This window comes from Kitasatospora sp. NPDC086801 (assembly GCF_044745805.1).
In the GTDB taxonomy this organism is placed as follows: domain Bacteria; phylum Actinomycetota; class Actinomycetes; order Streptomycetales; family Streptomycetaceae; genus Kitasatospora.
The window spans coordinates 1-56,570 of the sequence record NZ_JBIVAX010000021.1 but is presented as its reverse complement, the minus strand read 5'-3'; the positions used below and the strand labels follow the sequence as shown (position 1 = coordinate 56,570).

Annotated in this window: 48 protein-coding genes (1 of these 48 running past the window's edge); 20 read left to right on the top strand and 28 right to left on the bottom strand. The window is 73.2% G+C overall.

What is annotated here, in order from left to right; all coding sequences use genetic code 11:
- Window positions 1-3: the start of an amidohydrolase gene (locus ACIPLC_RS22085; protein ID WP_400474706.1), read on the bottom strand. 1,251 nt of this gene lie to the left of the window's left edge; 3 of the gene's 1,254 nt are visible here — the first part of the coding sequence; it begins with the start codon at window positions 1-3; its stop codon lies beyond the left edge, outside the window.
- 183 nt (window positions 4-186) lie between these two features.
- A complete protein-coding gene (locus ACIPLC_RS22080; protein WP_400474705.1) occupies window positions 187-1,776 on the bottom strand; it encodes a methylmalonyl-CoA mutase in 1,590 nt (529 codons plus the stop codon).
- A gap of 129 nt (window positions 1,777-1,905) precedes the next feature.
- On the opposite strand from ACIPLC_RS22080, the gene ACIPLC_RS22075 reads away from it, so the two are divergent.
- Both ACIPLC_RS22075 and ACIPLC_RS22070 read left to right on the top strand, forming a co-directional pair.
- Window positions 1,906-2,661 carry an SDR family oxidoreductase gene (locus ACIPLC_RS22075; RefSeq protein ID WP_400474704.1) on the top strand — a complete coding sequence of 252 codons (756 nt, stop codon included), beginning with the start codon at window positions 1,906-1,908 and terminating at the stop codon, window positions 2,659-2,661.
- Window positions 2,662-2,935: 274 nt separating this feature from the next.
- The gene (locus ACIPLC_RS22070; RefSeq protein ID WP_400474770.1) at window positions 2,936-3,481 is read left to right on the top strand and encodes a 2-oxo-4-hydroxy-4-carboxy-5-ureidoimidazoline decarboxylase; all 546 of its coding nucleotides are present in this window, start codon (window positions 2,936-2,938) and stop codon (window positions 3,479-3,481) included.
- Between the two features lie 70 nt (window positions 3,482-3,551).
- Here ACIPLC_RS22070 and ACIPLC_RS22065 read toward each other — a convergent pair whose 3' ends face one another.
- A complete protein-coding gene (locus ACIPLC_RS22065; protein ID WP_400474703.1) occupies window positions 3,552-4,340 on the bottom strand; it encodes a hypothetical protein in 789 nt (262 codons plus the stop codon).
- A gap of 254 nt (window positions 4,341-4,594) precedes the next feature.
- On the opposite strand from ACIPLC_RS22065, the gene sdhC reads away from it, so the two are divergent.
- Genes sdhC through ACIPLC_RS22045 form a run of 4 tightly spaced genes read left to right on the top strand, consistent with a single transcriptional unit; the run spans window position 4,595 to window position 8,045 of the window.
- Window positions 4,595-4,975, top strand: a complete 381-nt coding sequence (gene sdhC, locus ACIPLC_RS22060; RefSeq protein ID WP_063349043.1) for a succinate dehydrogenase, cytochrome b556 subunit — start codon at window positions 4,595-4,597, stop codon at window positions 4,973-4,975.
- 8 nt (window positions 4,976-4,983) lie between these two features.
- Complete coding sequence (locus ACIPLC_RS22055; protein ID WP_400474702.1) at window positions 4,984-5,475, top strand: succinate dehydrogenase hydrophobic membrane anchor subunit; 492 nt, start codon at window positions 4,984-4,986, stop codon at window positions 5,473-5,475.
- 54 nt (window positions 5,476-5,529) lie between these two features.
- A complete protein-coding gene (sdhA, locus tag ACIPLC_RS22050) occupies window positions 5,530-7,272 on the top strand; it encodes a succinate dehydrogenase flavoprotein subunit (RefSeq protein WP_400474701.1) in 1,743 nt (580 codons plus the stop codon).
- A complete protein-coding gene (locus ACIPLC_RS22045) occupies window positions 7,272-8,045 on the top strand; it encodes a succinate dehydrogenase iron-sulfur subunit (protein ID WP_400474700.1) in 774 nt (257 codons plus the stop codon). The genes sdhA and ACIPLC_RS22045 overlap by 1 nt, the downstream gene beginning before the upstream one ends.
- Before the next feature lie 66 nt (window positions 8,046-8,111).
- Here the strand turns inward: ACIPLC_RS22045 and ACIPLC_RS22040 are convergent, their stop codons facing one another.
- Window positions 8,112-9,722 carry a hypothetical protein gene (locus ACIPLC_RS22040; RefSeq protein WP_400474699.1) on the bottom strand — a complete coding sequence of 537 codons (1,611 nt, stop codon included), beginning with the start codon at window positions 9,720-9,722 and terminating at the stop codon, window positions 8,112-8,114.
- Window positions 9,723-9,813: 91 nt separating this feature from the next.
- The gene (locus ACIPLC_RS22035) at window positions 9,814-10,068 is read right to left on the bottom strand and encodes an SCO4848 family membrane protein (RefSeq protein ID WP_400474698.1); all 255 of its coding nucleotides are present in this window, start codon (window positions 10,066-10,068) and stop codon (window positions 9,814-9,816) included.
- Between the two features lie 39 nt (window positions 10,069-10,107).
- On the opposite strand from ACIPLC_RS22035, the gene ACIPLC_RS22030 reads away from it, so the two are divergent.
- Window positions 10,108-10,359, top strand: a complete 252-nt coding sequence (locus ACIPLC_RS22030) for an SCO4848 family membrane protein (protein WP_400474697.1) — start codon at window positions 10,108-10,110, stop codon at window positions 10,357-10,359.
- Window positions 10,360-10,406: 47 nt separating this feature from the next.
- On the opposite strand, the gene ACIPLC_RS22025 is transcribed toward ACIPLC_RS22030, so the two are convergent.
- The 3 genes from ACIPLC_RS22025 to ACIPLC_RS22015 all read right to left on the bottom strand — a co-directional run bounded on the left by ACIPLC_RS22025 (window position 10,407) and on the right by ACIPLC_RS22015 (window position 12,745).
- The gene (locus tag ACIPLC_RS22025; RefSeq protein WP_400474696.1) at window positions 10,407-11,495 is read right to left on the bottom strand and encodes a protein-L-isoaspartate O-methyltransferase; all 1,089 of its coding nucleotides are present in this window, start codon (window positions 11,493-11,495) and stop codon (window positions 10,407-10,409) included.
- Between the two features lie 7 nt (window positions 11,496-11,502).
- Window positions 11,503-11,655 carry a hypothetical protein gene (locus tag ACIPLC_RS22020; RefSeq protein ID WP_355253943.1) on the bottom strand — a complete coding sequence of 51 codons (153 nt, stop codon included), beginning with the start codon at window positions 11,653-11,655 and terminating at the stop codon, window positions 11,503-11,505.
- 895 nt (window positions 11,656-12,550) lie between these two features.
- Window positions 12,551-12,745: a hypothetical protein gene (locus tag ACIPLC_RS22015; RefSeq protein ID WP_400474695.1), complete on the bottom strand. Its 195-nt coding sequence runs from the start codon at window positions 12,743-12,745 to the stop codon at window positions 12,551-12,553.
- Between the two features lie 143 nt (window positions 12,746-12,888).
- Between ACIPLC_RS22015 and ACIPLC_RS22010 the strand changes: the two genes are divergently transcribed.
- From ACIPLC_RS22010 to ACIPLC_RS22000, 3 genes are all read left to right on the top strand, one after another.
- A complete protein-coding gene (locus ACIPLC_RS22010; RefSeq protein WP_400474694.1) occupies window positions 12,889-13,632 on the top strand; it encodes an XRE family transcriptional regulator in 744 nt (247 codons plus the stop codon).
- A gap of 4 nt (window positions 13,633-13,636) precedes the next feature.
- Entirely contained in the window at window positions 13,637-14,107 is a 471-nt protein-coding gene (locus ACIPLC_RS22005) for an NUDIX domain-containing protein (protein WP_400474693.1), read from the top strand.
- Window positions 14,108-14,454: 347 nt separating this feature from the next.
- A complete protein-coding gene (locus ACIPLC_RS22000; protein ID WP_400474692.1) occupies window positions 14,455-15,648 on the top strand; it encodes a D-alanyl-D-alanine carboxypeptidase family protein in 1,194 nt (397 codons plus the stop codon).
- A 25-nt stretch (window positions 15,649-15,673) separates the two neighbouring features.
- On the opposite strand, the gene ACIPLC_RS21995 is transcribed toward ACIPLC_RS22000, so the two are convergent.
- Together ACIPLC_RS21995 and ACIPLC_RS21990 are read right to left on the bottom strand one after the other, a co-directional pair.
- Entirely contained in the window at window positions 15,674-16,615 is a 942-nt protein-coding gene (locus tag ACIPLC_RS21995; RefSeq protein ID WP_400474691.1) for a YihY/virulence factor BrkB family protein, read from the bottom strand.
- Between the two features lie 66 nt (window positions 16,616-16,681).
- Window positions 16,682-17,680 carry a glycosyltransferase family 2 protein gene (locus tag ACIPLC_RS21990; protein ID WP_400474690.1) on the bottom strand — a complete coding sequence of 333 codons (999 nt, stop codon included), beginning with the start codon at window positions 17,678-17,680 and terminating at the stop codon, window positions 16,682-16,684.
- A 134-nt stretch (window positions 17,681-17,814) separates the two neighbouring features.
- Here ACIPLC_RS21990 and ACIPLC_RS21985 point away from each other — a divergent pair, with 134 nt between their 5' ends.
- The gene (locus ACIPLC_RS21985; RefSeq protein WP_400474689.1) at window positions 17,815-21,387 is read left to right on the top strand and encodes a CDP-glycerol glycerophosphotransferase family protein; all 3,573 of its coding nucleotides are present in this window, start codon (window positions 17,815-17,817) and stop codon (window positions 21,385-21,387) included.
- Window positions 21,388-21,695: 308 nt separating this feature from the next.
- Window positions 21,696-24,206, top strand: coding sequence for a CDP-glycerol glycerophosphotransferase family protein (locus ACIPLC_RS21980; RefSeq protein ID WP_400474688.1), 2,511 nt, complete (start codon window positions 21,696-21,698; stop codon window positions 24,204-24,206).
- Between the two features lies 1 nt (window position 24,207).
- Here ACIPLC_RS21980 and ACIPLC_RS21975 read toward each other — a convergent pair whose 3' ends face one another.
- From ACIPLC_RS21975 to ACIPLC_RS21950, 6 genes are all read right to left on the bottom strand, one after another.
- The gene (locus tag ACIPLC_RS21975; protein ID WP_400474687.1) at window positions 24,208-24,696 is read right to left on the bottom strand and encodes a 2'-5' RNA ligase family protein; all 489 of its coding nucleotides are present in this window, start codon (window positions 24,694-24,696) and stop codon (window positions 24,208-24,210) included.
- A gap of 62 nt (window positions 24,697-24,758) precedes the next feature.
- Window positions 24,759-25,799 carry a tryptophan--tRNA ligase gene (trpS, locus tag ACIPLC_RS21970; RefSeq protein WP_400474686.1) on the bottom strand — a complete coding sequence of 347 codons (1,041 nt, stop codon included), beginning with the start codon at window positions 25,797-25,799 and terminating at the stop codon, window positions 24,759-24,761.
- Window positions 25,800-25,829: 30 nt separating this feature from the next.
- Window positions 25,830-27,155, bottom strand: coding sequence for a hemolysin family protein (locus ACIPLC_RS21965; protein ID WP_400474685.1), 1,326 nt, complete (start codon window positions 27,153-27,155; stop codon window positions 25,830-25,832).
- Window positions 27,156-27,279: 124 nt separating this feature from the next.
- On the bottom strand, window positions 27,280-28,272 hold the full coding sequence (locus ACIPLC_RS21960; RefSeq protein WP_400474684.1) for a malate dehydrogenase: 993 nt from the start codon (window positions 28,270-28,272) through the stop codon (window positions 27,280-27,282).
- A gap of 204 nt (window positions 28,273-28,476) precedes the next feature.
- On the bottom strand, window positions 28,477-28,902 hold the full coding sequence (locus ACIPLC_RS21955; RefSeq protein ID WP_400474683.1) for a DUF3017 domain-containing protein: 426 nt from the start codon (window positions 28,900-28,902) through the stop codon (window positions 28,477-28,479).
- 35 nt (window positions 28,903-28,937) lie between these two features.
- A complete protein-coding gene (locus ACIPLC_RS21950; RefSeq protein WP_400474682.1) occupies window positions 28,938-29,792 on the bottom strand; it encodes a bifunctional methylenetetrahydrofolate dehydrogenase/methenyltetrahydrofolate cyclohydrolase in 855 nt (284 codons plus the stop codon).
- A 541-nt stretch (window positions 29,793-30,333) separates the two neighbouring features.
- Between ACIPLC_RS21950 and ACIPLC_RS21945 the strand changes: the two genes are divergently transcribed.
- On the top strand, window positions 30,334-30,954 hold the full coding sequence (locus tag ACIPLC_RS21945) for a hypothetical protein (protein WP_400474681.1): 621 nt from the start codon (window positions 30,334-30,336) through the stop codon (window positions 30,952-30,954).
- A gap of 115 nt (window positions 30,955-31,069) precedes the next feature.
- On the opposite strand, the gene purH is transcribed toward ACIPLC_RS21945, so the two are convergent.
- Both purH and purN read right to left on the bottom strand, forming a co-directional pair.
- Window positions 31,070-32,647 (bottom strand): bifunctional phosphoribosylaminoimidazolecarboxamide formyltransferase/IMP cyclohydrolase, encoded by a 1,578-nt coding sequence (gene purH, locus ACIPLC_RS21940; RefSeq protein WP_400474680.1) that lies wholly within the window; start codon window positions 32,645-32,647, stop codon window positions 31,070-31,072.
- 69 nt (window positions 32,648-32,716) lie between these two features.
- Window positions 32,717-33,382, bottom strand: coding sequence for a phosphoribosylglycinamide formyltransferase (gene purN, locus ACIPLC_RS21935; protein ID WP_400474679.1), 666 nt, complete (start codon window positions 33,380-33,382; stop codon window positions 32,717-32,719).
- A gap of 367 nt (window positions 33,383-33,749) precedes the next feature.
- On the opposite strand from purN, the gene ACIPLC_RS21930 reads away from it, so the two are divergent.
- The gene (locus ACIPLC_RS21930; protein WP_400474678.1) at window positions 33,750-34,382 is read left to right on the top strand and encodes a hypothetical protein; all 633 of its coding nucleotides are present in this window, start codon (window positions 33,750-33,752) and stop codon (window positions 34,380-34,382) included.
- Window positions 34,383-34,448: 66 nt separating this feature from the next.
- Here ACIPLC_RS21930 and ACIPLC_RS21925 read toward each other — a convergent pair whose 3' ends face one another.
- A complete protein-coding gene (locus tag ACIPLC_RS21925; protein ID WP_400474677.1) occupies window positions 34,449-35,924 on the bottom strand; it encodes a DUF6350 family protein in 1,476 nt (491 codons plus the stop codon).
- A gap of 132 nt (window positions 35,925-36,056) precedes the next feature.
- Here ACIPLC_RS21925 and ACIPLC_RS21920 point away from each other — a divergent pair, with 132 nt between their 5' ends.
- A complete protein-coding gene (locus tag ACIPLC_RS21920) occupies window positions 36,057-37,808 on the top strand; it encodes a sigma factor-like helix-turn-helix DNA-binding protein (protein WP_400474676.1) in 1,752 nt (583 codons plus the stop codon).
- Between the two features lie 70 nt (window positions 37,809-37,878).
- Here the strand turns inward: ACIPLC_RS21920 and sucD are convergent, their stop codons facing one another.
- The 5 genes from sucD to ACIPLC_RS21895 all read right to left on the bottom strand — a co-directional run bounded on the left by sucD (window position 37,879) and on the right by ACIPLC_RS21895 (window position 45,038).
- Window positions 37,879-38,763 (bottom strand): succinate--CoA ligase subunit alpha, encoded by an 885-nt coding sequence (gene sucD / locus ACIPLC_RS21915; RefSeq protein ID WP_400474675.1) that lies wholly within the window; start codon window positions 38,761-38,763, stop codon window positions 37,879-37,881.
- 19 nt (window positions 38,764-38,782) lie between these two features.
- Complete coding sequence (sucC, locus tag ACIPLC_RS21910) at window positions 38,783-39,955, bottom strand: ADP-forming succinate--CoA ligase subunit beta (protein ID WP_363580186.1); 1,173 nt, start codon at window positions 39,953-39,955, stop codon at window positions 38,783-38,785.
- Between the two features lie 300 nt (window positions 39,956-40,255).
- The gene (locus tag ACIPLC_RS21905; RefSeq protein WP_400474674.1) at window positions 40,256-41,419 is read right to left on the bottom strand and encodes a VWA domain-containing protein; all 1,164 of its coding nucleotides are present in this window, start codon (window positions 41,417-41,419) and stop codon (window positions 40,256-40,258) included.
- A 20-nt stretch (window positions 41,420-41,439) separates the two neighbouring features.
- Entirely contained in the window at window positions 41,440-43,929 is a 2,490-nt protein-coding gene (locus ACIPLC_RS21900; protein ID WP_400474673.1) for a DUF5682 family protein, read from the bottom strand.
- Window positions 43,926-45,038 carry an AAA family ATPase gene (locus ACIPLC_RS21895; protein WP_400474672.1) on the bottom strand — a complete coding sequence of 371 codons (1,113 nt, stop codon included), beginning with the start codon at window positions 45,036-45,038 and terminating at the stop codon, window positions 43,926-43,928. Before ACIPLC_RS21895 ends, ACIPLC_RS21900 begins: the two co-directional genes overlap by 4 nt.
- 159 nt (window positions 45,039-45,197) lie before the next feature.
- On the opposite strand from ACIPLC_RS21895, the gene ACIPLC_RS21890 reads away from it, so the two are divergent.
- On the top strand, window positions 45,198-46,511 hold the full coding sequence (locus tag ACIPLC_RS21890) for an SWIM zinc finger family protein (protein WP_400474671.1): 1,314 nt from the start codon (window positions 45,198-45,200) through the stop codon (window positions 46,509-46,511).
- Window positions 46,512-46,543: 32 nt separating this feature from the next.
- Window positions 46,544-48,142 (top strand): DUF5691 domain-containing protein, encoded by a 1,599-nt coding sequence (locus tag ACIPLC_RS21885; RefSeq protein ID WP_400474670.1) that lies wholly within the window; start codon window positions 46,544-46,546, stop codon window positions 48,140-48,142.
- A gap of 125 nt (window positions 48,143-48,267) precedes the next feature.
- Here the strand turns inward: ACIPLC_RS21885 and ACIPLC_RS21880 are convergent, their stop codons facing one another.
- Complete coding sequence (locus tag ACIPLC_RS21880) at window positions 48,268-48,675, bottom strand: cobalamin B12-binding domain-containing protein (RefSeq protein ID WP_400474769.1); 408 nt, start codon at window positions 48,673-48,675, stop codon at window positions 48,268-48,270.
- Between the two features lie 356 nt (window positions 48,676-49,031).
- Here ACIPLC_RS21880 and ACIPLC_RS21875 point away from each other — a divergent pair, with 356 nt between their 5' ends.
- Window positions 49,032-49,844 carry a peptidoglycan DD-metalloendopeptidase family protein gene (locus ACIPLC_RS21875; protein ID WP_400474669.1) on the top strand — a complete coding sequence of 271 codons (813 nt, stop codon included), beginning with the start codon at window positions 49,032-49,034 and terminating at the stop codon, window positions 49,842-49,844.
- 6 nt (window positions 49,845-49,850) lie between these two features.
- On the opposite strand, the gene pcrA is transcribed toward ACIPLC_RS21875, so the two are convergent.
- The 3 genes from pcrA to ACIPLC_RS21860 all read right to left on the bottom strand — a co-directional run bounded on the left by pcrA (window position 49,851) and on the right by ACIPLC_RS21860 (window position 54,561).
- On the bottom strand, window positions 49,851-52,478 hold the full coding sequence (gene pcrA / locus ACIPLC_RS21870) for a DNA helicase PcrA (RefSeq protein ID WP_400474668.1): 2,628 nt from the start codon (window positions 52,476-52,478) through the stop codon (window positions 49,851-49,853).
- 81 nt (window positions 52,479-52,559) lie between these two features.
- On the bottom strand, window positions 52,560-53,237 hold the full coding sequence (locus ACIPLC_RS21865) for a LuxR C-terminal-related transcriptional regulator (RefSeq protein ID WP_400474667.1): 678 nt from the start codon (window positions 53,235-53,237) through the stop codon (window positions 52,560-52,562).
- On the bottom strand, window positions 53,230-54,561 hold the full coding sequence (locus ACIPLC_RS21860; RefSeq protein ID WP_400474768.1) for a PspC domain-containing protein: 1,332 nt from the start codon (window positions 54,559-54,561) through the stop codon (window positions 53,230-53,232). The genes ACIPLC_RS21865 and ACIPLC_RS21860 overlap by 8 nt, the downstream gene beginning before the upstream one ends.
- A gap of 263 nt (window positions 54,562-54,824) precedes the next feature.
- Here ACIPLC_RS21860 and ACIPLC_RS21855 point away from each other — a divergent pair, with 263 nt between their 5' ends.
- Both ACIPLC_RS21855 and ACIPLC_RS21850 read left to right on the top strand, forming a co-directional pair.
- Window positions 54,825-56,261 (top strand): PspC domain-containing protein, encoded by a 1,437-nt coding sequence (locus ACIPLC_RS21855; RefSeq protein WP_400474666.1) that lies wholly within the window; start codon window positions 54,825-54,827, stop codon window positions 56,259-56,261.
- Window positions 56,258-56,467: a hypothetical protein gene (locus ACIPLC_RS21850; RefSeq protein ID WP_400474665.1), complete on the top strand. Its 210-nt coding sequence runs from the start codon at window positions 56,258-56,260 to the stop codon at window positions 56,465-56,467. The genes ACIPLC_RS21855 and ACIPLC_RS21850 overlap by 4 nt, the downstream gene beginning before the upstream one ends.
- Window positions 56,468-56,570: the final 103 nt, after the last annotated feature.

Sequence of the window (56,570 nt, the reverse complement as noted above, 5' to 3'; positions counted from 1 at the left end):
CATCTCAACAAGGGTAGGCCTGTTGGGGGGATTTGGCCCGACTTCCGGAAAACTAGTCCCCGGATGGGCGCATACCGGCCGAACAGGTGGGTATGACATCTCGTTTCAGCCGCCTTCCCCGGTTGCTTGCCCTGTGCAACGATCACCCGGGGCGGTGGTCACGGCCACCCCTTCCTTGACGGCGCGTCAGAACCGTTCCACCGGGGCGTACACGCCCCACACCTCCCGCAGCGCGTCACAGACCTCGCCGACGGTGGCCCGCGCGGCCAGCGCCTCCTTCATCGGGTACAGCACGTTCCCCGCCCCCTCCGCGGTACGGCGCAGCCCGTCCAGCGCCCGGGCGACGGCCGCACCGTCCCGCCCGGCGCGCAGCCGGGACAGCCGCTCGGCCTGCTGCCGCTCGACCGCCGGGTCCACCCGCAGCGGCCGGTACGGCTCCTCGGCGTCCAGCCGGAAGCGGTTGACGCCGACCACCGTCCGCTCGCCGGAGTCGGTCTCCTGCTGGATCCGGTAGGCGGTGCGCTCGATCGCGGCCTTCTGGAAGCCCTGCTCGATCGCGGCCACCGCGCCGCCCAGCTCCTCGACCCGGGCCATCAGCGCCAGCGCGGCGGCCTCCACCTCGTCGGTCAGCGACTCGACCGCGTACGAGCCGGCGAACGGGTCGACGGTGGCGGTCACATCGGTCTCGTGGGCGAGCACCTGCTGGGTGCGCAGGGCGAGCCGGGCGGCCTTCTCGGTGGGGAGCGCGATCGCCTCGTCGAAGCCGTTGGTGTGCAGCGACTGGGTGCCGCCGAACACCGCGGCGAGCGCCTGCACCGAGACCCGGACCAGGTTCACCTCGGGCTGCTGGGCGGTGAGCTGCACGCCGGCGGTCTGGGTGTGGAAGCGCAGCATCCACGAGCGCGGGTTCTTCGCGCCGAACTCCTCCCGCATCACCCTGGCCCAGATCCGGCGGGCGGCACGGAACTTGGCCACCTCCTCCAGCAGCGTGACCCGGGCCACGAAGAAGAACGAGAGCCGGGGGGCGAAGTCGTCCACCGCCATCCCGGCGGCGATCGCGGTGCGGACGTAGGCGATACCGTTGGCCAGCGTGAAGGCGATCTCCTGCGCCGGATCCGCCCCGGCCTCGGCCATGTGGTAGCCGGAGATGGAGATGGTGTTCCAGCGCGGGATCTCCGCCCGGCAGTACCGGAAGACGTCCGCGACCAGCCGCAGCGAGGGCTGCGGCGGGAAGATGTACGTGCCCCGGGCGATGTACTCCTTCAGCACGTCGTTCTGGACCGTGCCGGTCAGCCGGGCCGGCGCCACCCCCTGGGCCTCGCCGACCAGTTGGTAGAGCAGCAGGAGCAGCGCGGCGGGCGCGTTGATGGTCATCGAGGTGGACACCCCGCCCAGCGGGATGCCGTCGAACAGCACGGCCAGGTCCTCGACGCTGTCGACGGCCACGCCCACCTTGCCCACCTCCCCGGCGGCGAGCGGCGCGTCCGAGTCGTAGCCCATCTGGGTGGGCAGGTCGAAGGCCACCGACAGGCCGGTGCCGCCGCCCGCGATCAGCTGCCGGTAGCGGGCATTGGACTCGGCGGCGGTACCGAAGCCCGCGTACTGGCGCATCGTCCACGGCCGACCGGTGTACATCGTCGGGTAGACGCCCCGGGTGTACGGGTACTCCCCGGGCCGGCCGAGCCTGCTCGCCGGATCCCAGTCGGCCGGCGCCTCCGGGCCGTACAGCGGCTCGATCGGGAAGCCTGACTCGGCGCGGCGCGGCTCGGCTGCCATGGGGTCCCTCCACGGGATCGGCGGGGGCATCGGTCGGTCCTCGCAATGTAGAGCGAGACCGGGCGGCGGGGCCGCGGACGCGGTTGAGATGATCGGGTGAACGACCGGATGAGCCCCCAGGGAGTGGCAATGACCGAGCAGAAGGTGGCCGTGGTCACCGGTGCCAGCAGCGGAATCGGCGCGGCGACCGCCCGCCGGCTGGCGGCCGAGGGCTTCGACGTGATGCTGACCGCCCGGCGGACCGAGCGGATCGAGGCGCTGGCCGAGGAGATCGGCGGTCGGGGCGGTTCGGCCCGAGCGGTCACGCTCGACGTCACCGACCGGGCCGCCGTGGACGCCTTCGCGGCCGAGGTGGGCCGGGTCGACGTGCTGGTGAACAACGCCGGCGGGGCGATCGGCGCCGAGACGGTCGAGCACGGCGACCCGGCCGACTGGCTGGCCATGTACGAGGTGAACGTGCTCGGCGTGCTGCACGTGACGCAGGCGCTGCTGCCCGCCCTGCGGGCCACCGGCGACGGCACCGTGCTGGTGCTCTCCTCGACCGCCGCGCTGGCCGCGTACGAGGGCGGCGGCGGGTACGTCGCGGCCAAGCACGCCGCGCACACCATCGCGGCGACGCTGCGCCTGGAGCTGTGCGGGGAGCCGATCCGGGTGATCGAGATCGCCCCCGGCATGGTGAAGTCCGAGGGCTTCGCGGTCACCCGCTTCCGCGGCGACGAGGAGAAGGCCGCGGCCGTGTACGCCGGCGTCGCCGAGCCACTGACCTCGGAGGACATCGCCGACACCGTGGCCTGGGCGGTCACCCGCCCCCCGCACGTCAACATCGACCTGCTGGTGGTCCGCCCCCGCGCCCAGGCCGCCAACCACAAGGTCCACCGCGGCTGACGGTGGACGACTACGGCGAGGTCGGCTGCTCCTGAGGCAGGAGTGTCGGATTAGCAGATGAATGCGGGGAGGGCGCTGACACGAAGGTGTCAACGTCACAACTTGATAGCTCGTCCGGATGAATTCCGCGTGCGCCCTCCCCAACTGATGACGGCTCAACTACCGTTGAGGAGCTGCCCGACCGGCGCCGTACGCCGCCCGCAGCCTCCATACTTCAGCTGCTTCACCCCACCCCACTTCACCGGCACCTTCCCGCCCTCACGAGGAGGACCCGCTGGCCAGCGACATCCCGCCACAGCGGCTCGATCCGAGTTCCGAGCCGACCCTCCTCGGGCTGCACCGCTTCAACGAAGCCGATGCCGGCGCCGCCGAGGAGGCCCTCCTGGCCTGCTGCGGCAGCCACCGCTGGGCCCTCCGGCTCACCGCGCACCGGCCCTACCCCGACATAGAGTCCCTGCTGGCCGCCGCCAGCGAGGCCTCCTACGACCTCCGCCCGGCCGACCTGGCCGAGGCGCTCGCCGACGAGAGCTGGATGCCGCAACCGCTGCTCGGCATGCGGGCACCGGGCAGCCAGGCCGCGCACACCGCGCTGCGGGCCGCCCACGCCGCGTACGAGGCCAGGTTCGGCCACGTCTTCGTGGTCTGCCTGGAGGGGGTGGCTCCGGAGGAGATGCTCGACACCGTGCTCTCCTCGATCCGCACCCGGCTGGCCAACGACCCGGACGAGGAGCGGCTGATCGCGGCGGACGAGCTCCGCCGGATCTCCCTCACCCGACTGGAGCACCTGGTCGCCACCCATTCGGAGGCCGGGGCGCACTGAGCCGCCGCTGCCTCCTCCATCCCGCCCGCTCCTCTCCGCCCGCTCCTCTCCGCCCGCTCCTCTCCGCCCGCTACTTCTTCGCCTGCGCGGCCCGCAGCTTGGCCACCTGCTGCCGGACGATCAACTCGTCCGGCGCGGCGGCCGGCTCGGCGGCGACCCCGAAGGTGGTGAACACCGCGAGCGCCGGCCCGACCCGGGCCAGCACCGCACGCTGCGCGAGCACCGCGCTCCCCGATTCATTCGTCAGGGTGAATCCGAGCGCCGCGTCCGCTCCCCCGGGGGTGGGCGTGTCCTCCCGGTTCAGCCGGTGCCTGGTCCGGATCGGCGCCTTCCGCCCCGGCTTCTCGGCCGGCGGCGCCGGGGCCGCCGAGGTGAACGCGGCGCACGGGCCGAACAGCTTCTCCAGCTCCGCCTGGAACGCGGCCGCCCGCCCCGTCCGGTAGCCGAGCAGCCCGCCGTACACGCCGCCCCTGGGGTTGGCGGCCCGGGCCACGCTCAGATCCGTCTCCGCGTACGGGTAGCCCGGGGCCGGTGAGGCCGAGGCGGTCCCGGTCGGGGCGGTCCCGGTCGAGGCGGCCGGGGTCACCGCGTCCAGCAGCGGCTGGCAGGCCGGGACGTCCGCGACCTCCCGCCCGGCGCCCGCCCCGGTGTCGCCGTGCCCGGGCGTCATCACCGTCACCGCGTAGCCCGCCCCGAGGTCGGCGTCGGCCACCACGGACGCCCGCAGCTCGGCCGCCGACAGCTCGCGGCCGGGCCCGGCCCGGTCCGCGGAGGAGCGGCCGACCGTGGCGCAGCCCGTGACGAGCAGCAGCAGGGCCGCGAGGGCGGCGGCGGACGGTCGGACGGGGCGAAGCGGCACGGGGGCCTCGGCAGGGTGTCGGCGGCGGAGCGGGCCGCTACCGTAGCGCAGCCGAGCCGTCACCCAGAGCGACCAAAGCGCCGCCGGTTCCCGTCCGGCTAGGCCAGTCGTGCCTGATTGATCACACCTGAGACCCCCGGAGGCGGTTCCCGACACAGCGTCGATAGGATGCTGGCGGCCGGTGGACCGTACCCGGCCGGGCTGACCGACACCGAAGCCGGCCGAGCCCCCAATCGCTTCCGGAGGGTTTTTCCGTGCCGGCTGGAACGCTGTACCGCGGCCGGGAAGGCATGTGGAGCTGGGTGGCTCATCGAGTCACCGGCGTCCTCATCTTTTTCTTCCTGTTCGCCCATGTCCTGGACACCGCTCTGGTGCGAGTGTCGCCCGAGGCGTACGACACCGTCATTCAGACGTACAAGACTCCTCTCGTGAACCTGATGGAGTACGGCCTGGTGGCCGCCATCCTGTTCCACGCCCTCAACGGCCTGCGGGTCGTCGCCGTGGACTTCTGGTCCAAGGGCCCGAAGTACCAGAAGCAGATGCTCTGGACCGTCGTGGCGGTCTGGGTCGTGCTGATGGCCGGTTCCTTCTACGGGATCCTGCAGCACACGCTGATCTCCTGGTTCGGGAAGTGAGCTGACACATGTCCACGGAATACTCCGACGCGCTGGTCGTCCCCTCCGCGCAGGCGCACACCGCCAAGGGTCTCGGCACCGGCAACCCGGCCGACGCGTTCGTCATCGACCCGCCGCGCAAGCGGACCGCGAAGACCCCGCGCCGCACCCGCACCAACTTCGAGATGCTGGCCTGGCTCTTCATGCGCCTGTCCGGCATCGTCCTCGTGGTGCTGATCCTCGGCCACCTGCTCATCATGCTGGTGCTCGACGGCGGCGTCTCCAAGATCGGCTTCGCCTTCGTGGCCGGCCGCTGGGCCTCGCCGTTCTGGCAGGTCTGGGACCTCACGATGCTCTGGCTCGCCATGCTCCACGGCGCCAACGGCATGCGGCAGGTCATCAACGACTACGCCGAGAAGGACTCGACCCGGCTCTGGCTGAAGGGGCTCATGGGTACCGCCACGGTCTTCACCGTGCTGCTCGGCACCCTGGTGATCTTCACCTTCGACCCCAACATCTGACGACAAAGCATCTAATCGGCAATCGGCAGAGGCCAGAGGCGAGTTAGAACCCCCATGCAGATTCACCAGTACGACACCGTCATCGTCGGCGCCGGCGGCGCCGGCATGCGCGCGGCCATCGAGTCGACGCAGCGCACCCGCACCGCCGTCCTGACCAAGCTCTACCCCACCCGGTCCCACACCGGCGCGGCCCAGGGCGGCATGTGCGCCGCCCTCGCCAACGTCGAGGAGGACAACTGGGAGTGGCACACCTTCGACACGGTCAAGGGTGGTGACTACCTGGTCGACCAGGACGCCGCCGAGATCATGTGCAAGGAGGCCATCGACGCCGTCCTCGACCTGGAGAAGATGGGCCTGCCCTTCTCCCGCACCGAGCAGGGCCGGATCGACCAGCGCCGCTTCGGCGGGCACTCCCGCAACCACGGTGAGGCCCCCGTCCGCCGCTCCTGCTACGCGGCCGACCGCACCGGTCACATGATCCTCCAGACGCTGTTCCAGAACTGCGTCAAGCACGGCGTCGAGTTCTTCAACGAGTTCTACGTCCTCGACCTGCTGATCAACGAGGGCAAGACGGCCGGCGTCGTCGCCTACGAGCTGGCCACCGGCGAGATCCACGTCTTCCAGGCCAAGTCGGTCGTGTTCGCCTCCGGCGGCACCGGCAAGTTCTTCAAGGTCTCCTCCAACGCCCACACCCTCACCGGTGACGGCCAGGCCCTGGTGTACCGCCGCGGCCTGCCGCTGGAGGACATGGAGTTCTTCCAGTTCCACCCGACGGGCATCTGGCGCATGGGCATCCTGCTCACCGAGGGCGCCCGCGGCGAGGGCGGCATCCTGCGCAACAAGGACGGCGAGCGCTTCATGGAGCGCTACGCCCCCGTCATGAAGGACCTCGCGTCCCGTGACGTCTGCTCCCGCGCGATCTACACCGAGATCCGCGAAGGCCGCGGCTGCGGTCCGGACGGCGACCACGTCTACCTGGACCTGACCCACCTGCCGCCGGAGCAGCTGGACGCCAAGCTCCCGGACATCACCGAGTTCGCCCGCACCTACCTCGGCATCGAGCCCTACACGGACCCGATCCCGATCCAGCCCACCGCGCACTACGCCATGGGCGGCATCCCGACCAACGTCGAGGGTGAGGTGCTGCGCAACAACACCGACGTCGTCCCGGGCCTGTACGCGGCCGGCGAGGTCGCCTGCGTGTCCGTGCACGGCGCCAACCGCCTGGGCACCAACTCGCTGCTGGACATCAACGTGTTCGGCCGTCGCGCGGGCATCGCCGCCGCCGACTACGCCAACGGGCACGAGTTCGTCGAGCTGCCCGAGAACCCGGCCGAGAAGGTCCAGGCCCTGGTCGAAGGCCTGCGCGAGGCCGCCGGCACCGAGTCCGTGGCGCAGATCCGCAAGGAGCTGCAGGAGACCATGGACGCCAACGCGATGGTGTACCGCACCGGCGCCACCCTGAAGCAGGCGGTCGAGGACATCGCCGCGCTGAAGGAGCGCTACAAGCACGTCTCCATCCAGGACAAGGGCTTCCGGTACAACACGGACCTGCTGGAGGCCGTCGAGCTGGGCAACCTGCTCGACCTGGCCGAGGTGCTGGCCGTCTCCGCGCTGGCCCGCGAGGAGTCGCGCGGCGGCCACTACCGCGAGGACTTCCCGACCCGTGACGACGTGAAGTTCATGCAGCACACCATGGCGTACCAGGAGGTGGCCGCCGACGGCAGCACCTCCATCCGCCTCGACTACAAGCCGGTCGTCACGACCCGCTACCAGCCGATGGAGCGTAAGTACTGATGAGCACTCCTACCGTGGAGAAGCACTCGGCCGCTCTGGACGCGGTCGAGGCGGGCGGCGTCGAGCTGATCACCGTCACCTTCCGGATCCGCCGGTTCAACCCGGAGGAGCACCCGGACCCGGTGTGGGTCGACTACCAGCTGACGCTGGACCCGAAGGAGCGCGTCCTGGACGCGCTCAACAAGATCAAGTGGGAGCAGGACGGCACCCTCACGTACCGCCGTTCCTGCGCGCACGGCATCTGCGGCTCCGACGCCATGCGGATCAACGGCCGCAACCGGCTGGCGTGCAAGACCCTGATCAAGGACGTCAGCCCGGAGAAGCCGATCACGATCGAGGCCATCAAGGGCCTCACGGTCCTCAAGGACCTGGTCGTGGACATGGACCCGTTCTTCCAGGCGTACAAGGACGTCATGCCGTTCCTCATCACCAAGGGGAACGACCCGACCCGCGAGCGCCTGCAGTCCGCCGAGGACCGCGAGCGCTTCGACGACACCACCAAGTGCATCCTGTGCGCCGCGTGCACGTCGTCCTGCCCGGTGTTCTGGAACGACGGCCAGTACTTCGGCCCGGCCGCGATCGTGAACGCGCACCGCTTCATCTTCGACTCGCGCGACGAGGGCGCCGAGCAGCGCCTGGAGATCCTCAACGACCGTGAGGGCGTGTGGCGCTGCCGCACCACCTTCAACTGCTCCGAGGCCTGCCCGCGCGGCATCGAGGTCACCAAGGCGATCCAGGAAGTGAAGCGGGCGCTGGTCACCCGCCGCTTCTGATCCCGGCCTGACACGTCGAGGGCCCTCGTCCGATCATCCGATCGGGCGGGGGCCCTCGACGTTGGCTCAGCGCAGCGCGCCGAGGTCCTTCGGCGCGGACCAGCCGCTGAAGGTCACCAGGTGCCGGTCGGCGGTCACGGCCCACAGGTCCGGCTGGCCGTCCCCGTCGCCGTCGCCCGAGCTGCCGAGGGTCGGGTAGGCGTCGGTGGTGAAGCCGGTGGCGACCACGTCGGCCTTCGGGTCCGCGAGGGCGGAGAAGTCGAAGGTGCCGTCGGCCTTCTTCGGGACCGGATAGGCGTGCAGGTCACCGGTGGCCCGGTCGCGCGCCCACAGGGCGAGGTTGCCGGCCGCGTCCGGGCCGGGGGCGATCAGGTCGTAGCCGTTCCAGTCACCGGTGCTGGTGAGCTTGCGGACCTGGTCGTAGCCGAAGGCGAAGGCGTTGCCGGTGTGCAACCAGAGGTTCCCGCCCTCCAGCGTCAGGAGCGACGGAGAGGTGTCATCGTCCACCGGGCCGAACGCGATCATCTGCTCGGCCTTGGACCAGTCGGCGGCGAAGTCGGCAGGGCAGGGCACGGTGTTCCAGGCGGCATCCACGCACTCCCGCGAACCGGAGCCCGTCATGCCCCTGGTCATGGCACCGTAGTCGAAGTTCTGGTAGATGCTGAGGTAGGCGGCACCCGGCTTGTGGATGAACAGGTCGTCCGAGGACGGTGCGTGGTTCTCGTCCCAGCCACGGTGCGCCACCTGGTAGGCCGCCCAGCCCTCCCGGGAGGGGGAGACGTTGGCCGAAATCTTGGCATTGGGCGTCGTGCCGGACGCGTTCACGCTGAGGTACTGCAGGTTGCCCTGGGCGTCGGGCAGCAGGATGTCCGCGACGCCGTCCCCGTCGACGTCGCCGAGGGTCTTCGGCGGGTTCGGGTTCGAGGGGGCGTAGAAGGTGTAGGACGCCGCGCCGACGTTGCCCGCCTTGTCCGTCACCTGGACGTTGAGGCTGTTGGTGCCCCAGTTCAGGACCTTGAGATCGACCGTCACCGTGCCGTCGGCGTCCGGCTTGACGGCACCCGGCGAGCTGCAGTCGCCGACGCCGAGGTAGTCGAAGCCGTACCGGACGCAGGCGACGCCGGAGGCCTGCCCACCGGCCGGGGCGGGGTCGGCGGTCCTGAGGACGAAGGTCCCCTTCTGGCCCGCGTACTTGGTGGCGGTGCCGCCCGCCGGGAAGTCGGGCGAGGTGACCGTGGCGGTCGGGCTCGTGGTGTCCACCCGGAAGTGGCAGTCCGCCGACGGGGCGGAGGCCTGCTGGTCCTGCACGGCCGAGGCGTGCCACGCGTAGGCGTGCCCGTCCAGCAGGCCGGGGACCGCGACCTTGGCCTGCTGGCCGTATGCCTGGGCCTCGCCGGTGAACACCGGGTCCGGGGCGCCCGTGGTCTCGTCCCGGACGCCGAACCGGGCGCCGGTGCCGGTGACCTCGGCGTTGAGCGTCGGGCCGTTCGTGGTCCGTCCGATCCAGCGCGGGTCGGTGGTCGAGTCGCAGGCGTCGGCGCGGTAGTCGGTGCCCTGGCTGGTGCCGAGGACGACCGGCGCGGTGTCGGAGGCGGCGGCGCCGGGCGCGGTGAGCAGGCCGGCCGCGATGGCCGCCACCGTCACCCCGCCGAGTCTGCGGGCATGTCGAAGTGTCATGGAGGTACCCCACCCCTTTGATCGAGAGATCCCGTTCCGTGTACGAGCGGTGAGGATCTTTCCAGTGGGGACCGACAGCGGCAACGGAAATTCAGTCGGTGGCCGGGGTGCGGCGGGTGGCGCGGAGGCCGCGCACGCCGATGGCGCCGACGGCGATGCCGAGGAGGAAGGAGGTGACGGCGAGGAGGAGGTGGATCCAGAAGAAGGCGGTGGGCTGGGAGTGGTCGCCGTTGGTGAAGGCCTGGCCGCCGGAGTCCTTCCAGAGGTTCTTGACGAAGGTCGTTGAAGGGAAGCCACCTAGGAGAACCGGGGTACCCCCACGGTCGGCGGAGCGGACGCCCGCCACATACTGGAGGGAACGCCTCCCCCGCCTGAAGGACGCTCCATGAAGCTCACCCGCCCCGTCTCCTGGTTCCTTGCAGCGTTCGGCATCTGGTCTTGGGTGATCTGGGCAACCTTCGCTAAGAACCTCTGGAAGGACTCCGGAGGCCAGGCGTTCGTGAACGGCGACCACTCCCAGCCCACCGCCTTCTTCTGGGTCCACCTGCTGCTTGCCATCACCTCTTTCATCCTGGGGACGGCCGTAGGCATCATCGGTCTCCGGGGCATCCTGGCGAACCGTCGAGCTGTCGAGTAGAGGCCCGGCCGCCCCGTGGGGGACACAAGGCGGCCGGGCCGGTCTGGTCAGCCGATGGTGTTCCCGGGCTTGTCCAGCCACGGGCGGTGCTCACCGGCCACGGTCACGGTCATGCCGAACCGCGTGAGATCCGGCTTGCCGTTGCGCACCCACCAGGCGTGCGCCGCCGTCACTTCGTCCCACAGGTTGCGGGGGCCGGACTGCGAGACGGCGTGCTTGCCGTCCCAGTCGGCAAGGCGGCAGTGGGCGTAGGACTCCCCGTCCCAGACCTCGGCACGGCCGGTGCCGAACCGGTCGTACCCCACCCACACGTCCTGGCGGAACAGGTCCGGCATCCGCAGGCCGATGGCGAAGGCGGCGTGCGTCTGCTCGGCCACCTCAGCGGGGTCGATGCCGGACGCCCCGTGCCGAACGTCCTCGATGTCGAACGCGCCACTGTCCGGCCGTTGGTCGCGCACCCACATGAACGACACGTCCTCGACGAACGGGCCGCTCGCAGACCGGCCGTGCTCAGCCACGGTGAGCCGCAGCAGACCCCCGTTGCAGAACGCCGTCCCGTACGGAATCAGGATGACGCCGCCGGGCTCCACCTGCTCGATGGCCGCAGACGGAACGCGCTGGACGGCAGCAGTGAAGTGGGCCCGCTGGAACGGCGCGCCCTCGGGGTGGCCGAGCGTGCCGTCACCGGCGATGACCGTAGGCCGCAGGTCGGCGGCGTACAGCCGGTACCGGGCCTGGCTCGCAAGGTTCGGGTCCAGTTCGATGCTGGTCACATTCTCGGCACCGATCCGGCGGGCCAGCAGGCCCGCTGTCCAGCCGGTCCCGCTGCCCACCTCCAGGACCCGCATGCCCTCGGCCACGTCCAGGTGCCGGAGCATCTGCGCGACCACGGTGGGCATGGAGCTGGACGACGACGGCGTTTCGGTGCCGTCGTAGACCTGCGTCACAAGGGCCAGGTCAGAGTTGACCAACTCGGCCCAGCGGTCAGGGTGTTCGGCGCGGTCGATCCATGCGCCGTCGTGAAAGATCCGGTCCGGGGTGAACAGGTCGCGCGGGGTGGTGCGGAACGTCTTCTCCCAGTCGGCCGACAGCGCCCCGGACTCCCGGAGCGCGTCGGTCAGCTTGTCCCACGTCATGGCTTCCCTACGGCTTGGACGGCTTGGGCAGGTTGGTGGGCGGCGCGTCCCGCTGGCCGTCGTGCGGCGCGGTGTCGGGCTTGCCGGAGTGCCCACCGCCGCTACCGCCACCGGCCTTGCCGGGGCCGTCTCCGCCCGATCCTCCACCGTGCTTTCCCATGTGCGTTCCCTCCTGTGGGTGAGTTCTGGCGAGACCCAAGGGGGCGGCTCCGTCCGCGAGTTGGGGCGGAGCCGTCCCCTCGGCGGTGTCAGCCGGCGGCCGGGGTCGCCGGGGTGTCCGGCGGCATCGGGCCGGGCGGGCGCTCGGTCGGCGTGTTGCGCATACTGGTGTCTCCTCACAGCGAGGCGGTACCGGGCGCCGGTTGGCGTCCGGGCCGTTCGGTGTTGCGGAACCCGCTCCGGTCGGCTGCCTGCCAGGGAGGACGACCGGGGCGGGAGTTCTTTTGGGCGCGTCAGCGCCTCGGGTGGTTCGCCTCACGCACTCGGGCCAGCAGCACCGCCCGGCACTCCCGTTCCTCCGGGGTCAGGGGCACCTCGGTGCGTTCCTCCGGGGTGAGGTGCGGCCGGGGCCGGGCAGGCCGGTCACGGGGCCACGGGTGGGCCCTCAGCCACTCGAACGAGCACGGGCTCAACGTCCCCGGAGGGGGCCTGTGAGGCCGCCTGGCGGTCGTCCTGGCGGTCACTCATCCGGGCCCGCCAGCGGGTTCGTGCACTCGCCGTCGTCGGCGTGGCGCTGTCGCCACCGGACCAGGTGCCGCGCGATGGTGGGGTTCGTGTCGGCCGGGTACTGCGCTTCGACCCCGTCGAAGTAGGCGCATTTAAGACAGGGGTTCTCCGGCGCGTCGGTGGGCCGCTCAGGGGCCGTGGGGAGCATCCTCACGGCGCACACCCTTTGACGCACTTCGCGTTGTGCTGGTCGCGGAGCCGCTGAATGTCCCGCAAGGCGTCCATGTCCTGAAGCTCCGGCGGGGCCTCTGCGAACACAGCGGCCATGCGGTCGAAGGACCGGCCCACGGGGCACGGCGCGAGTGCCCCACCGGCTGTCTCTGCCGTCGTCATTCGGCCCCCTTGTCGGGGCAGTTATCCGCACCACAAGTGCAGGCGGGCCACTGGCGCAGGTTGCCCTTCCCACCCACCCGGGCCGAGACCTCGGCGTCGTAGTCGTCAAGCGGATTGAAGGTCGCCACCGCCTGGCGACGGGCCGCCTTGTGCTCGGACAGCGTCCTTGCGCTGCCCGCCTTCGCCGTCATGGGTCGCTCCTCCCGCCGAGATGTCACCAAGATCTGGCAGACGCCTGGGACGGTGGAACCTCGCGCAAAGGACACTTCAGAACGTCCCTCGCGCGGTAGAACGTCCCTAGCAAAGGACCGGCGCCTGTGGGGAGACAAGCGAGATGCCGAACGAGAGACTGAAAAGCGCTATGACGTCGGGCGGTTGGAGGTGTTCCGCCCTCGCGGAGAAGGCCGGCGTGGACACCAAGTCGGTTGAGCGGTGGGCCAACCAGAACAGGACGCCCCGCTTAGGGACTGCCCGTCTGGCCGCCGAAGCCTTGGGAGAAGACATGTTCGCCTTGTGGCCAAGTCTGCGGCAGCCCCGTGCCGCACGGGCGATAAGCCCAGAACTGGTGGCGCTGTACGAGCAGCGGGCAGACCTGCCAGTGTCCCTGTTCGTGGACTTGATGGGGAAGGCCACAGAACGCATTGACGTGCTGGTCTACGCTGCCGTCTTCCTTCATGAGGCTTACCCACGGCTCAACGATCTTCTTCGAGAGCGCGCCGCAGCCGGTTGCACTGTTCGGATCGCCCTCGGCGACCCCGACAGTGAGAACGTGAGACAGCGCGGGGAGGAAGAGAAGTTCGGTCACGGCATCGAGTCCCGGTGCCGCCTCGCGCTGATGCACTACCGGCCACTGATCGGGACTCCCGGCATCGAGATCCGCACGCACGGGACCACCCTCTACAACAGCCTGTACCGGGCAGACGACCAGATGCTAGTGAACGCGCACGTGTGGGGAGTCAATGCCTTCGGGGCCCCGGTCTGGCACCTGCGGCAGACCGGCGCAGGCACGCTGTTCGACACCTATGCTGCGAGTTTCGACGCAGTGTGGAACGCCGCCCTACCGGTTGAGGAGAGCTGATCACGTGGCACGCACCGAGTTCTACGACGATCCCAACGCGCCCAAGCCGAACCGGCTGGTGGTGGCAGCGTCCGCAGTGGTGACCGACGACGCAGGCCGCATCCTGCTCCAACGACGCACCGACAATGGCCTGTACGCGCTGCCCGGCGGCACCATGGACCTCGGCGAGTCACTTCCAGGCACCGCCGTCCGGGAGGTCAGGGAGGAGACCGGGCTTGACGTCGAGATCACCGGACTGGTCGGCACGTACACCGATCCTCGCCACGTGATCGCCTACTCGGACGGCGAGGTACGCCAGCAGTTCAACGTCTGCTTCACCGCGCGCATCACGGGCGGGCACCTACGGATCTCCAACGAGTCGACCGACCTCCAGTTCGTAGCCCCGGACAACATTGGAGACCTGCCAATGCACCACACCCAGCAACTCCGGCTTCAGCACTTCCTGGAGCACCGCGCGACCCCCTACCTCGGGTAAGGGCCACAGACGGCGAAAGGCCCCCGCCCTGCCCAGCGAGGGCAGAACGGGGGCAAGGGGCCGCTCAGCGGTCCCGGTAGGGACGTCGGCGCCACAGTCCACGGTCGTCCTGCCACAGGCCGACTGTGGCAGGGGGAAGGCACCAGCGGGCGTGGTGCGGGCCGGTCCGGTGGGCGTCGCCCGCTCGGGTGCTGGCGAACGTCTCACAGCAGGCCGGGCAGTGCTCGGCGCGCAGGCCGGACCAGGACCGCCCGCACTGCCGCCGATCGGCGTAGCGGAGGCCCCTCGTACGGAGGACCGCACCGGCGTGGCGGGCGACAAGCGCCCGAAATGGGTACGGTCTGCCCGTGCTCACACGTCGTCACAAATTCGCGCAGCTGTTCGTCGCGGTCACCGCGGTCCTCCCGGCCGTGCTCGCCGCCCCCGGGGCGGTCGCGGCCCCGCAGGAGCCGCCGCCGGCCGCTCCCGCGGTCGGCGGCGAGCGGCTCGGACGCTCCGGGGTCCAGGTCTCCCCGCTGGCCGGCGCCCCGGCGCTGCCGGGGGACCTCACCGGCGAGTCGTGGATGGTCTCCGACGCCACGACCGGTGACGTGCTGGCGGCCAGCAACCCGCATCGGCGGCTCCCCCCGGCCAGCACCCTGAAGATCCTCTTCGCCGACACCGTCCTGCCCAAGTTCGACCGCAACACGGTGCACAAGGTCGCCGACGAGGAGATCCTCGGGATCGGTGCCGGCAGCAGCCTGGTCGGCATCAAGGAGAACCTCGACTACCGGGTCGAGGACCTGTGGCGCGGGGTGTTCCTGAGCTCGGGCAACGACGCCGTGCACGTCCTGGCGCACATGAACGGCGGCGTGCAGCAGACCGTCACCGAGATGCAGTCCCGCGCCGACGCCCTGCAGGCCCGGGACACCCGGGTGATCTCCCCGGACGGCTACGACATGGACGGGCAGGTCTCCTCGGCCTACGACCTGTCGCTGTTCGCCCGGGCCGGCCTGCGCAATCCCGACTTCCGGATGTACTGCGCCACCCGGGAGGCGCAGTTCCCCGGCGCGGTGGACCAGAACACCGGTCGGCGCGGCAGCTTCGGGATCGCCAACACGGACCGGCTGCTGGGCAAGTACCCCGGTCTGATCGGGGTGAAGAACGGTTTCACCACCAACGCCGGCTCGACCTTCGTCGGCGCCGCCGAGCGGAACGGCCGCACGCTGCTGGTGACCGTGATGCACCCGGACAGCTACCAGCAGGTCTACGACGAGACGGCGGCCCTGCTGGACTGGGGCTTCGCGGCGGCCGGCAAGGTGCAGCCGGTCGGCAAGCTGGTCGACGAGCTCCCGCCCGACGGCGAGCCCACCGGCCAGGCCGGCGGCACCGCCGGCGCGCCCCCGCCGCACTCCACCCCCGCCGACCGGGCCGCCGCCGCCCCCGCTGCCGCCGAGGGCGACGGGCTCGGCCTCGGCGGCTGGCTGGCCATCGCCCTGGTGACGGCCGCGGCCGGCTACGGGGTGCTGGTCATGTGGCGCCGCTCCGGGGCGGCCCGCTGACACCTGCCGGACGGACGGCCCGGCCTCACTCCCGAGGCCGGGCCGCCGTCGTGTCCGCGGCCGCTTCCGCCTCGTCGGCCGCCGCCAGCAGCGCCCGGCCGTGCTCCCGGGTGCGCTCCCGGGCGGCCACCGGATCGGCCATCGCCGTCCAGGCCACGCAGTACATCAGCAGCCGGGAGACGAAGTTGATCCACAGCAGCAGCGCCACCGGCACGCCGAAGGCGCCGTACAGGCTCTTCCCGGCGACGGAGCCGAGGTAGGACGCGAGCAGGACCTTCAGCAGCTCGAACCCGACCGCGCCGATCAGCGCGCCCTGCAGCACGTCGCGCCGGCGCTGGCCGCCGATCCCGGGGAACGGCGCCAGCAGGTAGGCGAAGAGCAGCGTGTCGCACGCTATGGCGATGAGCACGCCGGCCCCGGTCAGCAGGTAGCCGCTGCCGAGCCCGGTCCAGTCGGCGATCCGCCCGGCCAGCGTCGTCCCGGCGGTGGAGGCGGCCACCGAGATCAGCGAGACCACGCCGAGGCCGCCCAGCACTGCGCAGTCCCAGCCCTTGCGCAGCACCAGGTTGGTGTCGTCGTCGGGCAGCTGCCAGACGTCCCGGATCGAGGTGCGCATGGTGTCCACCCAGCCGAGGCCGGAGACCAGCAGCAGTGCCCCGCTGACCAGCCCGACGGCGCCCGCGTTGGCCACCAGGGACGGCAGGTTGAGCGCCTCCGAGATGCCCGGCAGCTGGTCGGAGATGTGCTTCTGCAGGTTCGCCACCTGGCTGCTGTCGAGCGTCGAGACGGCGATCGCCAGGCCCACCGTGAGCAGCGGGAACAGGGCGAGGAAGCCGAAGAAGGTGACCGCACCGGCCAGCCGGTTGCCCCGGGCCGCGGAGAAGTACTCGTACACCCGGTACGGGCGGCTGCGCAGCACCCGTGCCACGAGCGGGCCGACGACCGGAAGGCGGGTCAGGAAGTCCACCCGACCGGTTATACCGGCCCGTCCTCCGAATGGCCGTCAGGCTCGGCCGAAGACAGGCCCCGGCCTCTAGCGCTTGACGAGGCGGCGGGCCCGGGCGAGGGCGCGGACGGCCTGGTAGGCGCCGTAGCGGCCGTGGCCGAGCAGTTCGGTGCGCACGCCGTCCACGCCGGGCGGCGGGCGGTAGCCGGCCGGGCGGAGCCGGGCGCAGTGGGCGGCGGCGCGGCGGAAGTACTCGCGGCGGTCGCCGGGCGGGATCCGGCCGGGCTTGGAGACGACGGTGTTGAGGTGGTGCAGCATCCGGCCGTAGACGACCGGGCGCCAGTGGTCGAGGTCGGGGCGGCGGTCCAGGAAGGCGAAGACCAGGCCGTACTGGGCGAAGACGTCGAAGTGCTTGCGGCTGGCGGTGGCCAGGATGTTGCCGCCCTCCTGGCGCTGGCGGTAGTGCACGCCGACCTCGTCGAGCAGGGTGATCCGGGCCGCGGCGAGCAGCGCCGGGTACGTCCAGGGGGTGTCCTCGTAGTAGCCGGCCGGGAAGACCAGCTGCTGCGCGGTGACGAAGTCGCGGCGGTAGGCCTTGTTCCAGACCACCTGGAGCAGGTCGAGCAGGTCGGGGCGGGCGGCGAGGTCGAAGACGTCCGGGGAGGCGGCGCCGAACACGTGGGCGGAGGCGGCCCGGGTGATCCGGCCGTCGGCGTAGGTGCGGGCGTAGTCGTAGACCAGGACGTCCGGGTCGCCGGTGGCGGCGAGCCGGTCGTCGACGCTCTTGAGCAGCTGGGGGGTGAGCGTGTCGTCGCTGTCGAGGAAGATCACGTAGTCCCCGGTGGCCACCTCCAGGCCGGCGTTGCGGGCCCGACCGAGGCCGACGTTCTCGGGCAGGTGCAGCACCCGGATCCGCGGGTCGGCGGCGGCGGCCTCGTCGAGCATCGGGCCGCAGCGGTCCGGGGAGCGGTCGTCCACCGCGATCAGTTCGAGGTCCGGGCCGCCCTGGCCGAGCACCGAGTCGAGACACTCGGCGAGGTAGTCCTGGACCTGGTACACGGGGACGATCACGCTGAAGCGGGGCACGGGCCCAGCGTAGTGGCCCGAAGGGCCCCATGGCCCGGAAGGTAGGATCGGTGCGCACGTACGCACCGATCCAAAGTGCGGCCAGGCCCTCAACGGGCTGCCACGCTCCTTCCCGAGAAAGGCCTGCGTAGCCGATGGCTCCCCGCCTCTCCATCGTCGTTCCGATCTACAACGTCGAGCGTTACCTGGTCGAATGCCTCGACTCGATCGCCGCCCAGACCTTCACGGACTTCGAGTGCGTCATGGTCGACGACGGTTCGAAGGACGACAGCGCGGCCCTCGCCGAGGCGTACGCGGCCAAGGACTCGCGGTTCCGCCTGGTCCGCCAGGTGAACAAGGGCCTCGGCGCGGCCCGCAACACCGGCATCCGGCACATCGACCCGGACGCCGAGTTCCTGTGCTTCGTCGACAGTGACGACTCGATGCCGCCGAGCGCGTACGAGCTGATGATCAACACCCTGGACGAGACCGGCTCGGACTTCGCCACCGGCAACGTGCTGCGGTTCCGCGCGGTGGGCTACTACCAGTCCGGCGGGCACTCGAAGCCGTTCAAGGAGACCAGGCTCAAGACGCACATCACCGAGATCCCGGCGCTGGTCACCGACCGCACCGCGTGGAACAAGGTGTACCGCCGCTCCTTCTTCGACGCGGCCGGCATCCTCTACCCCGAGGGCATCCTGTACGAGGACGCGCCGGTCAGCGTGCCGCACCACTACCTCGCCAAGAGCGTGGACGTCCTCTCCGAGCCGATCTACCACTGGCGCGAGCGCGAGGTCGGCGAGATGTCGATCACCCAGATGCGCACCAACCCCAAGGGCCTGATCGACCGCGTCGCCTCGGTCGAGCTGGTCCGCGGCTGGCTGCGGAAGCAGACCGAGCCGCGCTTCGCCCAGTACCTGCGCTCCTACGACGAGAACACCCTCGTCGAGGAGATCCCGATGTTCTTCTGGTCCGTCGTGGACGGCGACAGGGAGTACCGGGACGCCTACATCAAGAACGTCAGCCGGCTGCTGCGGTCGATCGGCCCCGAGCAGGTCCGCAAGCTGCGGGCGCCGCTGCGGCTGAAGTACCACCTGACCCTGCAGGGCCGGATCGACGAGTTCGTCGAGCAGATCAAGTACGAGGGCGAGAGCAACGGCGGTGTCCAGGCCCGCGGTCTGCTGCGCCCGTACGCCGACTACCCGTTCCTGCGCGGCGGGCGCAAGAGCGTGCCGTCCGGCGTGCTCAAGCTGGACAACTCGCTGGTCATGCGCAGCCGGCTGTACGAGACGGCGTGGGCCGGCGGACGGCTTCAGCTGACCGGGCACGCCTACCCGGAGCAGCTGGGCGCGGGCAACAAGCACGACATGGTCCGCACCCTGGTGCTGCGCGAGGCCAAGGGCCGCCGGGTGATCGCGGTGCCGATGAAGACCCAGTACAGCCCCGAGGCCACCGCCAGCTGCCACCACGACCTGTACAACTGCGACTGGGCCGGCTTCACCGTCGCCGTCGACCCGAAGAAGTTCAAGCACCGCGGCCAGTGGAAGGACGGCAACTGGCGCGTCCTGGTGGCCGGCGCGGGCAAGGGCGGCGTGTACAAGGGCCGGGTGTCGGCCGGCTGGAGCGACACCGCGCAGTACATCCCGGCGCACTGGGTCGAGCCGGACGTGCGGATCGTGCCGTGGGTCCGGGACGGCTTCGTCTACCTGCGGGTGGAGACGGTCCGGGCCCGGGTGACCGGCCTGGCCTCGCACGGCGGCCGGGTCGAGGTGTCGGGCGCGGCCCGCTCCGGCGCGAGCTTCGCCGGGGCCCGGCTGCGGCTCACCCACGTCGAGTCCGACCGCGAGCTGGCCTTCCCGCTGGAGCTGGGCGCGCCGGTCGGCAGCCTGCAGCCGTTCAGCGTGTCCTTCCCGGTGGCCGAGCTGACCGCCGTCCGCGAGGCCTGGGCCGAGCTGGACCCGGTGGCCGTCGAACGCGGCCGCGACCGCTGGGACACCGCGCTGGTCCTGGCCGACGGCAGCACCGTCCCGGTGGCCTGGGACGACCGCAACGCCCCCGGACAGCTGCACCTTCCGCTCAACCCGGACGCCCCGGCCGACCGGCGCCGGGTGCTCTACTCCAAGCCCTCCCCCGGCGGGTACCTGCAGTTCTCCGACCAGTTGCTGCAGCCGGTGGTGGACGAGGTCTCCGCCCGCGGCGCGGACGGCTTCCTGCTCAGCGGCTCGTTCCCGCTGCCCGGCGCGCACCGCTGGGAGCTGGTGGTCCGGCACGACTGGCGCGAGGAGGAGCACGTCTACCCGGTGGAGATCGCGGACGGCCGGTTCCGGACCGCGCTCCCCGCCGTGCCGACGGCCTCCTTCGCCGGCCGGGTGCCGCTCGCCCAGGGCACCTGGAACGTCTTCTTCCGCCCGGTCGACACTCCGGCCGAGGAACTGCCGAGCGCGTACGCGCTGATCGCGCCGGACTGCTTCGGCGCGCTGCCGCTGGAGGTGGAGTCCCGCGGCAAGCGCATCGTGCTGGAGCGCCGCCACCACGACGGCCTCTCCCTGGAGTCGCACTCGGCCCTGCTGCCGGAGGAGCGCAGCGGCTACCGCCAGCGCCAGCTGCGGTCCGTCGACTACCCGAACGCCCGCCGGCACCCGGTGCGCGACACCGTGCTCTACAACGTCGGCCTCGGCGGCCTGTACGCCGACTCGCCGCGGGCGATCCACGAGGAGCTGGTCCGCCGCGGCCTGCCGCTGGAGCACCTGTGGGGCAGCGACGACCTCCAGGCCGATCTGCCGCAGACGGCGAGGGCGCTCCGGCTGTGGAGCCCGGAGTGGTTCGAGGCGCTGGCGACCGCCAAGTACATCGTCACCAGCACCCACCTGCCCGACTTCTTCGTCCGCCGCCCCGGCCAGGTGGTCGTGCAGACCTGGCTCGGCAGCCCGCTGAAGCAGATCGGCTTCGACTTCGAGAAGGTCTGGTTCACCGACGCGAACTACCTGAAGGGCCTCGCCAAGGAGGTGCCGAACTGGAACCTGCTGGTCGCCGGCAACAGCTGGTCGGCCCCGGTGCTGCGACGCGCGTTCGAATACAAGGGCGAGATCCTCGAAAGCGGTTCGCCCCGGAACGACCTGCTCTTCGCGGCCGACCGGGAGAAGACCGCCGAACAGGTCCGCGAACGGCTCGGCCTGCCCGAGGGCAAGAAGGTCGTGCTGTACGCGCCGACCTGGCGCGAGGACCGGCGCCGGCCGAACGGCGGGTACCAGATGGACCTGCGGATCGACCTGGCGGCGGCCAAGGCCGCGCTCGGCGACGACCAGGTGCTGCTGGTGCGCCGGCACAGCGTGATGTGCGGCCAGATCCCGGGCGCCGGCAACGGCTACATCTGGGACGTCGGCAGCTACCCCGACATGGCGGAGCTGCTGCTGATCGCCGACGTGCTGATCACGGACTACTCGGCGAGCATGTTCGACTTCGCGGCGACCGGCAAGCCGATCCTGTTCTTCACCTACGACCTGGAGCACTACCGCGACAACCTCCGCGGGTTCAGCCTGAACTTCGAGGCGGAGGTACCCGGCCCGCTGCTGGCCACCTCCGAGGAACTGGTCGAGGCGCTCGGCCGGGTGGACGAGGTCGCGGCCGAGCACGCCGACAAGTCGGCCGCGTTCCGCGAGGCGTACTGCGACCTGGACGACGGCAAGGCCTCCGCCCGGGTGGTCGACGCGATGCTCCGCACGGAGTAGTCCGGAGCACCTCGGCACACCCCCGAGGGCCCCGCAGAGGCGCCCGACGCGAACCGCGTCGGGCGCCTCTGCGCTTTCCTGGGAGCTTCCTGGAAGTTTCCTGAGAACATTCCAACCCTTTACGCATGCATTGCACTCGAACTAGTGTTTCGTTGACGAATTTCACGGGAAATTCTCTGGTCCGTACGGTTGACCCCGGACGGTGTCCCGGTATGGGATGTCAATTCGGCCCCCGTCCCGTTCGGCATCGGTCCGGCGGCCCCGGTCCACCGCCCATGGCCCGGTTCCCGTCCCGAAGGGCCCCCGCCATGCCCGTGCTCACACGGTTCGTCCTTCCGCACGCCGCCCCCCGTGTGAGCACCGACCAACCCGCAGCCGACGAGGACGTCGCCTTCGGCCTGCTGCGCGCCCGCTGGACCGGCCGCGGCCTGGAGCTCACCGGCTTCGCCCGCCCGGACGACCTCGACACCGGCCGCCCCGGCTCCGCCTGGACCTGGCTGACCCTGCGCCACCCCGACGGGACCCGGCCGCCCGTCCACCTGCGCTCCCGGCCCCGCCGGCTGCCCGAGGTCACCGACGACAGCGCCCAGCCCGAGTTCAACCACGACTGGTCCGGCTTCACCGCCCTGATCGAGCCCGGCCGGCTGCGCCACGGCACCGACTGGCTGCTCGGCGACTGGCAGATCGAGGCCACCCTGTTCATCCGCCCGCGCCCCACCCGGCTGCGCCGCCGGTACGGCGCCCTGGCCCCGCACTGGTGCGGCTCCGGCGAGTACCCGCCGGCCCACTGGGTGGACCACGACGTCCGCCTCCAGCCGCACTTCGTCGACGGTCGGCTGCGGCTGCTGCTCGAACGCCCCGGCGTCCGGCTCACCCACGCCACCCCCACCGCCGACGGCCTCGACCTGCGCGGCACCGCGGACTCCTGCCCGGCCGGCACCGTGCTGCGGCTGCGCCACCGGCAGAGCGACGCCGTGATCGAACGGCCGGTCGCCCGCACTGGCAACGCCTTCGCCGTCCACGTGCCGTACCGGCCGCTCACCGCCGACGGCCGCGGCAGTGAGGAACTGGAGCACTGGGACACCGAGTTCCTGCACCCCGACGGCAGCACCGAACAGCTCTGCCTGGACGACCGCGGCGGCCCGGTGGCCGGCCAGCACCGGCTGCCCGACGCCCCGGACCGCGCCCTCTACCTCAAGCACCTCGCCGACGGCCGGCTCCAGCTCTGCGTCCAGCCCGCGGCCGGCCTGGTCGAGCGGATCGCCGTCCGGGCCGGCGGCTTCGAGCTCACCGGCCGCTGCCCGGACCGCTCCGCGGACCGACTGGAGCTCGTACTGCGGCACACCGGCACCGCGGGCGAGGTCCGCACCCCCGTCGAGGCCGACCCGGACGGCCGGTTCAAGGTCCTGCTGCCCGCCACCCGCACCGGCTCGGACGGCACCGCGCTGCCCCTGCGCAAGGGCATCTGGGAGGCCGTGCTGACGCCCGCCGGGCGGCCCGGCCCGAGCCGCCCGCTGCTCGCCGCCCCCGCCGCCCTGCCCGCCCTGCCCGCCGCCACCACGGCCGGCGGCAAGCGGATCCTGCTCCAGCGCCGCTGGCACGACACCCTGCTGGTGGACTCCACCCCGGTGCTCACCCCCACCGAGCGCAGCGCCTGGACGCAGAGCCGCCAGCGCGCCGTCCACTACCCCGCCGCCCGCCGCGAGCCGCTGCGCGAGGCCGTGCTGTACGACGTGTTCGGCGGCCGGGGCTACGCCGACTCGCCGCGCGCGGTGCACGCCGAACTGGCCCGCCGCGGCGCGCCGTTGGAGCACCTCTGGGTGGTCGACGACGCCCAGGCCGAACTGCCGCCCGGGGTCCGGGCCGTCCGGATCTGGAGCCCGGAGTGGTACCGCGCGCTGGCCACCTGCCGGTACCTGGTCGGCAACACGCACTTCCCGGACTTCCTGGAGCGCCGCCCCGGCCAGGTGGTGCTGCAGACCTGGCACGGCTCGCTGCTGAAGCGGATCGCCCACGACGTCGACAACCCCTGGCTGGCCGACCACGGCTACCTGGAGGCGCTCGACCGGGAGACCCCGCAGTGGAGCCTGCTGCTCTCCCCCAGCCCGTTCGCCACCCCGATCCTGCGCCGCGCGTTCCGCTACGACGGCGAGATCCTGGAGGCCGGCTACCCGCGCAACGACGTGCTCGCCCGCCCCGACGAGCACACCGCCGCGGCCGTCCGCCGCCGGCTCGGCATCCCGGAGGGCAAGCGGATCGTGCTGTACGCGCCGACCTGGCGCGAGGACCAGCGGCGCGGCGACGGCGACGGCTTCCGGCTCGACCTGCGGCTGGACCTCGACCACGCCCGGCGCCTGCTCGGCCGGGACCACGTGCTGCTGGTCCGCCCGCACGCGCACGTCCGCGATCCGCTGCCGGGCGCCGGGGACGGCTTCCTGTACGACTGCGGGGACTACCCCGACCCGCAGGAACTGCTGCTGATCGCGGACGTCCTGGTGACCGACTACTCGTCGATCATGTTCGACTTCGCGGTCACCGGCCGCCCGGTGCTCTTCTTCACCTACGACCTGGAGCACTACCGCGACACCCTGCGCGGCTTCTACTTCGACTTCGAGCCGCAGGCCCCCGGCCCGCTCGTCCCCACCTCGGCCGGGCTGCTCGGCGCGCTGCGCGAACTCGCCGACACCGGCGCGGACCTGCCGCCCGGGTACGCCGAGCGCCACCGGCGCTTCCGGGCCGAGCACTGCGTCCTGGACGACGGCGGCGCGTCCCGCCGGGTGGTCGACCGGATGCTCGAACTCGGAAGGTCAGTCCGGTAGTTCAGGAGAACGGGTAGCTCCGCCAGGGCCGCCAGACCTCGTCCGCGTCGAAGCGGGAGAGGCCGAAGCCCGGCACCGGGAAGGCCGCCCGGAAGCCGCGCGCCTGCGCGTACGCCTGGTCCAGCACGTCATCCGGCAGGCCGTGCGCGACCGTCACGTGCGGGTGGTACGGGAAGGCCAACTCGCGGGCCAGCGGGCCGGAGCGGACGTCCGCCTCCAGCAGCCGGCACTCCTGCGCGCCCTCCTCGACCCGGACGAACACCACCGGGGAGACCGGGCGGAAGGTGCCGGCGCCGCGCAGCAGCATCCGGAACGGCCGGTGCGCGGCCGCCACCGCCGCCAGGTGCTCCTCGATCTTCGGCAGCGCCTCGGCCGGCACCTCGGTCGGCGGCAGCAGGGTGACGTGCGTCGGTATCGACCGGGCCAGCGGATCACCGTGCCCGGCCCGGGCGTCCTGGATCTCCACACCGTACGGATCCGGAACGCTCACGGACACGCCGATGGTGACGGCCCCGGGGAGACCGTCACCATCGGGCAGGCGTGTGAGGGGAGTCACCGCTTGGCGGCCGGGAGGAAGCCGATCCGGTCGTACACCGTCTCCAGCGTCTGCGAGGCCACCTCGCGGGCCTTCTCGGCGCCGATCGCCAGCACCCGGTCCAGCTCGGCCGGATCGTCCAGGAAGGAGCGGGTGCGCTGCTGGAAGGGGGTGACCCACTCGGTGAACAGCTCGGCCAGCTCGGTCTTCAGGGCGCCGTACATCTTGCCCTCGAAGTGCGCGACCAGCTGGTCGATCGACTGGCCGCTGAGCGCGGAGTGGATGCGCAGCAGGTTGGAGACGCCGGGCTTCCCGTCCTCGTCGTAGGAGACGACGGTGCCGGTGTCGGTGACGGCGCTCTTGAACTTCTTGGCGCTGACCTTCGCGTCGTCCAGCAGGTTGACCAGGCCCTTATCCGAGGAGGCGGACTTGCTCATCTTGGCGCCCGGGTCCTGGAGGTCCTGGATCTTCGCCGTCTCCTTGAGGATGTACGGCTTCGGCACCGTGAAGGTCGGGCTGTAGCGGGTGTTGAAGCGCTCGGCGAGGTCGCGGGTGAGCTCCAGGTGCTGGCGCTGGTCCTCGCCGACCGGGACGGCGTCCGCCTGGTAGAGCAGGACGTCCGCGACCATGAGCACCGGGTAGGTGAACAGGCCGACCGTGGTGCTGTCCGCGCCGTGCCGGACGGACTTGTCCTTGAACTGGGTCATCCGGGAGGCCTCGCCGAAGCCGGTGAGGCAGTTCATCACCCAGGCGAGCTGCGCGTGCTCGGGCACGTGCGACTGGACGAACAGGGTGCAGTGCTCCGGGTCCAGGCCGGCGCCGAGCAGCTGGGCGGCGGAGACCCGAGTGTTCTCGCGCAGCTCCTTCGGGTCCTGCGAGACGGTGATCGCGTGCAGGTCGACGACCATGTAGAAGGCGTCGTTCTCCTTCTGCAGGTCCACCCACTGGCGCACCGCGCCCAGGTAGTTGCCGAGGTGGAACGAGCCGGAGGTGGGCTGGATACCGGAGAGAACCCGGGGACGGTCCTTGACCGGACCAGTGACCGCTGCGTTGACCATGCGGGCCATTGTTCCAGTTCCACCGGGCGCTCAGGAAACGTCCGCCCCAGGAGGTTCCGCCAGTGTGACCGCACTCACCCTCACCCGGGCGATCCGCCGGCCCTCCAGCTTGGCCACCGTCAGCAGCACCCCGCCACCGCCCTCGACCGGGACGCGCACCTGGTCGCCGTTCCGGGGCAGCCGGCCCAGCGAGGCGACCAGACAGCCCGCCACCGTCTCGTACGGGCCCTCGGGCAGGGTGGCGCCGGTCTCCTCGGTGAAGTCGCCGAGGTTGAGCAGGCCGTCCAGCTCCATGCCGCCGCCGGCCAGCCGGCGGGTGGCGGCGGTCTCCGGCCGGTCGTACTCGTCCCGGATCTCGCCGATCACCTCCTCGACCAGGTCCTCCAGGGTGACGATCCCGGCGGTGCCGCCGTACTCGTCCACCACGATGGCCAGGTGGTGGCCCTCGCGGCGCATCTCGCCCATCGCCTCCAGCACCCGCTTGGTGCCGGGCAGCAGCTTCACCGGGCGGGCCAGGTCGCGGACCTTGACGGCCTGCTCGCCGCGCGCACCGTACAGGTCGCGGACGTGCACGAAGCCGACCACGGCGTCGGCGCTGCCCTCGACCACCGGGTAGCGCGAGTGCGGCGAGGTGTCCGCCTGGTGCCGGACGGCGGCCAGCGGGCGTTCGGCGTCCAGGAAGGTCACCTCGGTGCGCGGGACCATCACCTCACGCAGCTGCCGCTCCCCGGCGGAGAACACGTCCGCGATCAACGCCCGTTCGTCGCTGCCGAGTTCGGTGTTGGCGGCGACCAGGCCGCGCAGTTCCTCGGAGCTCATCGAACCGCGGCCGGCGGCCGGGTCCCCGCCCAGCAGGCGGACCATCAGGTTGGTGGAGTGGCCGAGCAGCCAGATCACCGGGCGCAGCGCCACCGACATCACGTCCACCACCGGGGCCGCGATCACCGCGATCGACTCGGCCCGTTGCAGACCGATCCGCTTGGGGGTGAGTTCGCCGAGCACCAGCGAGACGTAGCTGATCACCAGGGTGAGGCCGACCAGGGCGACCGCGTCGGCGACGCCCTCGGTGAGCCCGGCCCGGACGAACAGCGGGGCGACCTTGCCGGCCAGGGTGTCCGCGCCGAAGGCGGCGGACAGGAAGCCCATGCAGGTCACGCCGACCTGGACGGCGGCCAGGAAGCGGTTGGGGTCGGCGGCCAGGTGCGCGGCCCGGGCGGACCGCCGGGTGCCGAGCGCCTCCAGGGTCCGGATCTGGCCCTCGCGCAGCGAGATCAGCGAGATCTCGGCGACGTTGAACAGCCCGCCCAGCAGGATGAAGACGAGGACGAGCAGGGCGTCCCCGAGGGTTTCGTTCACAGCGGGTCAGTGTAGGACCGGTCGGCGCCCGGGGAGTGGAACGAGGAGCGGCGGCCGGTCACACGACGGCCCGCCGCCTCCGGGAAGGAGACGGCGGGCCGTCGGAGAACCGGTGCTGCGGGGCTCAGATGAGGCTCAGCTCCTGGACCGCGTCGCGCTCCTCGGTCAGCTCCTTGACCGAGGCGTCGATGCGGGCGCGCGAGAAGTCGGAGATCTCCAGGCCCTGGACGATCTCGAACTTGCCGTCCTTGGTGGTGACCGGGAAGGAGGAGATCAGGCCCTCCGGGACGCCGTAGGAGCCGTCCGAGACGACGCCCATGGAGGTCCAGTCGCCCTCGGCGGTGCCGTTGACCCAGGTGTGCACGTGGTCGATGGCGGCGTTGGCGGCCGAGGCGGCCGAGGAGGCGCCGCGGGCCTCGATGATGGCCGCGCCGCGCTTGGCGACGGTCGGGATGAAGGTCTCCTCCAGCCAGGCCTGGTCGCTGCCGATGGCCTCGAAGGCCGGCTTGCCGGCGATCTCGGCCTGGAAGACGTCCGGGTACTGGGTGGCGGAGTGGTTGCCCCAGATGGTGACGCGCTTGATGTCGGAGACGGGCGCACCGGTCTTGATGGAGAGCTGGCCGAGCGCGCGGTTGTGGTCCAGGCGGGTCATCGCGGTGAAGCGCTCGGCCGGGACGTCCGGGGCGTTGCGCTGGGCGATCAGGGCGTTGGTGTTGGCCGGGTTGCCGACGACCAGGACCTTGATGTCGTCCGCGGCGTGGCCGTTGATGGCCTTGCCCTGCGGGCCGAAGATGCCGCCGTTGGCCTGCAGCAGGTCGCCGCGCTCCATGCCGGCGGTGCGCGGACGGGCGCCGACCAGCAGCGCGACGTTGGCGCCGTCGAAGGCCTCGTTCGGGTCGGCGGTGATCGTGATGTCGCGCAGCAACGGGAACGCGCAGTCGACGAGCTCCATGGCGGTGCCCTCGGCGGCCTTGAGGCCCTGCGGGATCTCCAGGAGGCGCAGGTTCACCGGCACGTCGGCACCGAGCAGGTGGCCCGAGGCGATGCGGAAGAGCAGCGCGTAGCCGATCTGGCCGGCCGCTCCGGTGATGGTGACGTTGACGGGGGTGCGGGTCATTTCTACCTTCTCCAGCAGATCGCCAGGTGCCCCAGGCACACCGGCGCGCTGGAGCCGAGGATGATCTCTCGACATCGAGAGACCGGCGTCAGGTTATCGCAAAGGGAAGCGTACGCCGCGGGTGCGGGCCTGGCTGATGCGTCACAACGGACGACGGCCCCCGCCCCGGCTTCCGGGGCGGGGGCCGTCACGGGCGCCCTGGTGTCAGTGCTTCGGCCGGCCGATCAACTGGCCGATGTTGTCGAGCACCGGCATCTCCAGCCACGGGTTCGGCTGCGCGACCAGGGTCAGCAGCACGATCGACGCGCCCAGGAAGGTCAGCACGATCACGTCGGTGAAGCGGCTGCGCACCGCCAGCATCCCGACCTCGGGCAGCACCAGCCGCAGGACGGCCCCGAGCAGCACCCCGCCACCGAGGATCAGCAGCCCGTACTTGAAGCCGTCCTTGAAGTCGGCGAACCAGGTGACCGCGAGGCCGGCCCCGACCACCAGCAGGACCAGCGTTATCGGCCACTGCCGGACGGGCAGGGTGTGGTCACGTCCGAGGGCTGCGGCCGCGCCCTCGGGCGGCAGGGTGCCGGTGGTCTTGACCGGCCTGCGCCGGGTCCGCGCCGGTCGCGGTTCCGTCATGCTCGCCGTCCCTCGTGGTGGTGTCGGTCGCGGGGTCAGACGCCGGCGCGGCGCTCGGCCGCCTCGACGATGTTGTTGAGCAGCATCGCGCGGGTCATCGGGCCCACGCCGCCGGGGTTCGGGGAGATCCAGCCGGCCACCTCGGCCACGCCCGGGTGCACGTCCCCGACGATCTTGCCCTCGCTGCGGCTGACGCCCACGTCCAGCACCGCCGCGCCCGGCTTGACGTCCTCCGGCTTGACCAGGTGCGGCACGCCCGCGGCGGCCACGATGATGTCGGCCTTGCGCAGGTGGGCGCCCAGGTCCCGGGTGCCGGTGTGGCACAGGGTCACGGTGGCGTTCTCGCTGCGGCGGGTCAGCAGCAGGCCGATCGAGCGGCCGACGGTGATGCCGCGGCCGACCACGACCACCTCGGCGCCGTTGATCTCGACGCCGTGCCGGCGCAGCAGCTCGACGATGCCCAGCGGGGTGCAGGGCAGCGGCCCCTCGATGCCCAGGGCGAGCCGGCCGAGCGAGGTCGGGTGCAGGCCGTCCGCGTCCTTGTCCGGGTCCATCAGCTCCAGGACCGGGTTCTGGTCCAGGCCCTTGGGCAGCGGCAGCTGGACGATGTAGCCGGTGCAGGAGGGGTCGGCGTTGAGCTCGCGGACGACGTTCTCGACGTCCTCCTGGCTGGCGGTGGCGGGCAGCTCGCGCTGGATCGAGGCGATGCCGACCTCGGCGCAGTCCTTGTGCTTCCCGTTGACGTACCAGCGGCTGCCCGGGTCGTCGCCGACCAGGACGGTGCCGAGGCCGGGCGTGACGCCCTTCGCCTTGAGGACCGCCACGCGGGCGGCGAGTTCGGACTTGATCGCGGCGGCGGTGGCCTTGCCATCGAGAATCTGGGCAGTCATGACCCCATTCTCCCGGATCGGGGCAAGCCGCCGTACCAGGGCCCGTCGTCGAACTCCCTTCGTCGCCCGGCAGGCGGGAGTTCGAGGGCCGCCCCGCTCCCGTCGTCCGGTCGGACGGGTGCGGAAGGCCCGGGCGACGTTGCGGTTGCGCCACAGTCTCGGCCCGGCGCGCGGAACCGGCTGGACACGGCCCCGCCGTCCGGTTGACGATATGCGGGCATTCCCTGCCGCGACCCGGCCCGGTGACGGGCCGACGGACACCCGGCGGGGGCGTATCCGGGGGAAAGAGCACGTGAGCCGACCATTTCAGACCGACCCGCCCGACCACCGCGGTGCCGTCCTGCCCGCGGCGAGCCCGTCGACGACTCCGCTCGCACCGCTCCCAGCGCGCTCACCACGCGTCTGAGCCGACCGTGCCCGGCTCCGCTCCGGGCTGTCACTCCCCTCCGTTAGCGTCCCGTTCGACCGGCGACCCGACTCGCCAACCGGAACCGGGCCCTCCGTCCCGTCCCCACGTCCCCGCAACTGCCCGGAGGCATCCATGAGTTACCCGCCCGACCCGAACAACCCGTACGGCCAGCCGCCGCAGGCCCCCGGCTACGGCTACCCCCAGCAGGCCCCGCCGGCCGGGTACGGCTACCCGCCGCCCGCACCGGGCTACGCCGCCGCGCCGGGCTACGGCTACCCGCCGGCCGTCCCGCAGTCGATGCCGGGCCTGGTGGTCACCACCCGGGTGCTGCTGTTCATCATCGGTGCCGTGCAGATCATCGGTGCGGGCATCTACCTGATAGCCGCGGCGGCGGCCAAGGAGGTCACCAACCGGGCCCAGCAGATCGACGGGAGCGACCCGTTCGGCGGGTTCGGCAACGCGGCGGCCGGCGTGCTGGTGGTCGTGGGCGTCCTGTGCGCGCTGTTCGCGGCGTTCTCCATCACGGTGGGCGTGAAGTTCGGCAAGGGCGGCCCCGCGGTCCGCATCACCACCCTGGTGTACGGCTCGTTCGGCGCGCTGCTCGGCCTGCTGGGGCTGCTCGGCTCGTTCGCCAACGGCGGCAACCCGATCGGCATCGTCTTCACGCTGATGTGGCTCGCGGTCTCGATCACGATGATCGTCGGGATGAGCGTCAAGGACGGCGTCGCCTGGTTCGCCCGGCCGCGTTACTGACCGGCCCGGTCCGAACCGATCGGACGACGAGCGGCCCGGCTCCCCTTCCGGAGGAGCCGGGCCGCTCTGTCATGCCGTCACCCGGTCAGTGCGCCGGGCGAGCGGTGGAACGCGATCAGTGGAAGAAGTGCCGGGCGCCGGTGAAGTACATCGTCACCCCGGCCTCGGCGGCCGCCGCGACGACCTCCTCGTCCCGGATCGAACCGCCCGGCTGGACGATCGCCCTGACGCCGGCCGCGATCAGGATGGCCGGACCGTCCGCGAACGGGAAGAACGCGTCCGAGGCCGCGTACGCGCCCTTGGCCCGCTCCCCGGCCCGCTCGACCGCGAGCTTGCAGGAGTCGACCCGGTTGACCTGGCCCATGCCGACGCCCACCGAGGCGCCGTCCTTGGCCAGCAGGATCGCGTTGGACTTGACGGCCCGACAGGCCCGCCAGGCGAAGGCCAGCTCGGCCAGCTCGGCCTCGGACAGCGCCTCGCCGGTGGCCAGCCGCCAGTTCGCCGGGTCGTCGCCCTCGGCGTGCACCCGGTCGGCGTCCTGCAGCAGCACGCCGCCGGAGACCGGGCGCAGCTCCTGGCGGTTGGCCGGCGCCTCGGGGGCCAGCAGCACCCGCAGGTTCTTCTTCCGGGCCAGCACCTCGACGGCGCCGTCCTCGAAGCCGGGGGCCACCACGACCTCGGTGAAGATCGGGGCGATCTGCTCGGCCAGCTCGACGGTGACCGGGCGGTTGACCGCGATCACGCCGCCGTACGCCGAGACCGGGTCGCACTCGTGCGCCTTGCGGTGCGCCTCGGCGACGTCCGCGCCGGTCGCGATGCCGCACGGGTTGGCGTGCTTGATGATCGCGACGGCCGGCTCGGCGTGGTCGTACGCGGCGCGGCGGGCGGCGTCGGTGTCGACGTAGTTGTTGTACGACATCTCCTTGCCGTGCAGCTGCTTCGCGCCGGCCAGACCGCCGCTGCCGTCGCTGTACAGCGCGGCGCCCTGGTGCGGGTTCTCGCCGTAGCGCAGCACGTTCTGCCGCTCCCAGGTGGCGCCCAGGAACTCGGGGAACCGCTCGTCGCTCGGCGCGTAGCCGGCCTCGAACCAGGAGGCGACCGCGACGTCGTACGCGGCGGTGTGCGCGAAGGCCGCACCGGCCAGGCGCTTGCGGGTGGCCAGGTCGAAGCCGCCCTCCCGGACGGCCCGCAGCACGTCGTCATAGCGGGCCGGGTCGACCACCACGGCCACCGACGGGTGGTTCTTGGCCGCGGCGCGGACCATGCTCGGGCCGCCGATGTCGATCTGCTCGACGCACTCGTCCGGGGTGGCGCCCGAGGCGACGGTGGCCTTGAACGGGTAGAGGTTCACCACGACCAGGTCGAAGGGCTCGACGCCCAGCTCGGCCAGCTGCGCGCGGTGCGACTCCAGCCGCAGGTCGGCGAGCACGCCGGCGTGCACGCGGGGGTGCAGCGTCTTCACGCGCCCGTCCAGGCACTCCGGGAAGCCGGTCAGCTCGGAGACCTCGGTCACCGGGACCCCGGCGGCGGCGATCCGGCCGGCGGTGGAGCCGGTGGAGACGATGGCGACCCCGGCGGCGTGCAGGCCCTGGGCCAGCTCCTCCAGACCGGTCTTGTCGTACACGCTGATCAGCGCGCGACGGATCGGACGGATGTTCTCCGAAACGGGGGGCGTGGTGGAGCTGGCGCTCATGCTCCCACCTCGCTGCGCTCGGCGGGCGCTGCGCGCCAGGCACCTTCCTTGACGACTCGTTCGCTGCGCTCACTCATGTGCCGGAATCCATACCTTTCGGTCCTCGATGCGGTGACCCTCGCGGGCCAGCCGGCCCACGACGTCGACGAGCAGCTTGCGCTCGACAGTCTTGATGCGCTCGTGCAGCGCTTCGCCGCCATCGGCGTGGTCGGCGTCGACGACCTCGACGACGCCCTGCGCGATGATCGGCCCGGTGTCCACCCCGGCGTCGACCAGGTGGACGGTGCAGCCGGTGACCCTCACCCCGTACGCGAGCGCGTCGGTGACGCCGTGGGCGCCGGGGAAGGACGGCAGCAGTGCGGGATGGGTGTTGACGATCCGCCCGGCGAAGGCCGCGACGAACTCGGGACCGAGGATCTTCATGAAGCCGGCCGTGACCACCAGGTCCGGCTCGTGGGCGGCGACGGCCGCGGTCAGCGCGCGGTCCCAGTCGGCCCGGTCGGAGAAGTCCTTCACCCGGTGGACGAAGACCGGCAGGCCCGCCTTCTCGGCCCGCTCCAGGCCCGCGATGCCGTCGCGGTCCGCGCCCACGGCGATGATCTCGGCGCCGTACGCCGGATCGGCGGCGGCGTCGATCAGTGCCTGCAGATTGGTGCCGGAACCGGAGACCAGCACCACCAGGCGGGCCGGTCCGGGCGTACGGGGCGGGAAGAGCTGAGCGGGGGCGGCGGCCACTGCGCGATTCTCCGTAGGTCGGGCGCCGCCCGCTGGTACGTCCACCGGCGGTGGGGCCACTACGAACGGCAGGTCGAGCGAGGGGGAACACCAGGAGAACCCGCCGCGACGCGGGCACCCGGGAACCTATCTGAGCTGCTGACCGTCACCACGATAACGGCTGGTCGGACGGCCTCCGCACCCTCGCGGCGGCGCTACGCGCGTAGTTGAGACGGGGATCTCCTCCGGCCCCCGCGGCGGAGTCGCCGGGGCACGGGCCCGCCCGGCACCCGCACAGCGGGCAGGCCGCCGGAGGGTCGGCGAACGGCTGCGGGATCATAGGAGGCGCGGGAGACCGCCTCTCCGACCGAGAAGGAATGGCTGAACCATGAGCAGCGGTGACGACACCGGCGAGCGCAACCCCTTCGCGCCGCCGCCGGCGGATGCCCCGGACCAGCCGTGGCAGCCGCGCAACCCCTGGCCCGGCGAGGGCCAGGACGGCACCGGCGGCCAGGGCGCCGGCGAACGCCCGCAGCTCCCGCCGCCGCACCCCTGGGGCCCCGGCCGGCCCGAGGACAGCCGCCCCCACCCCCCGGCCCCGCAGCCGCCCAAGCTCGACCCCGCCGACCCCGCCCAGCGCCGGGCCCGCAACGCCGCCCTGGCCGGGCCGCTCGCGCTGGTCTGCCTGTTCGCCGGCTTCCACTGGGCCGCCCTGTTCGTCGGCGCGCTCGGCATCCTGTGGGGCATCAGCGCGCTGCGGACCCCCAAGCCCTCCCCGGCGACCGCCGTCACCGGCGCCGCCCCCCGGCCCGCCGCCCCGAACCCGCTCACCCCGGCCGCGCTCGCCGGAATCCTCACCGGCGCGATGACCGTCGTGGTCGCGACCTCGGTGATCGGCCTCGGGATGTACTACAACGACTACGTCACCTGCGTCCGGGACTCGCTGACCTCCGTCGGCGCCGACAACTGCGACCGGTTCGCGCCCAAGTGGTACGTCGACTTCACCGGGAACGCCGGCTAAGGCCTGTCCGGCAGGATCCGCCGGGCAGGCCCTGGCCCCTGTCCGGGCGATCGTGGCGGGCAGGCCCTAGCCGGCGCTCCCGGGGCCGCGCCCGCCCAGCCGCAGCACCGCGGCGTACGCGCGGGCCCGCAGCAGCAGCACCCCCCGGCGCAGCCGCTCGGCCGGCCGGGCACGGACGGCGGGCGGGACCTCCTCGTCGGCGTCCTCACCGACCTCCAGGTCGAGGTCCTCGTCGACCTCCGGGACGGTGGCCGGGCACAGCGCCCGATGGCGCACCAGCAGCGCGCCCGGCACGGCCACCAGCGCGAACCAGCCCGCCGCCGCCGGTCCCGTCCACCAGGGCACCGGCCCCAGCCGGGCCATCCGGCCGCCCGCCAGCGCGCCACCCGACAGCCAGCCCGCCGCCGCCACCGCGGCGCCGGTCAGCAGCGCCGCCGCCAGCACCGCCACCACCGTCGCCGCGGGCGGCCACGGTCCGTCCCCGTCCCCGTCATCGTCATCGCCGGTCTCGCCCCCGGCCTCGGCGGCTCCGCGCGGACCGATCGCCGCCCGGCCCAGCAGCACCGCCGGCACCACCCCCGCCAGCACCGGCAGCAGCAGCGCCGCCAACCGCCAACCGCCCGGGCCCTCCGCCGGCAGCAGGGCGAACATCGGGAACTCCGGGACCGGGCCCAGCACGGTGCCGCCCGGCGCCACCACCGTCCCGGAACCCACCGCGAACCCCGGGCCCAGGGCGTACGCCACCCCCCAGAGCACCGCGTTCGGCAGCAGCACCACCCCGAGCAGCAGCAGCCCGACCAGGGCCGCCGGCCCGCGCCCGAGCACCGCCATCCCCCGCCCGCCCCCGGCCGCCGCGTCCAGCACCGCCGCCACGGCCACCAGCACCCCGCCCGCCGCCACCAGGCCCGCCCCGGCCGCCAGCACCGCGTCGCGCACCGCCGCCGCGCCGCCGGACGGTCGGAGCGGCGCGGGCAGCCGGTCCAGCAGCGGCCACACCGGGTGGCGGGGCGGGGCACCGGGGTCGACGGGCCGGGCCGAACGCGCGCCCGCCGCCGTCGCCAGCCCGGCCAGCAGCCCCACCACCAGCACGTCCGGCAGCACCCTGGCCCGGAACAGCCCGGCGCCCGCGCAGTGCAGCACCACCGCCACCGCCACCGCGCAGTAGCCCGCCCAGACCGCCACCGGGCCGCCCCAGGGCGGCCGGGGCCCGCGCCGCGACGCCACCCCGGCGGCGGCCCGGTACAGCTGAGCCACCGCCAGCACGCCCAGCAGCAACGGGGTGACGGTCAGCGGGGCGCCCACGTCCCCCCGCAGCACCGGCGCGCCGTGCCCGAGCAGCCACAGCGCCCCCGCCAACCGGGTGGCACCGGTCGCCCCGTCGTCCGCGTACGGCGTCGCCACCCAGAGCCCCAGCACCGGCACCCCGACCACCGCGAGGCCGACCAGCGCCGTCCGCACCCCTGCCAACAGGTCGGCCGGCAACGGGCGTCCGCCCAGTTCGCCCGGCAGTTCCAGGATCGGACGGCCCATCAGCTGCGTCATGCGCCTCATGGTGCCAAGGCGACTCGCCATGCCCCGTGAAGCGGCAAACCGCCGCCGTGTCCCAGATTATTGGCTTATGCGCATTTTCAGACCCGATCCCCCAGCCGCCGGCGCACCGGCCCGGAGCGTCTGATGACCACGCCACCCACCGCCGAACACCCCTCCGGCGCCGACTCCCCCACCTCCAAAGGCCGCCCCCGCAAGCCCCGGGCCACCCGACCCGACCAGGAAACGGACCGCCTCCTGCGGAAACTGACGCCCCGTGAGACACAGGTCCTCGCCCACCTCGCCGCCGGCCGTGACCTCCCGCAGGCGGCCGCCGCCCTCGGCGTCACCCCGGCCACCGCCCGCAGCCACGTCCAGCGGGCCATGCGCAAACTCGGCGCCGCCACCGAAGCCGAGGCCGTCGCCCTCACCACCGCCCGTCCGAAGACCCCCGAGACCGCACCGACCGCGCCGGGCACACCGCCCGCACCGCCCGCACCGGGCGACGCCCAGGCGGAGCCCGCCGACGGCCCCCGCACCCCCGACCCCGTGCCGCAGCGCCCGCCCGTCCTCGGCACCGGAGGAAAGCACGCCGAGCCCGCCGACGGCCCGGCGGCCGGTCGCGCCCACACCGACCACCGCCCGGAGCCCGCGCCGCCTGGCACCCCCACCGGCAACCCCACCGAAGCCGCCGCTCGCGCCCAGGCGGCCCCGAACGCCCCGGGAGGGCGCATCAGCACACCCGCCGCCACCACGACACCCCCGGGCACCCGTGGCAACCCGCCCGCGGCGGGAAGCCGCCCCGACGACCCGGCCGCCGACACCGGACGGCACGCCCACGCGGCCCCGCCGACCGACGGCGAGCGGGCCGGGCCGGCCGGGAGCTTCGAGGAACTGTACGAGCAGGCCCACACCCGGCTGGTGCAGCAGGTGTTCCTGCTGACCGCCTGCCGCCACCGGGCGGTGCACTGCGTCCGGCTGGCGTTCGGGGCGGCGCGCCAGGGCTGGGAGACGGTGGCCGCGACGGGGGATCCGGAGGGGTGGGTGCGGGTACGGGCGTGCGAGCTGGCACTGTCCCCGTGGCACCGGGGCGGGCCCCGGCGGATGCACGCCTGGAAGCTGCCGCACCGGCGGATCCGGGTGCGGCCGGCCGACGAGTCGCAGGCGGTGCTGCCCGATCACGACCGGTTGACCGACCGGGACCGGGCGCTGCTGAGGGCGCTGCGGCGGCTGTCCCGGCCGCAGCGCCGGGCGCTGGTGCTGCACGACGGGCTGGGCCTGCCGGCGGCGGCCGTCGCGGTGGAGGTGGAGTCGACGCTGGCGGCGGCCGAGGGGCGGGTGTGGGCGGCCCGGGTGGCGCTGGCCCGGTGGGTGCCGGAGCTGCTGGGGCCCGATCCGGCGGCACCGGGGTTCGCGGACGGCCTGAGCGGGCTGCTGCACCGGGCGGCGGTACGGGGCTGCCCGGAGCCGCACCGGCCGCCGGTGCCGGTGCTGCGGGCCCGGCACCGCCTGTGGACCGCGAGCCGGACGGGGGCGGCGGCGCTGCTGACGGTCGCGGTGGGCGGGGCGGCGCTGGCGACACTGGTGGGGATCCGGCCGGTGACGCTGTTCCGGTCGCCGGAGCCGCCGGAGCCGGCGATCTGCCTGTCGGCGTCGGCCCCGGACGAACCGGGCGTGCCGGTGCTGCCGGGCGGGCCGCCGAACGCCGTCCGCAGTCTGTGGTGCAGCCCGACGCCGGGGGTGGCGGCGGTCGTGATGGAGTCGGCGCCGCAGGCCGCCGCTCGGTGGGAGCTGCCGGCGGTGGCCCGGGGGGCGGGTGCCCCGCCCCCGCCGCAGGGTCCGGAGGTCTGCCCGCTGTGGTCCCCGCTGCCGTGCACGACCGGGCCGACGCCGCACTGACGGCGGCCGCGGACGCGCGAGCGCCCCTGCCCGTGGAGGGCAGGGGCGCTCGCTGCGCGGTGGACCGACGTCAGCCGGCGATGATCTCGCGCGCCAGGCGGGCGGTCTCGGACGGCGTCTTGCCGACCTTGACGCCGGCGGCCTCGAGGGCCTCCTTCTTCGCCTGGGCGGTGCCCGAGGAGCCGGAGACGATGGCGCCGGCGTGGCCCATGGTCTTGCCCTCGGGGGCGGTGAAGCCCGCGACGTAGCCGACGACCGGCTTGGTGACGTGCTCGGCGATGTAGGCCGCGGCACGCTCCTCGGCGTCGCCGCCGATCTCACCGATCATGACGATGAGCTCGGTCTCCGGGTCCTCCTGGAACGCCTTGAGGGCGTCGATGTGGGTGGTGCCGATGACCGGGTCACCGCCGATGCCCACGGCCGAGGAGAAGCCGATGTCGCGCAGCTCGTACATGAGCTGGTAGGTCAGGGTGCCGGACTTCGAGACCAGACCGATCTTGCCGGCGGTGGTGATGTCGGCCGGGATGATGCCGGCGTTCGACTGTCCGGGGCTGATCAGGCCGGGGCAGTTCGGGCCGATGATCCGGGTCTTGTTGCCCTTCGAACCGGCGTACGCCCAGAAGGCGGCGGTGTCGTGCACCGGGACGCCCTCGGTGATGACGACGGCCAGGCCGATCTCGGCGTCGATGGCCTCGACGACGGCGTCCTTGGTGAACTTCGGCGGCACGAAGATGACGGTGACGTCGGCACCGGTCTTCTCCATGGCCTCGGCGACGCCGCCGAAGACGGGCACCTCGGTGCCGTCGACGTCGACCGTGGTGCCGGCCTTGCGCGGGTTGACGCCGCCGACGATCTGGGTGCCGGAGGCGAGCATGCGGCGGGTGTGCTTCATGCCCTCGGAGCCGGTCATGCCCTGGACGATGACCTTGCTGTCCTTGGTAAGGAAGATAGCCATGGTGTGAAAGTCCCCTTCCTTACTTGTTGGCCAGCTCGGCGGCGCGGTCAGCGGCGCCGTCCATGGTGTCCACGCGCTGGACCAGCGGGTGGTTGGCGTCGTCGAGGATCTTGCGACCCAGCTCCGCGTTGTTGCCGTCCAGGCGGACGACCAGCGGCTTGGTGACGTTCTCGCCCTTGCTCTTCAGGAGCTCCAGGGCCTGCACGATGCCGTTGGCGACCGCGTCGCAGGCGGTGATGCCGCCGAAGACGTTGACGAACACCGACTTGACGTCGGGGTCGCCCAGGATGATCTCCAGGCCGTTGGCCATGACCTCGGCGGAGGCGCCGCCGCCGATGTCGAGGAAGTTGGCGGGCTTGACGCCGCCGTGCTTCTCACCGGCGTAGGCGACCACGTCGAGGGTGCTCATCACGAGGCCCGCGCCGTTGCCGATGATGCCGACCTGGCCGTCGAGCTTGACGTAGTTCAGGCCCTTGGCCTTGGCGGCGGCCTCCAGCGGGTTGGCCGCGGCCTTGTCCTCCAGCGCCTCGTGCTCGGGCTGGCGGAACTCGGCGTTCTCGTCCAGGGAGACCTTGCCGTCGAGCGCGATGATCTTGCCCTCGCCGGACTTGATCAGCGGGTTGACCTCGACGAGGAGGGCGTCCTCGGCGATGAAGACCTTCCACAGCTTCTGCAGGACGTCGGCGACCTGGTCGGCGATCTCGGCCGGGAACTTCGCCGCGGCGACGATCTCGGCGGCCTTCTCCGGGGTGCAGCCCTCGTTGGCGTCGACCGGGATCTTGGCGAGCGCGTCGGGGTTCTCCTCGGCGACGACCTCGATCTCCACGCCGCCCTCGACGCTGGCCATCGCCAGGAAGGTGCGGTTGGTGCGGTCCAGCAGGAACGAGACGTAGTACTCGTCCTTGATGTCCGCGGTCTGGGCCAGCATCACCTTGTGGACGGTGTGGCCCTTGATGTCCATGCCGAGGATCGCCTCGGCCTTGGCGACGGCGTCAGCCGGGTCGGAGGCGAGCTTCACGCCACCGGCCTTGCCTCGGCCACCCACCTTCACCTGAGCCTTGACGACGGCACGGCCGCCGAAGCGCTCCGCGATGGCGGCAGCGTCTGCGGCGGTCTCGATCACATCACCGTCAAGCACGGGCACACCGTGCTTGGCGAAGAGGTCCCTCGCCTGGTACTCGAACAGGTCCACGTGTTTGTCCTTGTTCGTGGTCGCGGATTGTGTCTCTACGAGCGTGCCACGGCAGGATCTTCGCTGCGGGTCGTCGGGGCGGTGCGGGTACGCAGAGGTACGGCCTTGCGGCCCACACAGCCACGGGCGCACACGTCAATCAACACGCGCGTCACGTCCGTCTGGCAGGTTATCCCCGTACGACGGGACTGTTTCGCCCGGGGCCTGCCCGTCCGTGGTGAGAACCGTCACAGACGGCCTACGGGGGCGGCCGGCGCACCCCGTCCGCCGGTCGGCCGGTTCGCACGTCCGGGTGAATCCTCACACTCCCTGGTCAGGCACCGGGATCGGGCGCTTCTCGATCGCCGCGGCCATGATCTCCGGAAAGGCGTCCGGGGTGCAGGCGAAGGCCGGGGCTCCCAGGGCGGCCAGGGCGGCGGCGTGGGCGTGGTCGTAGGCGGGCGCGCCTTCGTCGGACAGCGCCAGCAGGGCGATGAACTGGACGCCGGCCGCCTTCATCGCGGCGACGCGCTTGAGCATGCCGTCCCGGATGCCGCCCTCGTAGAGGTCGCTGATCAGCACCACCACGGTCTCGGACGGCCGGGTGATCCTGGACTGGCAGTAGGCGAGCGCGCGGTTGATGTCGGTGCCGCCGCCGAGCTGGGTGGCGAACAGGACGTCGACCGGGTCGGTGAGCTGTTCGGTGAGGTCGACCACCGAGGTGTCGAAGAGGACCAGCCGGGTGTCCAGCGTGCGCATCGAGGCGAGCACCGCACCGAACACCGCCGAATGCACCACCGACGGGGCCATCGAGCCGGACTGGTCGATGCAGAGGATGACGTCCTTCTTCACCGCGCGCTGGGCGCGGGCGTAGCCGACCAGCCGCTCGGGGACGACGGTGCCGTGCTCGGGCAGGTAGTTCTTCAGATTGGCCCGGATGGTGCGGTCCCAGTCGATGTCGCGGTGGCGGGGCCGGTTGACCTTGGCGCTGCGGTCGAGGGCGCCGCCCAGGGTGGCCCTGGTGCGGTCGGCGAGGCGGCGCTCCAGGTCGGCGACCACCTTGCCGACCACGGCCCGGGCGGTCTCCCGGGTGGTCTCGGGCAGCGCGTGCTTGAGCGACAGCAGGGTGCCGACCAGGTGCACGTCCGGTTCGACGGCCTCCAGCATCTCGGGCTCCAGCAGCAGCCGGTCCAGGCCGAGCCGGGCGATCGCGTCCTGCTGCATCAGCTGGACGACGGTGGACGGGAAGTACTCGCGGATGTCGCCCAGCCAGCGCGCCACCTGCGGGGCCGAACCGCCCAGCCCGGCGCTGCGCCGGCCGCCGAGGGCCGCCCGGCCGCCCTCCTCGGGCGCGCCGCGGTAGAGCGCGGCCAGGGCGCCGTCCATCGCGGCGTCCCGGCCGCGCAGGGTGCAGCCGGTGCCGTCGGCCTCGCCGCCGAGCACCAGCCGCCAGCGGCGCAGCCGTTCGTCGGTCGTGGTCGCCATCAGGTCCTCCTTCACGGGTGTCAGGTGTTGCGGCCGGCGGCCTGCCGGGGGATCTGGGGACGGGCGCCGAGCAGCAGGGCCACCACCGGGACGGCGGCGTCGGCCCGGGCCCGGTCGAGGGTGCCGCCCGGGGCCCGGGCCGCCGGGGCCTCGCCGAGCGGGCCGGCCGCGACCCGCCCGCCGATGGTGCCGCGGACGCCCGCCTCCAGCCCGGCGAAGGTGCGGCGCAGCAGTGGCAGGACGTCGGTGAAGACCTCGCCGGGTACGCCGGTCAGCCACTCGTCGAGCAGGGCGAGCAGGCGCGGGTCGTGCAGCAGCAGGGCGCCGCCGCCGGTGAGGAAGCCCTCGATCCAACCGGCCGCGTCCGCCGGGGCGTTGGCGGCCGACAGCACCAGCCGCAGCCGGCCGGCGGCCTCCTCGGAGTCGAGCCGGCCGTCGTCCAGCAGCAGCCGGACGGCGCGCCCGCGCAGCAGGCCGGGGGCGCCGGTGGCCGGGCCGCCGGCCGGCTCGCGGCGGGCCAGCGAGCGCAGGGCGGCGGCCCAGCGGTCGGCCAGGCCCTCGGGACCGTCCGGGACCGGGGAGGCCGCCGGGGCGTCCAGGCGCGCTGATTCGACCGGGGCGTCCGGGCCTTCCGAGGCGACCGGGGTATCCGGGGCGTCCGGGGTGTCCGGGCCTTCCGAGGCGACCGGGGTATCCGGGGCGTCCGGGGTGTCCGGGGCGACTCGGCCTTCCGGGCTCTCCGGCTCCGGCCGAACGGCCGGGCCGAGCAGGCCGATCGCGCCGTGCACCTCGTCGAGCCGGCCGCGCATCGCCGCCGCCCCCTCGGCGTCCAACCCGACGCAGGCGGGCGGCAGCCCGACGCAGATCCGGTCGGCCAGGCCGGTGGCGACCTCGCCGAGCGCGCCGTGGTCGGTGCCGCGCACGTCGCCGTAGCGCAGCGCCCGGACCAGCGCGGGCAGCGCCCCGGCCAGGTGCGCGACGTCGGTGTCCAGGGCGGCGCAGTCGGCGAGCACCCGCATCACGGCGGGCAGCGCGCCGGCCAGCCCGGCCAGCAGGCAGGTCTCCACCAGGCCGGTCAGCTCGGCGAGTTCGGCGGCGGCGCGGGCGGTGCCGACGGCCTTGCCGGTCGCCGCCTCCTCGACCGTGGTGCCCCACTGGGCGGCCTCGGCGATCCGGACCGCGAACTCGGGCTGCCAGCACAGCCGCCAGCTCTCCCGGAACGTCCCGGTCGAGTTGACCGCCGAGCGGGCCGGCACGCCCCAGTCGACGCCCAGCAGGCGCAGCCGGTGCAGCAGCCGCGAGCGGGCCGCGTCGGTGTCCTTGCGCAGGTCGAGGTCGAGGTCCTTCGGCGCGGCCTCGGGCTTGAGCCGCAGCGTGCGCTGCCAGCGGGTGAGGTCCCGCTGGAGCGGCACCGCCGGTGCCGCGTCCGGGACTTCGCCGAGCGCGTCGCCGACCACCAGACGGTCCCGGACGAGCTCCAGGGCGACGTCCGAGCCCTCGCAGAGCACCGCGCGGACGGCATCCAGGGTCTCGGTCAGCCCGGCCAGCGGGCGGCCGCGCAGCACCGCCAGCGTGCGGGCGAGCCGGACCGCCTCGATGACGTGGGCGGAGGAGACCGGGTGGTCCTCGGCCCGCAGCAGTCCGGCGGCCCGGGTGAGCCAGCGCGGCACCGGATCGCCCGCGGTGCTGAACAGGTGGTGGTACCAGCCCGGTGACTGCACGCCCGCGCCGTAGCCGGTGGCCTGGGAGAGCCGGCGGTGCGTCCACGGCACCCAGGTGATGTCCGTCCTCACCTTCCGCGGCAGCTCGGCGAGCAGCGCCCGGTCGTGCGCGACCGTCGGCATCACCGCCAGCGCGGGCACGTGGAAGGCCCCGCACACCACGGCGATCCGGCGGTGCCCGGCGCGGCGGGCGGCCCGGATCTGCTGGCGCATGTACGCCTCGCGCAGTGCGTCCCGCCGGGACTCGCCGAGGCCCTCCGCGCGCAGCGCCGCCATCGCCTCCGCGACGGCGGCGAACGGCGCCAGCCCGTCCGCGTCGTCCGCACCGGGCGCGGTGGGCGCACGGTGCTCGACCACGTCCTCCCACCAGCGCTCCGGGTCGTCGTACCCGGCCGCCTCGGCGAGCAGCGCCAGCGGGTCGGCGACCGCCCCGGCGGGCTCGGCAGGCTCCCCGGCCTCGGCGGCGGGGCCGAGGCCGTACCCGGCGGGCAGGTCGATGAAGCGGACCGGCAGCTCCCGCTCGACGCCGTGGCGGATCGCCACCCACTCCGGCGAGAACTCGGCGTACGGCCAGAACGCGGCCCTCGCCGGGTCGTCCACCGCGTGGGCCAGCAGCGCGACCGGCGGCACCAGGCCGGTCCCGGCGGCCAGGTGGACGATGCCGTCGGCCTCCGGCGGGCCCTCGATCAGCACCGCGTCCGGCCGCCACCGCTCCAGCGCGGCGGCCACCGCCCGGGCCGAGCCCGGGCCGTGGTGCCGGATGCCGAGCAGCGCGACGTCCGCGGTCATCGCACCTCCTCGCGGGCGGCCCGGTAGAAGTCCTTCCAGCCGTCGCGCTCGCGCACCACCCCTTCGACGTACTCGCGCCACACCGCGTGGTCCGCCACCGGATCCCGGACGACGGCGCCGAGGATGCCGGCCGTCACGTCCCCGGCGCGCAGCACGCCGTCCCCGAAGTGGGTGGCCAGGGCGAGGCCGTTGGCCACCACCGAGATCGCCTCCGCCGTGGAGAGGGTGCCGCTCGGGGTCTTGACCTTCGTCCGGCCGTCCGTCGTGATCCCGGCCCGCAGCTCGCGGAAGACGGTGACCACCCGCCTGATCTCCTCGGCGCCGCCGGGCAGTTCGGGCAGCTCCAGGGAGCGGCCGAGCTGGTTCACCCGGCGGGTGACGATGTCGACCTCCTCCTCCAGCGAGCCCGGCAGCGGCAGCACGACGGTGTTGAACCGTCGGCGCAGCGCGCTGGACAGCTCGTTGACGCCGCGGTCGCGGTCGTTCGCGGTGGCGATCACGTTGAAGCCGCGCACCGCCTGCGTCTCGCCGCCCAACTCCGGTACCGGCAGCGTCTTCTCGGACAGGATGGTGATCAGGCTGTCCTGCACGTCGGCCGGGATCCGGGTCAGCTCCTCGATCCGGGCGAGCTTGCCGTCCGCCATCGCCCGCATCAGCGGCGAGGGCACCAGGGCGTCCCGGCTCGGGCCGTCGGTGAGCAGCCGGGCGTAGTTCCAGCCGTACCGGACGGCCTCCTCCGGGGTGCCGGCGGTGCCCTGCACCAGCAGGGTGGAGTCGCCGCTGATCGCCGCGGCCAGGTGCTCGGACACCCAGGTCTTCGCGGTGCCGGGCACGCCGAGCAGCAGCAGCGCGCGGTCCGTCGCCAGGGTCGTGACGGCGACCTCCACCACCCGGCGCGGGCCGATGTACTTGGGGGTGATCGGGGTGCCGTCGGGCAGTTCGCCGCCGAGCAGGTACGTCGCCACGGCCCACGGCGAGAGCTTCCAGCGCTCCGGGCGCGGACGGTCGTCCTGCGCGGCCAGCGCGGCCAGTTCACCGGCGAAGGCGTCCTCGGCATGCTGCCGCAGAACGTCGGTCACGGGGGCTCCTTCGGGTCGGCCGCCGGGCACACGGGTGCCCCGGCGGCAGGGTGATCGGGGGGAGCTGGGGCATGTCCAGGCCGGCGTCCCGGCCTGTGGGAACCACCCTGCACCCCGGCACTGACAACGCCCGGGGCGCTCCGGACGGACAGTCAGCCGATGTCAGTGCCACCGCCTACCGTCGGTCGCATGGAGGAACGCTGGAGCACCGAACACGTCCTGTCCCTGGCACCTGACACCGCGTCGCGGAAGGCGGCCGGCAAGCTCTCCTCGCCCGCGCCCTGGTCCGGGGCGGGCACCGACGGCACCGCGCTCTGGGGCGAGTGCAAGGGCAGCGGCAGCACGCCGTACCGCACCGTGATCGAACTCGCCACGCCCGCCTACCAGTGCAGCTGCCCCAGCCGGAAGTTCCCGTGCAAGCACGCGCTCGGACTCCTCCTGCTGTGGAGCGGCGCCCCGGAGGCCGTCCCGGCCGCCGAACCCGCCGCGTGGGCGGCCGACTGGCTCACGTCCCGCGAGGAGCGTGCCGAGAAGCGCGCCGCGGCCCCGGCCGACCCGGCCGCCGCCCGGCGCCGGGCCGAGCGGCGCGGCGCCCGGGTGGCGGCGGGCGCGGCCGAGCTGCGGCTGCGCCTGGCCGACCGGGTCCGGCACGGCCTGGCCGACCAGTCCACGGCCGGCCCCTGGGAGGAGGTCGCCGCCCGGATGGTCGACGCCCAGGCCCCCGGCCTGGCCACCCGGGTCCGCGAACTCGACGCCGCCCCGCAGGACCGGCTCCTGGAGGAGTACGCGATGCTCCACCTGCTCGCCACCGCCGCCACCCGCGTCGACGAACTTCCGGCCGAACTGGCCGCCACCGTCCGCACCCGGGTCGGCTACCCCACCGACACCGCCGAGATCCTGGCCGGCCCCACCGTGCGCGACCGCTGGCAGGTGCTCGGCAGCCGGACCCTGCCGATGGAGGGGGGCGCCGACGAGCGGCTCACCACCCGCCGGGTCTGGCTGCGCGGCGCCAAGACCGGCCGCCCCGCCCTGCTGCTCGCCTTCGGCCGCCCCGGCCAGGCCCCCGACCTCGCCCTGCCCACCGGCCACCTGCTGGAGGCCGACCTCGCCTTCCACCCCGGCGCCCGCCCGCTGCGCGCCACCCTCGGCACCCGCTACGGCGCCCCCGAGCCCGGCCCGGCCGGCCCGCCCGGCGGCCTCACCGTCGCCGAGGCGGTGGCCGGCTACGGCACCGCCGTCGCCGACGACCCGTGGCTGGACAGCTGGCCGACCGTCCTCGCCGGCGCCGTCCCCGTCCGCACCCCGGACGGCTGGTACCTGACGGACGGCCACCACACCCTGCCCGTCCACACCTCGGCCCTCCCGGAGGCGGCGCTGTGGCGGCTGGCCGCAGTCTCCACCGGCCGCCCGCTGACGGTCTTCGGCGAGTACGGCCACCAGGGCTTCGCCCCGGTCACGGCCTGGGCCGGCCACGACCACCCGATCGGCCTCACCACCGTCTAGCGCATGTCAGACCGACGTCAGGAGCACCGAGAATGACGATCACCCAGGACCCGTGGGAGACCCTGCACACCACCGCCCTGCTCGGCACCGACCGCCGCCCGCTCCCGGCCACCGCCCTGCCCCTCGCCGACACCGTCGACCAGGCCGACCCGGCCACCGCGCTGCTGGAGCTGGCCGCCCTCGCCACCGTCCGCCGCCGGGCCGGCGCCCTGCCCGTCCCCGCCGCCGGACCGCCCGGCCCGCCCGCCCCCGAGGACGGGCGCCCCGAGCTGCCCACGGCGGCCGCCCGCCGGCTCGCCGTCCTGCTGGCCGGCCGGTCCGGCAGCGGCGGCGCCACCCTGGCCAACCTCGCCGAACTGCTGCCGCAGTGGCTCGCCACCGCCCGCGCCCGGGGCCTGCGCCCACCCGGCGCGCTGATACCCGGCCTGCTCGACGCCGCCCGCGCCCGCAGCGAACTGCGGTCCGACGCCGTCGCGCTGGCCGGCCCGCTGGGCCGCTGGCTGGCCGAGCAGAACCCCGACTGGCGGTTCGTGCTGCGCACCGCCGCCCCCGACCCGGCCGAGCAGCCCGACCGGCCCGCCGACCACCAGCTCTGGCACGAGGGCCTGTTCGCCGAGCGGGTCACCCACCTCACCCTGCTGCGCCGCCGCGATCCGGCCGCCGGCCTGGAGCTGCTGAGCGGGACCTGGTCCACCGAGCGCGCCGAGGACCGCCTGCTCTTCCTGGACTCCCTCCAGGACGGCCTCTCCGCCGCCGACGAGCCCTTCCTGGAGGCCGCCCTCGGCGACCGCAGCAAGAACGTCCGCGCCACCGCCGCCGAACTGCTCTCCGCCCTGCCCGGCTCGGCCCTCGCCCGGCGGATGACCGAACGGGCGAGGGCCGCCGTCCGCCTCGCCGAGACCGGGACGCACCTGCTGGTCACCCCGCCCGCCGAGTGCGACGCGGCCATGCAGCGCGACGGCATACCGCTCAAGTCCCCCACCGGGCGCGGCGAACGGGCCTGGTGGTTCGGCGAGGTGATCGCCGCCGCACCGCTCCGGCTCTGGCCGGAGAGCACCGGCCTGACACCGGAGCAGCTGCTCGCCCTGCGGGTCGGCGACAGCATCGACGAGACCAGCAGCAGCTGGGCCGACGACCTGCGCGAGGCCTGGGCACGCGCCGCCGTCCGCCAGCACGACGCCGACTGGGCCCGGGCGCTGCTCGGCCCGGCGCCCGCACCACCCGCCCGCGGCGCCGGACGGGCCCGCGCGCGCCGCGCCACCGGCGCCCCCGCCAAGCTGCTGGCCGTCCTCCCGCCCGGGGAACGGGCCGCCTGGACGGCCGCGTTCATCGAGGTGCACGGCCTGGGCGAGGCCTTCCAACTGCTCGGCGCCTGCGGCACGCCGTGGACGCCACCGCTGTCCACCGCCGTGGTGACGGCCCTGGCCCGCGCCGCCGGCTCCGGTGCGTACCCGTGGAGCCACAGCGGGGTGCTCGGGATGACGGAACGCGCGCTGGCGCCGGGGACGGCGGCCGCCGTGGAGGAGCTGGCCGCCGGGGCCGCCCCGGACTCCGCCTGGTCGGAGACCTTCGCCCGACTGGCCGGAACGCTGCGCTTCCGGGCCGCGATGCTCGCCGAACTCGACGCCTGACGCCCCAGCCCCAGCCCCAGCCCCTGTTCCCGAAACGACGAAGCGACGAAGCGACGAAGCGACGAGACAACGGGACGGGCCGGCCCCGCCGAAGCCCGGGGCCGGCCCGTCCCGCACCGTCAACCTCAGCCGACCGCCCGCAGGTTGGCCTCGACCCAGGCGACGACGTCCCGCGTGGGCGTGCCCGGGGTGAAGATGTCCGCAACGCCCATCGCCTTGAGCTCGGCGATGTCCTCGTCCGGGATGATCCCGCCGCAGAAGACCTTGATGTCCGCCGCGTCGCGCTCCTTCAACAGCTCCAACACCCGCGCGCACAGCGTCATGTGGGCGCCGGAGAGGATCGACAGCCCGATGCCGTCCGCGTCCTCCTGGATCGCGGTGTCGACGACCTGCTCGGGCGTCTGGTGCAGCCCGGTGTAGATGACCTCCATACCGGCGTCGCGCAGGGCACGCGCAATGACCTTGGCACCACGGTCGTGACCGTCGAGCCCCGGCTTGGCAACCACCACACGGATCGGCCCCGACACACTCATCACTGCCTCCTGGACCTCGTCGTCCACCATCCGACCGGACCTTGTGGGCCACGGGTGCGGTTAACGGCCAATAACCAACCTGAGGGGAGGTTAGCGCCACCCGGCCCGGTTGGCCGTGCCACCTCCCAAGAGGAGGGCAAAGTCACAGCCCCGGCCTTGCTACCAGTGGGTATGCCCGTCCACCTGCCCACCGCACAGACCCCCGGCCGACCTCTTGACAACCGGAGGTTTTTCCGGGGCGTCGGCCTTGCGGCTACAGTCTCGGCTGATTTCCCCCCGCTTTCCCCGTACCGCTTTCCCTGCCGCTTTCCCCTGCCCGACGACGCGCCCCAGGCCCACCGAGGAGGCAGCCCCCGATGGCTCCCGACGCAGCCGCCCGCCCGACCCGTGCGGAGCTGCGCCTCGCCGCCCGCGAGCAGTCCCGCGCCCAGCGCCGCGGCGCCGCCAAGGCCGCCACCCGGACCGCACTGCTGCGGGTCGCGCTGCCGTCGGTGGCCGCGCTCGGGGTCGCCGCCGCGGCGGCCGTCACCGTGCGGGGCGAGGCCGATCAGCACGCCCAGGCGGCCGGCCGGACGGCGCGGACGGCGGTCGACGCGCCGGACAACCCGGCCGACGGCGGCGCCGAGGCCGCCAAGACGGCCGCCCGGCAGGCGGTCGCGGCCGGCGATCCGGCCCAGGCCTCCCGCGGCGACGCCCGCCAGCCGCTGGCCGGAGCCCAGCCCGCCGACGCCCAGAGCACCCCGAGCGCGCAGCCGAGCGCCGAGCCCGTCAAGCCCAAGCTGGTCATGCCGGTCGCCCGGCACGGCCTCGGCGAGCTGTTCGGCGAGGCCGGCACCCACTGGGCCAACCGCCACACCGGCATCGACTTCCCGGTGGACGGCGGTTCCGAGGTGATGGCCGTCACCGACGGCACGATCCGCACGCAGTGGAACCCGTCGTACGGCTACATGTCGGTACTGAAGATGTCCGACGGCACCGAGGTCTGGTACTGCCACCTGCGGGCGTACAAGGTCCGCAAGGGGCCGGTGAAGCAGGGCGACGTCATCGCCTTCGTCGGCAGCAGCGGCAACAGCACCGGGCCGCACCTGCACTTCGAGGTCCGCCCGGCCGGCAGCGGGCCGGTCGACCCGCTGCCGTGGTTCCTCTCGAACGGGCTCGACCCCCGCTAGGGAAGGCTAGAGCTTCTCCACCGGCGCGTAGCGCAGCAGCAGTTGCTTGCGGCCCTCCGAGCCGAAGTCGACCGTGGCCTGCGCCCGGTCACCGACGCCGGTGACGCCCACCACCGTGCCCAGCCCGAAGGTGTCGTGGGTGACCCGGTCCCCGACCGCGAGCGAGACGGCGTCCCGCTCGACGACCTGGCCGCCGCGCCGCGCCGACTGCCCCCAGCCCGCCTTGGGCTTCGACGAGGCCGACGAAGCCGACGAGCCCGACGAGGAGCGCGAACCGCCGCCCCCCGACGAGGACTTGCCCCAGGACGACCCCGAGGAGAAGCCGCGCGCGGCCGGCGGCTGCGCCGCCCCCGTCCGCTTCCACTCCACCAGGTTCTCCGGGATCTCCTCCAGGAACCGCGAGGCCGGGTTGTACGCGGGCTGCCCCCAGGCGCTGCGCAGCACCGAGCGGGTCAGGTAGAGCCGCTGCCGCGCCCGGGTGAGCCCCACGTAGGCGAGCCGCCGCTCCTCCTCCAGCTCCTTGACCTGGTTGAGCGCCCGCATGTGCGGGAAGATCCCGTCCTCCATGCCGGTCAGGAAGACCACCGGGAACTCCAGGCCCTTGGCGGTGTGCAGGGTCATCATCGTGATGACGCCCCGGCCCTCCTCGTCGTCCGGGATCTGGTCGGAGTCGGCGACGAGCGCGACCCGCTCCAGGAAGTCGGCGAGCGAGCCGACCGGCGGGGTGCCCTCCTCGTCGGCGTCGGGCCGCTCGCCCGGGTCCTGCTCGTACTCCAGGGCGACGGAGGCGAGTTCCTGCAGGTTCTCCACCCGGGTCTCGTCCTGCGGGTCGGTGGAGGCCTGGAGTTCGGCCAGGTAGCCGGTCTCCTCCAGGACGGCCTCCAGCACCGCGGCCGGGCCCGCGCCCGACTCGACGACCTGCCGCAGCCCGGCCATCAGGACGTTGAACTTCTTCACCGCGTTGGCCGAGCGCGCGGCCATCCCGTACGCCTCGTCGACCCGCACCAGCGCCTGGGCGAAGGAGATCCGCTCCCGCGCGGCCAGCGCGTCGACCATCGCCTCGGCCCGCTCGCCGATGCCGCGCTTGGGCACGTTGAGGATCCGGCGCAGCGGCACGGTGTCCTCCGGGTTGGAGAGCACCCGCAGGTACGCCAGGACGTCCCGGACCTCCTTGCGCTCGTAGAAGCGCACCCCGCCGACCACCTTGTACGGCAGGCCGACCCGGATGAACACCTCCTCGAACACGCGGGACTGGGCGTTCGTCCGGTAGAAGATCGCGACGTCGCCGGGCTTGGCGTCGCCCGCGTCGGTGAGCCGGTCGATCTCGTCGGCGATGAACTGGGCCTCGCCGTGCTCGTCGTCCGCGACGTAGCCGACGACCTTCTCGCCGTGCTCACCGGCCGTCCAGAGCTTCTTCTCGCGCCGGTTGGCGTTGCGCTCGATGACGGCGTTGGCGGCGCTCAGGATGGTCTGCGTGGAGCGGTAGTTCTGCTCCAGCAGGATCGTGGTCGCGTTCGGGTAGTCCTCCTCGAACTGGAGGATGTTGCGGATCGTCGCGCCGCGGAAGGCGTAGATCGACTGGTCCGCGTCACCGACGACGCACAGCTCGGCCGGCGGCACCTCGGCCAGGCGCCCGGCGGCCGGGTTCACGAACTCCCCGTCCACGGTGCGCTTCGGCGCGGCCGCGACGGATCCGCCGCTCAGCTCGCGGACGAGCATGTACTGGGCGTGGTTGGTGTCCTGGTACTCGTCGACCAGGATGTGCCGGAACCGGCGCCGGTAGTGCTCCGCGACGTCGGGGAAGGCCTGGAGCAGGTTCACCGTCGTCATGATGATGTCGTCGAAGTCCAGCGCGTTGGCCTCGCGCAGCCGCCGCTGGTAGAGCGTGTACGCCTCGGCGAGCTTCTTCTCCATCGGGTTGGCGGCCTGGTCGGCGAAGGTCTCCTCGTCGATCAGCTCGTTCTTCAGGTTGCTGACCTTCGCGGTGAAGGACTTCGGCGGGAACTGCTTCGGGTCCAGGTCGAGGTCGCGGCAGACCAGCGACATCAGCCGCTGCGAGTCGGCCGAGTCGTAGATCGAGAAGCTGGAGGTGAAGCCCAGCACCTTGGACTCGCGGCGCAGGATCCGCACGCACGCGCTGTGGAAGGTGGACACCCACATCGCCCGGGCCCGCGGGCCGACCAGCGCCTCGACGCGCTCGCGCATCTCGCCGGCGGCCTTGTTGGTGAAGGTGATCGCCAGGATCTCGCCCGGCTGCACGCCGCGGGCGCCCAGCAGGTGGGCGATCCGGTGGGTCAGCACCCGGGTCTTGCCGGAGCCGGCGCCGGCCACGATGAGCAGCGGCGAGCCCGCGTGCAGCACCGCCTCGCGCTGCGGGTCGTTCATGCCCTCCAGCAGCTGCGCCGGATCCACCACCGTGCGGGCGGCGCCGTTGCGGTACCAGGCGTCCCGCGCCGTCTCCTCGGCGTGGTCGGTCTGGAACAGCCCCTCCGGGATGGCCTCCTCGTAGGCCTCGTACGGGGCGTCGTCCTCGTACGGCGGGGGCTCCTCGTCGAGGGGCACGGCGGGCTGCTTCGACCCGGCGGCGGGTGCCTCGAAACCGGGGAGCGGAAGGTCGTCAAAGAGGCTACTCATGGCACTCCGAGTCTATGGCCACCCACCGACAAGCCCGCCCGGCCCGGAGGAATCCGGACCGGGCGGGCTCGCGAGCGGGGCTCAGACCAGGCGGCGGGCGGTGGCCCAGCGGGTCAGTTCGTGCCGGTTGCTGAGCTGGAGCTTGCGCAGGACGGCGGAGACGTGGCTCTCGACCGTCTTCACCGAGATGAAGAGCTGCTTGGCGATCTCCTTGTACGCGTAGCCGCGCGCGATCAGGCGGAGCACCTCGCGCTCGCGCTGGGTGAGGCGGTCCAGGTCCTCGTCGACCGGCGGGGTGTCGGTGGCGGCGAAGGCGTCCAGGACGAAGCCGGCCAGCCGGGGCGAGAACACCGCGTCGCCGTCGCCGATCCGGAAGATCGCGTTGACCAGGTCGGTGCCGGTGATGGTCTTGGTGACGTAGCCGCGCGCGCCGCCGCGGATGACGCCGATCACGTCCTCGGCGGCGTCCGACACCGACAGCGCGAGGAACTTGACCCCTCCCTGCTCGCCCATCACCCCGGCCGAGCGGCGCAGCACCTCGACGCCGCCGCCGCCGGGCAGGTGGACGTCGAGCAGCACCACGTCCGGCCGGGTCTCGGCCACGACCCGGACCGCCGACTCGACGTCGTCGGCCTCGCCGACCACGTCGATGCCGGTCGCCTCGGTGCGGCCGATCTCGGCCCGGACCCCGGTGCGGAACATCCGGTGATCGTCCACCAGGACGACTCTCGCGGTGCGCTCCGGCGCTGCCTCAGTCATTCGTTCTCTCCATCTCCAGCTCGACCTCGGTCCCGCCGTCCGGCGCGGGCCGCACCCGTGCGGTGCCGCCGTTGCGCTTCATGCGGCCGATGATCGACTCCCGTACGCCCATCCGGTCCTCGGGCACCGTGTCGGGGTCGAAGCCGGGGCCGTGGTCGCGGACGAACACCGACACCGTCTTCCCCTCCACCTCGGCGTAGACCTGGACCGGTCCCCCGCCACCGTACTTGGCCGCGTTGACGGTCGCCTCCCTCGCGGCCTGCATCTGGGCCGCGATCCGCTCGTCCATCGGGCAGTCGCCGACGATCACGACCTCGACCGGGACGCCGTGCCGGTCCTCGACCTCGGCGACGACGGCGCGCAGGCTCTCCGCCATGGTGTCGGGCGCGGCCTCGGCGGCGGCCTCCGGGCGGTACAGCCACAGCCGCAGCTCACGCTCCTGGGCACGGGCGAGCCGCAGCACCTCCTTGGGGTCCTCGGCCCGACGCTGGATCAGGGTCAGGGTGTGCAGCACCGAGTCGTGGACGTGCGCGGCGATCTCGGCGCGCTCCTGGGCGCGGATGCGGGCGGTGCGCTCGGCGCCGAGGTCCTGCCACAGGCGCAGCCCGTACGGGCCGAGCAGCACGAGCACCCCGGCGAGCACCGCGAGCGAGGCCTCGACCACCGAGCCGAGCGTCGAGCCGCTGCCCTGCATGGCGAGGAAGGCGATGGTGCCAGCCACCACGAGCAGCACACCGGCGCCGACCCGGGTGTAGGCGCCGCGCCGCTTGTCGCCCTCCTCCAGGCCGAACCAGCGCTGCCAGCGCGAGTCGTCGGCCTGCCGCCAGACCAGCGCGACGCCGACGCCGATCGCCAGCAGCGGCCAGGTGTACGGCTTGGCGGTCTGCAGGCCGAGCGCGTTGAGCAGGGCGGTGATGCCGATCACGGTCATCACCAGGGCGGCGAGCTGGCCGAGGCCGCCCTGCCCGGCCCGGCCGCCGGGCGCGGCGTCCTCCCCCTCCGCCGGGGCCGCGGCCGGCTCGCCCTGGAGGGCGTGCTGGAGCAGTTCGCGCAGCCGGCCGAAGCAGCCGCCGCGGCCCTTGCTCAGCGCGCCGCCCGGCTGCTGCCCCGACCCGGTGGGGACGAAGGCGCCGTTGACGTACACCCAGTGGGCGGCGCCGCGCTGCGCGGGCTCGCCGATGCCGATCGGCACCACGAACCAGAACGCCGCGTACAGCAGGGTGCCGATCCCCTGTGCGAAGAACAGCAGCACGAACGCGAGCCGGACCCACCGCACCGGCAGCCCGAGGTGCACCGCGAGACCCTGCGCGACGCCGCCGAGCATCCGCCCCTGCGGGCTGCGGTAGAGCCGGCGGTACGGCGGCCGTCCGCCGTCGGGCACGGTCGGGTCGGCGCCAGCCGACGGCGCGGTGTCGGGGGCGAGGGGTCGGGGGTCGGAACCGGGTGCTGCCACGGCACCGATGGTTCCACGCTCGCGCACGCGGGCGCATCAGGGTGTGTCCCTACCCCCTTCTCAGGGACAAGTCAGGGTCCGGGCAGGGCTCGCACCGGTTGGGCCGGACCGGGGCAGCCGGGAGGATGGTGCCCATGACCGACGACCACCGCATCCAGGAGACCGGGCCCGCCGCCCCGCCGGAACCGGACCGCCCCCCGCTGACCAGGACCGAGCACCACCGCGTGGTGGCCGGCGTCTGCGGCGGCCTCGGGCGGCACCTGGACATCGACCCGGTGGTCTTCCGGGTGGTCACCGTGGTGCTCTGCCTCTCCGGCGGCCTCGGGCTGTTCCTGTACGGCCTGGCCTGGCTGATCGTCCCCACCGAGCCGGTGCCGGACGGCCGGGGCGGCGCCCGGCACGGGCGCACCGAACTCCAGCGGGTGCTCACCGGCCGGGTGGACGGCCAGTCGGTCGGCGCGGTGCTGCTGACCGTGATCGGCACCGGGGTGTTCTTCTCCTCGATGGGCCAGGACGACCAGCTGTTCCCGCTGCTGCTGCTCGCCGGCCTGGTCTTCCTGGCGGTGCGCTACGACCCGGAGCGCCGTCGCGGCCGGGCCCGCGGCCGCCGCCGCGGCGGCCCGTACGACCGCCACTACCCCGACGGGGACCAGGCCGGCCCGTACCCGTGGCCCGGGTCGGAGGAGGACGAGGCCGCCCGCGCCCGGCACGCCGCGCAGAGAGCCGCCGGAACAGTGCCCGCCGACTCCCCGGCCCCCGGCGCGACCGGCTACCTGTGGGACCCTCGCCACCCCGAGCGCAACCCGTACGGCGCCGGCACCACCCCGCCGTTCGGCACCCCGGTGCCGCCGGCGGGCGGCCCGGCCCAGCCCTGGTGGCAGCGCGTCGACCTGCCCGCGGGCGACCCGCTGCGCAAGGGCGGCCCGCCCGGCCGGCCCCGCCCCACCGCCGTCCGGCGCCCCCGGGAGCGCTCCGCGCTCGGCTTCTTCGGCCTGCTGCTGGCGATCGGCGCGGGTGCCGCGGTCTGGTCCGTCTCGGCCGGCCACACCGACGTCACCGTGCTGAGCGCGACCGTGCTGGCCACCGCGCTGCTGGTGATCGGCCTGACGCTGCTGCTCGGCTCGAAGTTCGGCCGGGCCCGCAAGCTCGCGATGACGGGCCTGCTGCTCACCCTGGCGCTGGTCTTCGTCGGCCGCTCCCCGGACTCCATGCAGAACGCCGTCGGCCAGCGCGACTTCACCGTCACCGCCTCGGCCGACCTTCAGTCCCGGTACTCCCTGGGCGCCGGTCGGCTCCAGCTGGACCTGAGCGGGCTCGACCCGGCCGGGACCACCCTCACCAGCAAGGTCGAACTCGGCGCCGGCGAGCTGACCGTCGTCCTGCCGCCGGACGCGACGGTGAACCTGGTGGCCCGGGTGGGCCTCGGCGACGTCTCCGTCCCCGGTGAGGTCAACGACGGCACCGGCCGCCACGCCTACCTGCTGCAACCCCGCAACGGTCATCCGTCCAACGGCACGCTCGACCTCGAACTCGCGGTCGGGATCGGCAACATCAAGGTGGTCCAGCAGTGAGGAAGCACCGGCTCGACCTGTTCTCGCTGATCGCGGGCACTCTGTTCACCACGATCGCGGTGGTCTACCTGGTCGCGGCGCTCAACGACCGGACGGTGAACGGCCGGATCGTCATCCCGGTCACCTTCATCGTGCTCGGCCTCGGCGGCCTGGCCGGTGCGGTCGCGGCGGTCACCCGGCGCGGCCGCACCGACCGCGAGAACTGAGCGCGAGAACTAGTAGTGCTTGGTCAGGTCCGTGTGGGTATGCGGATGTCGCGATGGCAGGTGGGGCAGGCGCCGGCCCAGGTGGCGAGGAGTAACTGCAGCT

Bases quoted from the DNA above. Each gene is read 5' to 3' on its own strand.
- ACIPLC_RS22080 (WP_400474705.1), bottom strand. From the start codon at position 1,776: ATGGCAGCCGAGCCGCGCCGCGCCGAGTCAGGCTTCCCGATCGAGCCG.
- pcrA (WP_400474668.1), bottom strand. From the start codon at position 52,478: ATGAGTAGCCTCTTTGACGACCTTCCGCTCCCCGGTTTCGAGGCACCC.
- ACIPLC_RS21925 (WP_400474677.1), bottom strand. From the start codon at position 35,924: ATGACGCAGCTGATGGGCCGTCCGATCCTGGAACTGCCGGGCGAACTG.
- ACIPLC_RS22015 (WP_400474695.1), bottom strand. From the start codon at position 12,745: ATGACGGCGAAGGCGGGCAGCGCAAGGACGCTGTCCGAGCACAAGGCG.
- ACIPLC_RS22075 (WP_400474704.1), top strand. From the start codon at position 1,906: ATGACCGAGCAGAAGGTGGCCGTGGTCACCGGTGCCAGCAGCGGAATC.
- ACIPLC_RS21955 (WP_400474683.1), bottom strand. From the start codon at position 28,902: ATGACGGAACCGCGACCGGCGCGGACCCGGCGCAGGCCGGTCAAGACC.
- ACIPLC_RS21985 (WP_400474689.1), top strand. From the start codon at position 17,815: ATGGCTCCCCGCCTCTCCATCGTCGTTCCGATCTACAACGTCGAGCGT.
- ACIPLC_RS21920 (WP_400474676.1), top strand. From the start codon at position 36,057: ATGACCACGCCACCCACCGCCGAACACCCCTCCGGCGCCGACTCCCCC.
- ACIPLC_RS21905 (WP_400474674.1), bottom strand. From the start codon at position 41,419: ATGGCGACCACGACCGACGAACGGCTGCGCCGCTGGCGGCTGGTGCTC.
- trpS (WP_400474686.1), bottom strand. From the start codon at position 25,799: ATGGTCAACGCAGCGGTCACTGGTCCGGTCAAGGACCGTCCCCGGGTT.
- ACIPLC_RS22010 (WP_400474694.1), top strand. From the start codon at position 12,889: ATGCCGAACGAGAGACTGAAAAGCGCTATGACGTCGGGCGGTTGGAGG.
- ACIPLC_RS21865 (WP_400474667.1), bottom strand. From the start codon at position 53,237: ATGACTGAGGCAGCGCCGGAGCGCACCGCGAGAGTCGTCCTGGTGGAC.
- ACIPLC_RS21875 (WP_400474669.1), top strand. From the start codon at position 49,032: ATGGCTCCCGACGCAGCCGCCCGCCCGACCCGTGCGGAGCTGCGCCTC.
- ACIPLC_RS21900 (WP_400474673.1), bottom strand. From the start codon at position 43,929: ATGACCGCGGACGTCGCGCTGCTCGGCATCCGGCACCACGGCCCGGGC.
- ACIPLC_RS21945 (WP_400474681.1), top strand. From the start codon at position 30,334: ATGAGTTACCCGCCCGACCCGAACAACCCGTACGGCCAGCCGCCGCAG.
- ACIPLC_RS22030 (WP_400474697.1), top strand. From the start codon at position 10,108: ATGAAGCTCACCCGCCCCGTCTCCTGGTTCCTTGCAGCGTTCGGCATC.
- ACIPLC_RS21950 (WP_400474682.1), bottom strand. From the start codon at position 29,792: ATGACTGCCCAGATTCTCGATGGCAAGGCCACCGCCGCCGCGATCAAG.
- ACIPLC_RS22020 (WP_355253943.1), bottom strand. From the start codon at position 11,655: ATGGGAAAGCACGGTGGAGGATCGGGCGGAGACGGCCCCGGCAAGGCC.
- ACIPLC_RS21930 (WP_400474678.1), top strand. From the start codon at position 33,750: ATGAGCAGCGGTGACGACACCGGCGAGCGCAACCCCTTCGCGCCGCCG.
- ACIPLC_RS21860 (WP_400474768.1), bottom strand. From the start codon at position 54,561: ATGCTCGGCGGCGTCGCGCAGGGTCTCGCGGTGCACCTCGGGCTGCCG.
- sdhA (WP_400474701.1), top strand. From the start codon at position 5,530: ATGCAGATTCACCAGTACGACACCGTCATCGTCGGCGCCGGCGGCGCC.
- ACIPLC_RS21855 (WP_400474666.1), top strand. From the start codon at position 54,825: ATGACCGACGACCACCGCATCCAGGAGACCGGGCCCGCCGCCCCGCCG.
- ACIPLC_RS22045 (WP_400474700.1), top strand. From the start codon at position 7,272: ATGAGCACTCCTACCGTGGAGAAGCACTCGGCCGCTCTGGACGCGGTC.
- ACIPLC_RS21885 (WP_400474670.1), top strand. From the start codon at position 46,544: ATGACGATCACCCAGGACCCGTGGGAGACCCTGCACACCACCGCCCTG.
- sucD (WP_400474675.1), bottom strand. From the start codon at position 38,763: ATGGCTATCTTCCTTACCAAGGACAGCAAGGTCATCGTCCAGGGCATG.
- ACIPLC_RS22055 (WP_400474702.1), top strand. From the start codon at position 4,984: ATGTCCACGGAATACTCCGACGCGCTGGTCGTCCCCTCCGCGCAGGCG.
- ACIPLC_RS21960 (WP_400474684.1), bottom strand. From the start codon at position 28,272: ATGACCCGCACCCCCGTCAACGTCACCATCACCGGAGCGGCCGGCCAG.
- purH (WP_400474680.1), bottom strand. From the start codon at position 32,647: ATGAGCGCCAGCTCCACCACGCCCCCCGTTTCGGAGAACATCCGTCCG.
- ACIPLC_RS22040 (WP_400474699.1), bottom strand. From the start codon at position 9,722: ATGACACTTCGACATGCCCGCAGACTCGGCGGGGTGACGGTGGCGGCC.
- ACIPLC_RS21880 (WP_400474769.1), bottom strand. From the start codon at position 48,675: ATGAGTGTGTCGGGGCCGATCCGTGTGGTGGTTGCCAAGCCGGGGCTC.
- ACIPLC_RS21890 (WP_400474671.1), top strand. From the start codon at position 45,198: ATGGAGGAACGCTGGAGCACCGAACACGTCCTGTCCCTGGCACCTGAC.
- ACIPLC_RS22025 (WP_400474696.1), bottom strand. From the start codon at position 11,495: ATGACGTGGGACAAGCTGACCGACGCGCTCCGGGAGTCCGGGGCGCTG.
- ACIPLC_RS21980 (WP_400474688.1), top strand. From the start codon at position 21,696: ATGCCCGTGCTCACACGGTTCGTCCTTCCGCACGCCGCCCCCCGTGTG.